This is a genomic window from Aureimonas phyllosphaerae (assembly GCF_900113065.1).
GTDB lineage: Bacteria > Pseudomonadota > Alphaproteobacteria > Rhizobiales > Rhizobiaceae > Aureimonas > Aureimonas phyllosphaerae.
Genome location: NZ_FOOA01000015.1, coordinates 1 through 57,671 on the forward strand (window position 1 = coordinate 1; position 57,671 = coordinate 57,671).

The 57,671-nt window shown below is 67.2% G+C and carries 47 protein-coding genes (1 of these 47 running past the window's edge); 20 read left to right on the forward strand and 27 right to left on the reverse strand.

Features of this window, described 5'->3' with window-relative positions; all coding sequences use genetic code 11:
* The 3 genes from cysT to BM175_RS16200 form a co-directional block, all read left to right on the forward strand.
* Positions 1-873 (forward strand): sulfate ABC transporter permease subunit CysT (gene cysT / locus BM175_RS16190; RefSeq protein WP_139224670.1); only part of this gene is annotated, 873 nt, incomplete at its 5' end.
* The gene (cysW, locus tag BM175_RS16195; RefSeq protein ID WP_090963686.1) at positions 857-1,762 is read left to right on the forward strand and encodes a sulfate ABC transporter permease subunit CysW; all 906 of its coding nucleotides are present in this window, start codon (positions 857-859) and stop codon (positions 1,760-1,762) included. The genes cysT and cysW, both read left to right, overlap by 17 nt.
* A gap of 18 nt (positions 1,763-1,780) precedes the next feature.
* The gene (locus BM175_RS16200) at positions 1,781-2,809 is read left to right on the forward strand and encodes a sulfate/molybdate ABC transporter ATP-binding protein (protein WP_090963688.1); all 1,029 of its coding nucleotides are present in this window, start codon (positions 1,781-1,783) and stop codon (positions 2,807-2,809) included.
* Positions 2,810-2,971: 162 nt separating this feature from the next.
* Here BM175_RS16200 and BM175_RS16205 read toward each other — a convergent pair whose 3' ends face one another.
* From BM175_RS16205 to BM175_RS16220, 4 genes are read right to left on the reverse strand one after another with little or no spacing between them, the layout of a single operon-like run.
* Positions 2,972-4,258: a DegT/DnrJ/EryC1/StrS family aminotransferase gene (locus BM175_RS16205; RefSeq protein ID WP_090964835.1), complete on the reverse strand. Its 1,287-nt coding sequence runs from the start codon at positions 4,256-4,258 to the stop codon at positions 2,972-2,974.
* A gap of 30 nt (positions 4,259-4,288) precedes the next feature.
* Positions 4,289-4,969: a PIG-L deacetylase family protein gene (locus BM175_RS16210; RefSeq protein ID WP_090964837.1), complete on the reverse strand. Its 681-nt coding sequence runs from the start codon at positions 4,967-4,969 to the stop codon at positions 4,289-4,291.
* A complete protein-coding gene (locus BM175_RS16215) occupies positions 4,966-5,625 on the reverse strand; it encodes a sugar transferase (protein WP_244546039.1) in 660 nt (219 codons plus the stop codon). The genes BM175_RS16210 and BM175_RS16215 overlap by 4 nt, the downstream gene beginning before the upstream one ends.
* Positions 5,622-6,938 carry a polysaccharide biosynthesis/export family protein gene (locus BM175_RS16220; RefSeq protein ID WP_090964839.1) on the reverse strand — a complete coding sequence of 439 codons (1,317 nt, stop codon included), beginning with the start codon at positions 6,936-6,938 and terminating at the stop codon, positions 5,622-5,624. The genes BM175_RS16215 and BM175_RS16220 overlap by 4 nt, the downstream gene beginning before the upstream one ends.
* 240 nt (positions 6,939-7,178) lie before the next feature.
* Here BM175_RS16220 and BM175_RS16225 point away from each other — a divergent pair, with 240 nt between their 5' ends.
* The 5 genes from BM175_RS16225 to BM175_RS16245 all read left to right on the forward strand — a co-directional run bounded on the left by BM175_RS16225 (position 7,179) and on the right by BM175_RS16245 (position 12,370).
* Positions 7,179-8,342, forward strand: a complete 1,164-nt coding sequence (locus BM175_RS16225) for a glycosyltransferase (protein WP_175526881.1) — start codon at positions 7,179-7,181, stop codon at positions 8,340-8,342.
* Positions 8,343-8,431: 89 nt separating this feature from the next.
* Entirely contained in the window at positions 8,432-9,592 is a 1,161-nt protein-coding gene (locus BM175_RS16230; protein ID WP_244546040.1) for a glycosyltransferase family 4 protein, read from the forward strand.
* A gap of 213 nt (positions 9,593-9,805) precedes the next feature.
* Entirely contained in the window at positions 9,806-10,801 is a 996-nt protein-coding gene (locus BM175_RS16235; RefSeq protein ID WP_175526882.1) for an ATP-grasp domain-containing protein, read from the forward strand.
* Positions 10,785-11,738 (forward strand): NAD-dependent epimerase/dehydratase family protein, encoded by a 954-nt coding sequence (locus BM175_RS16240; protein WP_090964845.1) that lies wholly within the window; start codon positions 10,785-10,787, stop codon positions 11,736-11,738. The genes BM175_RS16235 and BM175_RS16240 overlap by 17 nt, the downstream gene beginning before the upstream one ends.
* On the forward strand, positions 11,729-12,370 hold the full coding sequence (locus tag BM175_RS16245) for a metallophosphoesterase family protein (RefSeq protein WP_090964847.1): 642 nt from the start codon (positions 11,729-11,731) through the stop codon (positions 12,368-12,370). Before BM175_RS16240 ends, BM175_RS16245 begins: the two co-directional genes overlap by 10 nt.
* 151 nt (positions 12,371-12,521) lie before the next feature.
* Here the strand turns inward: BM175_RS16245 and BM175_RS16250 are convergent, their stop codons facing one another.
* On the reverse strand, positions 12,522-14,771 hold the full coding sequence (locus tag BM175_RS16250) for a GumC family protein (protein WP_090964849.1): 2,250 nt from the start codon (positions 14,769-14,771) through the stop codon (positions 12,522-12,524).
* A gap of 271 nt (positions 14,772-15,042) precedes the next feature.
* Here BM175_RS16250 and BM175_RS16255 point away from each other — a divergent pair, with 271 nt between their 5' ends.
* Complete coding sequence (locus tag BM175_RS16255; RefSeq protein ID WP_175526883.1) at positions 15,043-16,419, forward strand: O-antigen ligase family protein; 1,377 nt, start codon at positions 15,043-15,045, stop codon at positions 16,417-16,419.
* On the opposite strand, the gene BM175_RS16260 is transcribed toward BM175_RS16255, so the two are convergent.
* The 8 genes from BM175_RS16260 to BM175_RS16295 form a co-directional block, all read right to left on the reverse strand.
* Positions 16,407-17,774 (reverse strand): pectate lyase family protein, encoded by a 1,368-nt coding sequence (locus BM175_RS16260; protein ID WP_090964853.1) that lies wholly within the window; start codon positions 17,772-17,774, stop codon positions 16,407-16,409. The two genes, BM175_RS16255 and BM175_RS16260, sit on opposite strands and share 13 nt — an antisense overlap.
* Positions 17,771-19,225, reverse strand: a complete 1,455-nt coding sequence (locus BM175_RS16265) for a pectate lyase (protein WP_090964855.1) — start codon at positions 19,223-19,225, stop codon at positions 17,771-17,773. Before BM175_RS16265 ends, BM175_RS16260 begins: the two co-directional genes overlap by 4 nt.
* 16 nt (positions 19,226-19,241) lie before the next feature.
* Positions 19,242-21,386 (reverse strand): nucleoside-diphosphate sugar epimerase/dehydratase, encoded by a 2,145-nt coding sequence (locus tag BM175_RS16270; protein ID WP_090964857.1) that lies wholly within the window; start codon positions 21,384-21,386, stop codon positions 19,242-19,244.
* A 216-nt stretch (positions 21,387-21,602) separates the two neighbouring features.
* Complete coding sequence (locus BM175_RS16275; protein WP_090964859.1) at positions 21,603-22,451, reverse strand: sulfotransferase; 849 nt, start codon at positions 22,449-22,451, stop codon at positions 21,603-21,605.
* 54 nt (positions 22,452-22,505) lie between these two features.
* Positions 22,506-23,732: a glycosyltransferase family 4 protein gene (locus tag BM175_RS16280; RefSeq protein ID WP_090964861.1), complete on the reverse strand. Its 1,227-nt coding sequence runs from the start codon at positions 23,730-23,732 to the stop codon at positions 22,506-22,508.
* Positions 23,732-25,663, reverse strand: a complete 1,932-nt coding sequence (gene cysN / locus BM175_RS16285) for a sulfate adenylyltransferase subunit CysN (RefSeq protein WP_090964863.1) — start codon at positions 25,661-25,663, stop codon at positions 23,732-23,734. Before cysN ends, BM175_RS16280 begins: the two co-directional genes overlap by 1 nt.
* The gene (gene cysD / locus BM175_RS16290) at positions 25,663-26,628 is read right to left on the reverse strand and encodes a sulfate adenylyltransferase subunit CysD (protein WP_090965006.1); all 966 of its coding nucleotides are present in this window, start codon (positions 26,626-26,628) and stop codon (positions 25,663-25,665) included. The genes cysN and cysD overlap by 1 nt, the downstream gene beginning before the upstream one ends.
* Positions 26,628-28,040, reverse strand: a complete 1,413-nt coding sequence (locus BM175_RS16295) for a lipopolysaccharide biosynthesis protein (RefSeq protein ID WP_244546042.1) — start codon at positions 28,038-28,040, stop codon at positions 26,628-26,630. The genes cysD and BM175_RS16295 overlap by 1 nt, the downstream gene beginning before the upstream one ends.
* Before the next feature lie 293 nt (positions 28,041-28,333).
* Here BM175_RS16295 and BM175_RS16300 point away from each other — a divergent pair, with 293 nt between their 5' ends.
* A complete protein-coding gene (locus BM175_RS16300; RefSeq protein WP_090964867.1) occupies positions 28,334-30,370 on the forward strand; it encodes an acyltransferase family protein in 2,037 nt (678 codons plus the stop codon).
* Here the strand turns inward: BM175_RS16300 and BM175_RS16305 are convergent.
* On the reverse strand, positions 30,367-31,212 hold the full coding sequence (locus BM175_RS16305) for a sulfotransferase domain-containing protein (RefSeq protein WP_090964869.1): 846 nt from the start codon (positions 31,210-31,212) through the stop codon (positions 30,367-30,369). The two genes, BM175_RS16300 and BM175_RS16305, sit on opposite strands and share 4 nt — an antisense overlap.
* Positions 31,209-32,315 (reverse strand): glycosyltransferase family 4 protein, encoded by a 1,107-nt coding sequence (locus BM175_RS16310; RefSeq protein WP_425285286.1) that lies wholly within the window; start codon positions 32,313-32,315, stop codon positions 31,209-31,211. The genes BM175_RS16305 and BM175_RS16310 overlap by 4 nt, the downstream gene beginning before the upstream one ends.
* Before the next feature lie 281 nt (positions 32,316-32,596).
* On the opposite strand from BM175_RS16310, the gene BM175_RS16315 reads away from it, so the two are divergent.
* On the forward strand, positions 32,597-33,520 hold the full coding sequence (locus tag BM175_RS16315; protein ID WP_090965008.1) for a methionyl-tRNA formyltransferase: 924 nt from the start codon (positions 32,597-32,599) through the stop codon (positions 33,518-33,520).
* A gap of 4 nt (positions 33,521-33,524) precedes the next feature.
* On the opposite strand, the gene BM175_RS16320 is transcribed toward BM175_RS16315, so the two are convergent.
* Positions 33,525-34,559, reverse strand: coding sequence for an NAD-dependent epimerase/dehydratase family protein (locus tag BM175_RS16320; RefSeq protein WP_090964873.1), 1,035 nt, complete (start codon positions 34,557-34,559; stop codon positions 33,525-33,527).
* 73 nt (positions 34,560-34,632) lie between these two features.
* A complete protein-coding gene (locus tag BM175_RS16325; protein WP_090964875.1) occupies positions 34,633-35,979 on the reverse strand; it encodes a UDP-glucose dehydrogenase family protein in 1,347 nt (448 codons plus the stop codon).
* A 418-nt stretch (positions 35,980-36,397) separates the two neighbouring features.
* On the opposite strand from BM175_RS16325, the gene BM175_RS16330 reads away from it, so the two are divergent.
* The 3 genes from BM175_RS16330 (at position 36,398) to BM175_RS16340 (ending at position 38,995) form a co-directional block, all read left to right on the forward strand.
* Entirely contained in the window at positions 36,398-36,646 is a 249-nt protein-coding gene (locus BM175_RS16330) for a hypothetical protein (RefSeq protein ID WP_090964877.1), read from the forward strand.
* An 804-nt stretch (positions 36,647-37,450) separates the two neighbouring features.
* Positions 37,451-38,245: a LuxR C-terminal-related transcriptional regulator gene (locus tag BM175_RS16335; RefSeq protein WP_090964879.1), complete on the forward strand. Its 795-nt coding sequence runs from the start codon at positions 37,451-37,453 to the stop codon at positions 38,243-38,245.
* A gap of 84 nt (positions 38,246-38,329) precedes the next feature.
* A complete protein-coding gene (locus BM175_RS16340; protein WP_175526884.1) occupies positions 38,330-38,995 on the forward strand; it encodes a Crp/Fnr family transcriptional regulator in 666 nt (221 codons plus the stop codon).
* A gap of 215 nt (positions 38,996-39,210) precedes the next feature.
* Here the strand turns inward: BM175_RS16340 and BM175_RS16345 are convergent, their stop codons facing one another.
* From BM175_RS16345 to BM175_RS16385, 9 genes are all read right to left on the reverse strand, one after another.
* Positions 39,211-40,332, reverse strand: coding sequence for a calcium-binding protein (locus BM175_RS16345; RefSeq protein WP_090964883.1), 1,122 nt, complete (start codon positions 40,330-40,332; stop codon positions 39,211-39,213).
* A gap of 73 nt (positions 40,333-40,405) precedes the next feature.
* A complete protein-coding gene (locus BM175_RS16350) occupies positions 40,406-42,286 on the reverse strand; it encodes a hypothetical protein (RefSeq protein ID WP_090964885.1) in 1,881 nt (626 codons plus the stop codon).
* A complete protein-coding gene (locus BM175_RS16355; RefSeq protein WP_244546043.1) occupies positions 42,277-43,356 on the reverse strand; it encodes a family 8 glycosyl hydrolase in 1,080 nt (359 codons plus the stop codon). The genes BM175_RS16350 and BM175_RS16355 overlap by 10 nt, the downstream gene beginning before the upstream one ends.
* Positions 43,353-45,680: a cellulose biosynthesis cyclic di-GMP-binding regulatory protein BcsB gene (locus BM175_RS16360; protein ID WP_090964887.1), complete on the reverse strand. Its 2,328-nt coding sequence runs from the start codon at positions 45,678-45,680 to the stop codon at positions 43,353-43,355. Before BM175_RS16360 ends, BM175_RS16355 begins: the two co-directional genes overlap by 4 nt.
* Positions 45,681-45,697: 17 nt before the next feature.
* A complete protein-coding gene (gene bcsA, locus BM175_RS16365) occupies positions 45,698-47,923 on the reverse strand; it encodes a UDP-forming cellulose synthase catalytic subunit (protein ID WP_090964889.1) in 2,226 nt (741 codons plus the stop codon).
* 464 nt (positions 47,924-48,387) lie between these two features.
* Positions 48,388-49,545 (reverse strand): glutathionylspermidine synthase family protein, encoded by a 1,158-nt coding sequence (locus BM175_RS16370; protein WP_090964891.1) that lies wholly within the window; start codon positions 49,543-49,545, stop codon positions 48,388-48,390.
* A gap of 2 nt (positions 49,546-49,547) precedes the next feature.
* A complete protein-coding gene (locus tag BM175_RS16375; protein WP_090964893.1) occupies positions 49,548-50,126 on the reverse strand; it encodes a DUF1190 domain-containing protein in 579 nt (192 codons plus the stop codon).
* A gap of 10 nt (positions 50,127-50,136) precedes the next feature.
* Positions 50,137-50,538, reverse strand: coding sequence for a DUF350 domain-containing protein (locus BM175_RS16380; protein WP_090964895.1), 402 nt, complete (start codon positions 50,536-50,538; stop codon positions 50,137-50,139).
* A gap of 43 nt (positions 50,539-50,581) precedes the next feature.
* On the reverse strand, positions 50,582-51,247 hold the full coding sequence (locus BM175_RS16385; RefSeq protein ID WP_090964897.1) for a DUF2491 family protein: 666 nt from the start codon (positions 51,245-51,247) through the stop codon (positions 50,582-50,584).
* Between the two features lie 95 nt (positions 51,248-51,342).
* Between BM175_RS16385 and BM175_RS16390 the strand changes: the two genes are divergently transcribed.
* The 3 genes from BM175_RS16390 to BM175_RS16400 all read left to right on the forward strand — a co-directional run bounded on the left by BM175_RS16390 (position 51,343) and on the right by BM175_RS16400 (position 54,339).
* Positions 51,343-51,768 carry a DUF2170 family protein gene (locus BM175_RS16390; RefSeq protein WP_090964899.1) on the forward strand — a complete coding sequence of 142 codons (426 nt, stop codon included), beginning with the start codon at positions 51,343-51,345 and terminating at the stop codon, positions 51,766-51,768.
* Positions 51,765-52,511 (forward strand): PspA/IM30 family protein, encoded by a 747-nt coding sequence (locus BM175_RS16395; protein ID WP_090964901.1) that lies wholly within the window; start codon positions 51,765-51,767, stop codon positions 52,509-52,511. Before BM175_RS16390 ends, BM175_RS16395 begins: the two co-directional genes overlap by 4 nt.
* Before the next feature lie 865 nt (positions 52,512-53,376).
* Positions 53,377-54,339, forward strand: a complete 963-nt coding sequence (locus BM175_RS16400; RefSeq protein WP_090964902.1) for a bile acid:sodium symporter family protein — start codon at positions 53,377-53,379, stop codon at positions 54,337-54,339.
* A gap of 108 nt (positions 54,340-54,447) precedes the next feature.
* Here the strand turns inward: BM175_RS16400 and BM175_RS16405 are convergent, their stop codons facing one another.
* Positions 54,448-54,669, reverse strand: coding sequence for a DUF2934 domain-containing protein (locus BM175_RS16405; RefSeq protein ID WP_244546044.1), 222 nt, complete (start codon positions 54,667-54,669; stop codon positions 54,448-54,450).
* A gap of 430 nt (positions 54,670-55,099) precedes the next feature.
* Here BM175_RS16405 and BM175_RS16410 point away from each other — a divergent pair, with 430 nt between their 5' ends.
* The 3 genes from BM175_RS16410 to BM175_RS16420 form a co-directional block, all read left to right on the forward strand.
* Positions 55,100-56,035 carry a D-ribose ABC transporter substrate-binding protein gene (locus BM175_RS16410; protein ID WP_090964904.1) on the forward strand — a complete coding sequence of 312 codons (936 nt, stop codon included), beginning with the start codon at positions 55,100-55,102 and terminating at the stop codon, positions 56,033-56,035.
* 96 nt (positions 56,036-56,131) lie between these two features.
* Positions 56,132-56,776 (forward strand): DUF2291 family protein, encoded by a 645-nt coding sequence (locus BM175_RS16415; RefSeq protein ID WP_090964906.1) that lies wholly within the window; start codon positions 56,132-56,134, stop codon positions 56,774-56,776.
* Positions 56,773-57,671, forward strand: partial view of a sugar ABC transporter ATP-binding protein gene (locus tag BM175_RS16420; RefSeq protein WP_090964908.1) — the 5' portion only. The gene runs 655 nt beyond the window's last position; 899 of the gene's 1,554 nt are visible here — the first part of the coding sequence; it begins with the start codon at positions 56,773-56,775; its stop codon lies off the right edge, out of view. The genes BM175_RS16415 and BM175_RS16420 overlap by 4 nt, the downstream gene beginning before the upstream one ends.

A 57,671-nucleotide genomic window follows, 5' to 3' on the forward strand; every position in this document is an offset into this window, starting at 1 on the left:
CGCCCGGCCTTTCATTTCCGCCAACCGAGTGTCGTACCGGGCTTTGGCCTGTCGCTCGGAGTGACGCTGGCCTATCTCAGCCTGATCGTGCTTCTGCCGTTGTCGGCCTTGGCGGTGCGTGCGGCAGGGCTCGGGCTTTCCGATTTCCTGGCGCTGGCCGGCGACCGGCGCGTCGTCTCGGCGCTGACCCTGTCGTTCGGCGCCTCGCTGGTCTCGGCCGTCGTCAACGCCGTGTTCGGCCTGCTGCTGGCCTGGGTGCTCGTGCGCTACCGCTTCCCCGGCAAGCGGCTGGTGGACGCGGCGATCGACCTGCCCTTCGCGCTGCCGACCGCCGTCGCCGGCATCGCGCTGACCTCGCTCTACGCGCCGAACGGCTGGGTCGGGCGGCTGTTCGCGCCGGGCGGCCTCTTCGCGCCGCTGTTCGGCGAGGGGGGGCTTCGCATCGCCTATTCGCCGCTCGGCGTCATCGTGGCGCTGACCTTCGTGTCGCTGCCCTTCGTCGTGCGCACCGTGCAGCCGGTGCTGGAGGAGATGGACGGGGAGCTCGAGCAGGCCGCCGCGACGCTGGGCGCGGGCCGCCTCCAGACCGTGTTCCGCGTCGTGCTGCCGACGATCACGCCGGCGCTCCTCACCGGCTTTGCGCTCGCGCTCGCGCGCTCCATCGGCGAATACGGCTCGGTGATCTTCATCGCCGGCAACATCCCCTACGTGTCGGAGATCGCGCCGCTTCTGATCGTGATCCGGCTGGAGGAGTTCAACTATGCCGGCGCGACCGCGGTCGCCGCGCTGATGCTGGTCATCTCCTTTGCGATCCTGCTTGCGATCAACGTCATCCAGACCTGGAGCCGCCGGAGGTATGGCCTTGGCGCTTGATACGACCCTTGCGGCCGCGCCCGGCGTGGAAGCCCTGCGCCCGCGCCGACCCTCGCCGACCGACGAGAGCCCGGCGGTGAAGTGGACGCTGATCGCGGTGGCCATGCTGTTCCTGGCGCTGGTCCTCTTCCTGCCGCTCGTCGCCGTGTTCGTCGAGGCGCTGCGCGGGGGCGTCGACGCCTTCGCCCAAGCCGTCACCGACCCGGACGCGCTCGCCGCGATCCGGCTGACGCTGACCGTCGCGGCGATCGCGGTGCCGGTGAACCTCGTCTTTGGCCTGTGCGCCGCCTGGGCGATCGCCAAGTTCGAGTTCCGCGGCAAGACGCTGCTGACCACCTTGATCGACCTGCCCTTCTCGGTCTCGCCGGTGATCGCGGGCCTCGTCTTCGTGCTCCTGTTCGGCGCGCAGGGCTATTTCCACTGGATGGTGCAGGCGACCGGCATTCCGATCGTCTTCGCGCTGCCGGGCATCGTGCTCGCCACCGTGTTCGTCACGCTCCCCTTCGTCGCGCGCGAGTTGATCCCGCTGATGCAGGAACAGGGGACGGGCGACGAGGAGGCGGCGATCTCGCTGGGCGCCGGCGGCTGGCAGACCTTCCGGCGCGTGACGCTGCCGAACGTGAAGTGGGCGCTCCTCTACGGCGTGCTCCTTTGCAACGCGCGCGCCATGGGCGAGTTCGGGGCGGTGGCGGTGATCTCCGGCAAGATCCGGGGCGAGACCAACACGATGCCGCTCCATGTCGAGATCCTCTACAACGAGTACGCCTTCTCGGCGGCCTTCGCCGTGGCGACGCTGCTCGCCATGCTGGCGCTCATCACGCTCTGCCTCAAGACCTTCCTCGAATGGCGCTATGCCGGCGACATCAAGGCCAGCCGCGGCGGCCACTGACATGACGGGTTCTCACTGATGAAGATCGGCGTGCGCAACATCCGCAAGGAATTCGACCGCTATCCCGCGCTCCACGACGTCTCGCTCGACATCCGCTCGGGCGAGCTGATCGCGCTGCTCGGGCCGTCGGGCTCCGGCAAGACGACGCTTCTGCGCCTCATTGCGGGGCTCGAGTTCCCGACCGCGGGCCGGATCCTCTTCGGCGACGAGGACGCCTCGAACAGAAGCGTGCAGGAGCGCAACGTCGGCTTCGTGTTCCAGCACTATGCCCTGTTCAAGCACATGACGGTGGAGGGCAACATCGGCTTCGGCCTGTCGGTGCGCGAGCGCGCCTCGCGGCCTTCGAGCGCGGAGATCCGGCGCCGGGTGCAGGAGCTTCTCGACCTCATCCAGCTGCCCGACGTGGCCAAGCGCTACCCGATGCAGCTGTCGGGCGGCCAGCGCCAGCGCGTGGCGCTCGCCCGGGCGCTGGCGATCGAGCCGAAGGTGCTGCTTCTCGACGAGCCCTTCGGCGCGCTCGACGCCAAGGTGCGCAAGGACCTGCGGCGCTGGCTGCGCGAGTTGCACGAGCGCACCGGCCACACCACGGTCTTCGTCACCCACGACCAGGACGAGGCGGTGGAGCTCGCCGACCGGGTCGTCGTCATGAGCCAGGGCCGGATCGAGCAGGTGGGCTCGGCCGACGACATCTACGACCGGCCGCAGAGCCCGTTCGTCTTCTCCTTCATCGGCCAGTCGAACGAGCTGCCGGTCGAGGTGCGCGGCGGCGAGATCGCGTTTGGCGGCGTGCCGCTCGGGCGCACCGACGCGCGCGACGGGTCCTGGCGCATGTTCGTGCGCCCGCACGACTTCGAGGTGCTGGCGCCGAGCGCGCGCGGCCTGTCCGGCCAGATCGCGCTGACGCGGCGCGTCGGCGGGGCGCGCATGGCCGAGTTCAACCTCGCCGACCCCGCACGCCGGATCGAGGTCGAACTGCCCGCCCACGCCCCGAGCGAGGCCGGAACACCCATCACCGTGATGCCAAAACGCTGGCAACTCTTCGCCTGAGCCGGAAGCGGCGCGACATCGCGCCGCCTGCCGTCGGAACATCCTGAGGGGTGCCGCGCCATCTGATCGGCCGCCCTCGTTGTCGCGACCCCTTCATCGAAACGCGGAACGGGCCGGACTTTCGTCCGGCCCGTTCCGCGTCCTGAAGCTCACGGAAGACCGTCAGCTCGCCCGATCCCGCTGTATGGACGGACGCAGGGCGACCTGCGCCAACACGGCGTCCGGGATGCGGACAGGCTTGATCTGCGACAGGTCGCGGATCTCGGAGACGGGACGCGTCAGGGCGATCTCGCGGGTGGCGCCGAGGAGGACGTCGCGCGCGGTCGCCACGGCCTCGCTCGTCTCCTGCGCGCTCCAGGACGGGTCGACCAGGAACGCCAGGCTCCGCTCGCCGAGGCGACGAGCCATGGGCAGCCGCTTGGCCGGGCCAAGATGGGCGGAGGCAAACGCTTCCTCGAGGTAGATTTCCGAACAGCTGCCGGAAAAGCACGGCACGCCCGCCTTGGCGATGGCCGCGACCAGCAAGTTCCGCGTCCAGCCCTCGGCGAGACGCGACGGATCCAAGTGGGCGTAGAGACGATACCAGGCGTGAGTATGCCGCGACGAGAGTTCGGGGATGGAGACCAGCGCGAGGTCGCGCAGTCCGTCCATCCAGATCCGCGCGTTGCGCTCCCGCTCGAGCCGCCAGTCCTCCAGACGCTCGAGTTGCCGCAGTCCCAGAACCGCCTGGATCGACATCATGCGCCAGTTGGTGCCGATCGACTGATGCAGCCAGCGAAAGCCGGGTGCTCCGATGCCCTGGTGCGCCAGCGCATAGGACTTGCCATGGTCCTTCAGGCTCCAGGCCGCCTCCCAGAGGGCGTCGTCATCCATCGCGATCAGCCCGCCCTCCCCGCCGGTCGTGATGATCTTGTCCTGGCAGAACGAGAAGGCCGCGATATCGCCGAACGAGCCGACGGGTCGCCCGTCGTAGCGCGCCCCGTGCGCCTGCGCGCAGTCCTCGATGACCTTGAGTCCTCGTCGCCGGGCGAGCCGCATGATCGGCTCCATGTCGCAGGGCCAGCCCGCCAGATGCACGAGGATGACCGCCTTGGTGCGTGGGGTGATGCGGCGAGCGATGGTTTCGGCGGTCAGGTTGCCCGAAACGGGGTCGACGTCGGCAAAGACCGGTGTCGCCCCGGCGAACGGCACGCAGGCCGCCGACGCCACGAAGCTGCGCGGCGTGACGATGACCTCGTCGCCCGAACCGATCCCCAGAACGCGCAAGGCGAGGTCGAGCGCCACGGTGCCGTTGGCGACCGCGACCGCATGGCGACGACCCAGATGCTTCGCATAGGCCTCCTCGAAGCGGGCGACATGGTCGCCCGTCCAGGCGTTCACCTTCGCCGACCGCAGCACCTCGACCACGTCGGAAATCTGCTCCTCGTCATAGATCGGCCAGCGTTTCATGGCGGCACACTCCTCGGTGGATGGGGAACGTCACATCACGTCCCGGATGAGAACAAAGGCTTCGGCGGCGGCCAGGTGCATGGCGGTGCCGCGGACGACGGCAAGGGCGCGGAGGGTTTCCAGCGAGCGCTCATGCGGGAACGGGCGCACCTGCGACCGGAACAGGGCCGCGGCCTCCAGCTTGCGCTCCAACGTCTCCTCGATCCCGATGAAGACGTTCGGCACGAAGCCTGCCGTCACATAGGGTGCGTTCCAGTTGGTCTCGGACACGGTCTCGTAGGCGAGGATCCGCCGGGGGTATTCGGCCTGATGCGGCCGTGACGCGACCAGCGAAGACAGGAAGATCAGCTGGTGGTCGAGGTGCATGTCGCCCACGAAGGGGATCAGCAGGGTGTCGGGTCGCACCTTGCGCACGAGGTCGGCGAGCGCTGCGTTCAGGCGGGCATGCGGGGTTTCGGCGAGCTGAGCCGCGGGAAGGTCGAGCCAGTGCGTTTCCAGGACGCCGAGATGAGCGTGAGCTGCGCGAGCCTCGGCCCGCACCGTGTTGATCAGGTCTTCGCTGAAGGCCGGGGCCTGTCCGCGCGTGACCACGGCAACGTGCACCTCGCAGCCGACCGCGGCGGCGCGCGCCATGGTCCCGCCGCAACCCAGCACCTCGTCGTCCGGGTGAGGCGCGATCACGAGGCAGCGACCCAGAAACCTCTCGTTCATGGCCGGACGCTCGCGGCAGTCGTCGCTTCGAGGTCCCGCAGGATCGGCCGTGCCCTTTCGAGATTGCCGAGATTTCGCCGCTCGCCCGTGAGGATCACCAACACGGTGAGAGCCAGGATGCGGCAATCGAGGGCGAAGGAGCGGTTTTCGACGTACCAGAGATCGAGGGCGAGCTTTTCGCGATCGGAGAGACAGGTGTTGCCGTTGACCTGTGCCCATCCCGTCAGGCCCGGCAGCACGCTCGATCGGACGGCGCCGAGCGCCCCGAACCCGGCGATCGTTTCGGGCAGCAATGGACGCGGGCCGACCAAAGCCATCTGACCGCGGAAGATGGCCAGAAGCTGCGGCACCTCGTCGAGGCGTGTCGCGCGAAGCAGCCGCGTCAGCGCCGTCTGTCGCAGCGCATCGGGGAGCAGTTCGCCGCGGGCGTCACGGGCCTCCCGCATCGTTCGGAACTTCCAGAGAACGAAGGCCTGCCCATGCAGGCCGGAGCGACGTTGCCAAAACAGCAGTGGCCGTCCGAGCGTCACGAAAACCAGCATCGCGGTGACAAGCGCCAGGGGAAGCAGAGCCAGGAGTGTCAGGAGCGCAAGGGCGCGCCCCAGACCAGCCCGCAGGGCGCGCATGCCGGCGGAGCGACGGAGGGCGGGCGTCATTGGCTCAACCCCTCGAGCGCCCGGCTCGCGAGCGGAAGGGCGCTCATCGAGGTCGAGCCGTCGGCGATCGAGACGAGGACCGTGTCGCCCGGCAGCACGTGGGTGTCCAGCGCGGCATCCTGCGTCACGGCTCGATCGTCCTCCAGGCGGCGGATCCGGTACTGGAACTGGACCGTGGCAGCACGGCGCTCCGCATCGGCCGCCAGACTGCCGAGAAGCAAGATCTGCTCCTCGATCGAAGAGCGCGACGCCAGAAGTCGCTCGATTTCGGCGGTCCGCGCCTGAAGATCGGTCAGCGCCAACCGCGAGCGATTGTCGGTCAGGTCGTCGAGCTGACGCTGGAGTTCGCCGAGTTCCCGCCGCGTGGTGGAAGCCTGGTTATAGATCTCGAGCAGGTGCGACTCCTGGGACGTGGCATCGCGCTCGCCGCCTGCGACCTCCGTCAGGGTCTTCAGTCCGCGCCGGTTGAGGGTCTTGACGCGTTCCGATTCCGCTCGCGCGGACTCGATCACCGCCTTCTGCTTCTGTGCAAGCTCGTCGAGATTGACGAGCGCGCTTCTGACCTCGGCGATCGCCTCCGTGAGCTGGGCGCGCCGGGTCTCGAAGCCGCGCTGCTCGGTGCTGAGGATCTTGCGGGCCGTGGGCATCAGCGCCCCCAGCAATTCATCGCGGATGAGAGGCCGTGTCTTGGGGGGCAGGTCGTCGGCGGTGAGGTCCGAGCGGCCGGCCAGTTGCACCGTGAGACGGGCGGCGATCACCGCTTCCTGCGCGGTCTGGACTTCGATCTCGTCGATGTCGCCGCGCAGTCTGGCCCGTGCCACCACCCGATCCTCGGCCGTGATGCCGCCGACCGCCTGCCCTCCCGCGAGCGCCACGGCCTGCTCGACGTTCAGGAGGGGGTGAAAGGCGAAGGATCCGGGTGCCTTCACGTCGCCGAGCACGTAGATCGGGCGAAAGCTCGCGACCGAGAGCGAGATCTGCGGATCGACCAAAAACTTGCGCTCGACAAAGGCCGTGCGCATGGCGCCCAGTGCTTCGGTGACGGTGCGGCCTGCGACGGGAAAATCGCCAAGGAGCGGGATGCTGACGCCGCCGCCGCTGGACACGGGTAACTGTTCGGCCGGCAATGCGTCGTCCACGAAATCGAAGGTCAGGGTATCGCCCGGTGCGAGGCGGTAGGTATCGTCCGCATCGGCCCGCGCCGGCCCCATCAGTTGGGAGACCAGGAGCAAGGCGCCCGCCGTCGCGACGATGCGGGAGCGACGTTCCGGATCGCGGAACATGCTGCGGGCGATGGTGCGGATGGCTCTCATGGCGTTCTGCTCGACCCCTGGCGGGGTGCTTCCCCCGGGACGAGCCTAGGGCGCCTTGGCCGTCGGGGGTCAGCTACACTTTCGGTTGAAACGCCGTGCCCATGCCTACGGCCAAGGTCACGTCGCGTGCACCCTTTGGCTATCTGGATGCCCACTATGGCTTGCTTATCCTCGGCGGCGGTCAGTGCCCGCCTTCGGTGCGCATCCGTGCCGCCCCACCCGAGCAGGAAAGCTCCCGCCATGGCTTCCAGGGTTCTCCACACCATCACGGGACTGAATGTCGGCGGAGCCGAGATGATGCTCGCCCGCTTCCTGGAGCAGGTCGACCGGCAGGCGTTTCCTTCGGCGGTCCTGTCACTGCTCGCGCCTGGGGCGGTCAGCGAGCAGATCACCCGGCAGGGCATTGGGGTCACGTCGATCGACATGGGGCGACGACCGCGACCGCGCGATGTCCCGCGGTTGGCCGGCTGCGTCAGCGACGCCGCGCCCGATCTTCTGCATGGCTGGATGTACCACGGCAACCTGGCCGCCATGATGGGGTCCGTCCTGACCGGGCGCTTCCCGCCCGTGATCTGGGGCATTCATCACACGATCACGCGCCTGAGCGACGAGAGCCCGTTCACGCGCAGGCTTCTGCGCCTTTCGGCAAGGCTTTCGAGCCGCGCCGGCGCCATCTGCTACTGCTCGCGCGTGGCGGCCGACGATCACGAGCGGCTGGGTTTCGATCCACGCCGGCGCGTCGTCATCCCCAACGGGACCGATTGCAGCAGGTTCAGGCCGTCGATGGAGGCAAGAGCGCGATTGCACGAGGAATTGGCAGTACCGCCAGAACGCCTCCTGATCGGCCATGTGGCGCGTTTCCATCCCATGAAGGACCAGACCAGTCTCGTACGAGCCATCGCTCGGCTCGTTCGCGCGGGGCACGATGTGCAGGGTGTGTTCGTCGGCGACGGGCACATCGATGGACCGGTGCGGGCCACCGCGCGCGAACTGGGCATCGACGCGCGCATCACGACGCTCGGCGTCCGCAACGACCTTTCCGATCTGCTCCCGGGACTCGACATCTACGCATTGTCTTCCGCCTGGGGCGAAGCGTGCCCGCTGGCCCTCGGCGAGGCGATGGCCTCGGGCTTGCCGCCCGTCACCACGGCGGTGGGCGACTGCGGGTGGATCGTCGGACCGACGGGCGTCGTGGTGGAGCCGGCCGACAGCGAAGCTCTGGCGGCAGGCTTGGCACAGCTCCTCAGCCTCTCGCCCGACGAGCGACGGGCTCTGGGCGCTCGCGCACGACAACGCATCATCGAGTGCTTCTCGCTCTCGCTCTACGTCCGACGCCATCTCGATCTCTACGAGAGGGTGCTCGACCGTTCCCGACCCGCGCTCGTTCCCCGGGCCGTGTCGTGACGATCGTCGAGGCCCACTTGCCGTTCGCCGGGGATACGGCGCCCCAAGCGGTTGCGCGCGCGGATAGCCGGGGAAAGAGCGTCGTTGTCGTGGCGAGCCTCACATGGTCGCTGGTCTGCTTCCGCCTCGACCTTCTGAAGGCCATGGTCGCGGCCGGACACAAGGTGGTCGCCTTCGCCCCGGACCACGATCCCGGCGCCATCGCGACACTCCGGGAGATCGGCGTCGGCTTCGTGCAGATCCCGATGGCGCGCACGGGGACCAACCCCTTGACCGACCTGAGAACCGTCCTCGCGCTCTACCGGGAACTGCGTCGAATTTCTCCCGATACCGTCCTGTCCTACACGATGAAGCCGATCGTCTACGGCAGCCTCGCCGCACGTCTTGCCGGGGTACCGGAGCGTTTTGCGCTGTTCACCGGCTTCGGCTTCCTGTTCGGCGGTCGCACCGGCGGCTGGCGCGTGACCGCCATACGACGGCTGAGCATCGCGCTGCACCGCCTGGCCCTCGTGGGAGTTAAGGCGGCCTTCGCCTACAACGATGCGGATGCGCAGGACATACGCCGCCACACGATGGTCGGCGACGGTACGCCGCTGGTCATGCTCGATGGCTCCGGCGTCGACCTCGATCGCTTCACGGCACAACCACCACCGGCCGGCCCTCCGACGTTCCTTCTGGTGGCGCGCCTCCTGCGCGACAAGGGTGTGTGCGAGTTCGCGGCAGCCGCCCGCGTCCTGAAGCGGACCTTTCCCCACGCGCGCTTCCAGCTGCTCGGGCCATTCGACCCGAGCCCCCTCGTCATCGCGAAGTCGGAACTCGACGGCTGGGTGGAAGAGGGGATCGTCGAATATCTCGGCGAGACGCGAGACGTGCGACCCTATCTGACGGCCTCGACGGTGTTCGTGCTCCCCTCCTACTATCGAGAGGGCATCCCGCGCAGCGCGCTCGAGGCGTTGGCGGCAGGACGCGCCATCATCACCGCGGATACGCCGGGATGCCGTGAGACGGTACGCGAAGGCGAGAACGGTTTCCTCGTGCCGGCGCGCGATGCCGAGGCGCTGGCCGTTCGAATGGAAGCCTTTCTCCGGGATGAAACGCTTGCGGCCAGAATGGGTGCCCGGTCGCGCAGGCTCGCCGAAGAGAGGTTCGATGTCCACAAGGTCAATGCGGGGCTGATGCAGGCCCTCGGCCTCAACCGGCAGTTGGACGATGCGACCATCCCTCCCCGCACCGATCGCCACACCGCCTGATGGCGCATGCTGCCTGCCTCATCCAAATGGACAATGCCTGCTGCGCCGATCGACCCGTCAGGCGGTGACGGATTCACCGAAAGACGTGCCCTTCTCCGTCTGCAGTCGTGCTCAACTCGATGGGACGGCCGCGCGGCTCCCGTGCCGACCCGAACCTTGGAACCGGCAGGGGGCCGGGTCCCTGGATGCTCTCGCGACAAGGGGTTCAATCGCATGAAGACCATCATCGTCACCGGCGTTGGCGGCGGGGTCGGCCAAAGCATCCTGAAGAGCCTGCAAGGCAGTTCCTATCGCGTCGTCGGGGTCGATGCGGAAGCGACGGCGACCGGACTCTACGCGGTCGACCGCGCCTACCGGGTTCCGCGCGCAAGCGATCCCGCCTTCGTCGATCGGATCCTCGAGATCGCCCGAAAGGAGGGTGCGGAGCTTGTCTTCCCGGGGCTCGATCCCGAACTTCCGATCTTTGCGGCCGCCGTCGGCCGTTTCCGCTCCGCCGGCATTCACGTTTCGATCAGCGAACCGCGGATCGTCGAGATCAGCGACGACAAGCTGGCGACCGCGCAGTTCCTGGAAGCGAACGGCTTTCCGACGCCCCGCACCCTCCTCCTGTCGGATGATCCCGACGATTTCGCGTCCTTTCCCGCAGTGCTCAAGCCACGCCGGGGCGGATCGCGCTCGCAAGGGGTCTTCGTCGCCAGGACGAGGGAGGACCTCTCGCGTTTCGCCGACACGCTGCCGGCGGACAACTATGTCGTCCAGGAGCAGATCCTGGGCGACGAGTACACTTGCGGCAGCGTCAACTTCGAAGGGCGCTGCTTCGGCGTGATCACCATGCGGCGCATTCTGCGCGATGGCGATACCTACAAGGCCTTTGTCGAGAAGAACGCCAGTCTTTCGGCCTTCGTGACATCCGTCATGCAAGCGCTGAAACCCTATGGCGCCTGCAACACGCAACTGCGTCTGCGCGACGGGATCCCCTACATCTTCGAGTTCAACGCGCGCTCGTCCGGCACCACCTTCTGCCGATCGCTGGCCGGCTTCAACGAGCCGCTGATGATCGCCAACTATCTGCTGCGGGACGAATCCCCCCAGCCGGAGGCGCGCGAAATGACCATCCTGCGCTACTGGAAGGAGATGGCGGTCGACAACTCTCGGGTGGCGGCCATGGCACAGGCCGGCGAGATCACCGGCGATGCCATCCTTCTTTGAGGACACGTCGTCGCGTCGGGTCTTTCTCACGGGAGCCTCCGGCGCACTCGGGCGACGCGTGACCCGCCTGCTGGTGTCACAAGGCCATCACGTCACCGCCCTCGTCCACCGCAGTCCTGTTCCCTCGTTCCCCGGCCCGGGGACGATCCGGACGATCGTCGGCGACCTTTGTGGCGAGGCGCTGGTCGACGATGCGGTGGCGGACGCGGATGTCGTCTGCCACCTCGCCGCCTTTCTGCCACCAGACTACGCCGACCCGGCCTATGCGCAGGCATGCTTCGAGACCAACGCGATGGCGGTGCTTCGGCTGGCCACATGCTGTGCGGGCGCGGGCAAACGCCTCGTGCATTGCTCCTCGGGCCAGGCCTATGCCTGGTCGGGCGATGCTATCACGGAGGACGCTGCGCTCTACCCCGCGGAGAGGGCGACGTTCTACCTTGCTAGCAAGCTGACCGGCGAGTTGTTCGTGGAGCATCTGAGACGCCGGCACGGGCTCGCCTCGATCGTTTTCCGCGTCGGCTCCTGTTATGGGCCCGGCATGGAGAGAGGATCCGTCGTCGGGTTCTTCATGGCCCAAGCCTCAGCTGGCAAGCCGTTGCCGGTACACGACGGGGGAACGGCCGAATGCGACTTCGTCCATGTGGATGATGTCGCTCGCCTGATCGAAGCGGCGGTCCGCGGCGGGGAGCCTGGCGTCTACAACGCCGGTTCAGGCATGGCCCATTCCGTTCTGGATCTCGCCCGGGCCGTACGAGCAACCTTTCCCGATTTCGCGGTGACGATCGAAGCGCAGCCCTTCGCCGGTGAACCGCAGCGCAGCTTCCCCGCCCTGTCCATGGCGAAGACGCAGGCCATGTGGGGCCACGTTCCCACGTCCCTCGTGGATGGGCTGGCCATGCTGCGGGCGAGGTCCGAGGAGCCCGTTCCATGCGCGTAGCCGTATTCAGCGACGTCCACGGCAATCTGCCGGCACTGGAGGCCTTCGTCGCAGCGACGGCCCGCGAGGTGGACGCCTATCTGTGCCTGGGGGACGTCGTGAACTACGGTCCCTGGAGTGACGACTGCCTGGAACTGATCGTGTCGTTGCCCAACAGCAGTCTCTTGGAAGGCAATCACGAGCGATTGTTCCTTGGTCTCGATCCGGTCGCCCATGAGATCCCGTTGGTCCGGCAATTCTACGAGCACGCCAGCGCGCGCTTCGAGCGAGCCGACCTGATCCGCGATCTTCCCTTGAGCACCAATCTCGGCGGCTTCACCTGCATCCACACGATCGACGGCCAGCGCGTCTTCCGCGATACGGATATCGAGATCGATCGCGACTACCTGATCGGCCATACCCATCATGCGTTCGACGTCCGGCGATCGGGGAAGAGGATCGTCAACTGCGGCAGCCTCGGCCAGAACCGCAAGGAACTGAGCCGAGCGAGCTATGCGGTCATGGACCTTCCGAGCGGGGACATCTCGCTTCGCGAGATCGACTATCCCTGGCAGCGCCTCCTGGCCGAGATGGAAGCGCGCTCTTATGCGCAAGTCTGCCTGGATTACTACCGCTCCAAGCTTCCGGCCTAGCAACCGTCCAAATGGTCGTTGCGACTGGTGTCGGAATATGCGGATGCCTGTTTCCCACCACGTGGTCGAGGGTTCCTCCGCCTTCGCAGGCCAAACTCCAAAATCTGCCGACACACCACGCAGGTCCGGCAAAGCATGGTATCCCGGTGCCTTATAATCTGGCGCCCGTGCGGTGGCGGCGCGTCCTGCGGGCGGACGACGCTTCCGGCTCCACCTGATCGATGACGAGGCCCCTTGGCTCGATTCCGCTCAGTCGCAGGCGCTGGCCGGCCTGGGCCAGCTTCTCGTCGCTCGTCCGGTTCCAACTCGCCACCAGCAGCACCGTATCCACGTGGGCGCCGGCCCACACGGCCGTTTCGCGGCACAGCACCGGCGGGGCTGCGATCACCACGAACTCGCAGCTTTCCCGAAGCCGGAAGAGAAGTGTTTCCAAGGCATCTTCACCGACGAGACGAGGATCCCCTTCCGCAATCTCGAGGATCGACAGCGAGGGGATAGCCGAGACCGGCTTGAGCCCGTCGGCGATGTCGAACCCGCGTTCCAACCGGTCGATCGCAAACGAGGATGGCCCGATAGGTTCCTGGAAGAGCGAGGCCGGACGATCTGCGCAACGGGGGTCGAGATCGATCAGGACCGTGCGGGCTCCGAGCAGCGCGGCGGTCGCCGCGAGGCCGGCCGCGGTCGGGGATGCGCCTTCCGAGGGAAGAGCGGAGGTCAGCAGCACCGACTGGGGCCTGTCCTTCGGCACCATGCGCCGGCAGCTGCGAAACAACGCGCGGAAGGCCTCGGCCGGCAGTGCATGCGGGCTGTCCTGGATCTCCTGGAACAGATCGGTCTTTCGCGAGCCGAGCCGGCGCCGAAGCCGCGGGATCGAGGCCAGCAACGGTGCGCCCGCGACGCCGGCGGCCCCGCGTCCGTCGCGGATCCGCGTATCGAGGCTCTCCAGCGTGACGGCCACCACGAAGCCGAGGACCAAGGCGCCGACGACGCCACCGCCGACCAGCATTCGAGGTTTGGGAAAGTAGGGGGATGTCGGCACTTCCGCGACCGAAACCACGCGCGCATTGGCTTTTGCGACGGCAGCGAAGGGGTCGAGCTTACCGAGGCGGGAAGCGGTCACGTCGTAGAGCTTCTGTTCGGTCAGCAGATCGCGATTGAGTTCGCGCAGCCGAATCTCCGCAAGGCTTCGCTGCCGCAGTTCGACGGTGGCGGCTTCCAGGTCGCGCTCGAAATCGGCGACGCGCCCTTCCGCGATGCGCACATCGCCTTCCATCCCTGCAAGGATGCGCTGGAACTCCTCCGACATCAGCGCACGGACGCTCGCGATCTTGGCGTCGGCGCGCTGGATCTGGGGATGAGCCTGCGCGAAGCTCCGTGCGAGGTCGGCGCGTTCCCCGAGCGCTGTCGCCTCCTCCGTTCGGAGCGTGCGAAGGAAATCGGACGACAACAGCTGATCCATGCCCGAACGCACGCCGCCCGCAGCCGCGGCCTGCGCCTGGGCAAGTCTTGCACGAGCCTGGGTCAGGTCTCCTCGCGCCGCGCTCAGCTGCTCGTTGGCCTGCTGCATGGCCAGCCGCAGGAGATCGTCGCGAGGGTCGCTCGATACCTGGTTGCGACCGCCATATTCGGCGATCTCCTGCTCGATCCGCCCGATGCGTGTCGCGAGTTCGCCGGCCTGCTGGCGCAGGAAGTCGGCCGCCTCCTTCATCTCCTCGCGCTTCTGATCGCGCGACCAGTCCACGAAGAGCCCGGTCGTGGTATTGGCGATCAACGCGGCACGCTCGGGCTGCTCATCCACCGCCGACACCACCATGACCGAGCTCTCGCCGCTGCGCGACGTGTTGAGCCGGGAAAGAAGGACGGTGATGGCGCTGTCCCGTTGCACGCTGCTCGGCGGCAACGGTGCGGCAGCCTGCTCATCCTGCCCGAAGGCGGCCGAGACACCCGGCAGCCAGCTGCGCAGCCAGCCTGCGGACGCCCCCGCCTGCTCCGATCCGGCCGCGACGAGATAGGTATTGAACTCGGGCTCGGCGATCAGGTTGAGTTCGTCCACCACCCGCCCGGCGAACGAGCGCGAGGTCATCAGGTCCGCTTCCGTATCCAGCTTGGACGAGTTGGGCTGCTGCACGGCCTGATCCGGTGCATCGTCGAGCAGGTTCGGGTCGTCGGGCTCCAGCAAGATCATCGACTGGGCCTTGTAGCTTGGCGACAGTTCGTGGATCGCCAGCAGCGAAAGCAGGAGCCCGGAGAGGCCGAACATGGCAATCAGCAGCCTGCGTCGGCGGGCAAGGCCCATGAGTTCACGGGCGCCGATGAGCCGGCCGCTTCCCTGCGTTTCCGGCCAGTCGGTGGCAGCGGGAGTAAAGCGCTGCGTATAGACGGTCTCGTCCAGCACGCCCATGACCAGTCGCCTCCGGGCCCAACGGTCTCAGCCGTGCCTTCAGGCGGTGTCGACGCCTGTCGACACGACGACATTCCCGAATGCGTAGCATGGGCGGACGATGGGCCGAGTGCGCCAAACGGACGAGCCGAACGCGTGTTCATCCGCCAAAAGGCGAAGGCGGGCAACCGATCGGAGGGCTTCAAGCGCTGGCCGTCGAACACTTGAGTCCGATCGAGGCAGAAGCCACCCGGCCGCGGCGATAGGGTGGCGGCTCGGCGAACGGTGCGAAATGAACCACGAAGCGGAACCAAGGTCGTGGGGCGGCGCCACGCCCTTTCGATCGGAGCCTGACCGACCAGCACGCGCCGGCGGCGGGCTGGAGCTTTGGCTGGCAGTTGGCGCGGTCTTCCTCGCCCCCTTCAACATCCTTCGGGTCGATGCCTTCTACTTCACCGCCAGCGACGTGCTGGTCGTGGCGACGCTTCTGGCCAGGGTGACGAACCGATCCTTCGTCTATGCACCGCTGGGAGCGGCAACCCCCCTTTGGAACCTCGGGATCATGCTGCTTTCGGTCATGCTCCTCGCGAGCAGCCTCCTTCACGGGGCCGCGGACCGGGGAGTGATCCTGTGGGCCCAGTACTGCTTCGCCTATCTCCTCCTTCCCTACGTGGTCCTGGCGCGGCCGTGGCGGGAGACCATTCTGCTCATCAAGGCCTTCCTCGCGTCCCTCGTCCTCATGTGCCTGCACGGCATCCTGGTGGTGGACGTCCTGGGAGAGCGCAACACGACCTTCGTGACCGGCAGCGGCCGCCTCGTCGGGTTCGTCGAACGCGAGAACGAGTGCGCCTCGCTGATCGCCATGGGCGCGCCCCTGGCGCTTTGGCTGACGGCATCAGGAAGCGTCCGCGGATGGCTGCGATGGCCGCTCCTCCTCCTCTTCGCCTACGGGATTGCCTTGACCGGATCGAACACCGGCCTGATCGGGCTCCTTCTGGCCATCGCCGCCTTCACCGGATTGACGGCCTCGATCTGGCGGATCGCGGTCGCCGCGGGCTCGGGGGTCGGCCTCTTGATGGTGATGGTGACCTGGGGTCGCGAGTTCCTGCCGCCGGTGTTCCAGCGCCGCGTCCTGGGGGCGCTGGAGAACGGCGACATCGACCAGGCGGGAACATTCGCAGGCCGCATGCAACTGATCCACGAGGCGATGGGAATGGCCGACCACTCCCTCCTCTTCGGCTTCGGGGCGGATCAGTACCGCGTCGTCAGCGCCTTTCATGCGCCCGTCCACAACGCATATCTTCTCATCTGGGTGGAAGCCGGACTGCTGGGTGTGATCGGCTTCGCGCTCATCCTTCTGAGCGGGGTCCTGCTCGGCATCACCGCGATCGGCGCCGGTCGCGATCGCCTTGCCGGCGCCTGCACCTTGACCGCGGTCTGCCTTTTTGCGGCGACCGCCAACGCCTTTCCCCACCTCTACGGGCGCTTCTTCGTGGTTCCCCTCCTCCTGGGACTCGCGCCGAGCGTCGTATCGCTCAACCACGGCCTGCTCGGCCGGACAGGGAGCTTGAAACGGCGGGCCCCCGGCCGCAACGCTCGAGCGGCCGAATGGCGCTCGCGCAGCCATGCCGCACCCCTCGTCCCACGCTCGCCCCATCAACCGGGATAGCGCCCCTCGATCCGCTCGCGCGACAGCCATTCCATGAAGCGATCGAACGGGTATCGACCTTCGTCGTCGAGCGCAGCCCAGGCATCGGCAACGCCCGGCACCGCGCCGAAACGCTGCTCGACGGCATCCGCCATCCCGTCGCCATCGAGATCCTCGTAAGCCGCCTGCTCTTCGACCTCCACGATCTTGCCGGGGCCGCGGCGGATCTTGCCCGTACCGGGCAGACCAAGCCTTCCCGCTTCCCGGACCAATCGGCGATCGATTCCGTCGCGCGGAAAAGCGCCCGCCGCCGTCACGACATCTTCGAAGGCCCGCTTCGCGTCCCCGAGACTTGGCGCGCTCAGCGGGCATGGAGGTGCTGCGGCAAAATGGGGAAGCGCGTTCTCGCTCGCATCGACGATCCGCTTGCCGGGAGGCGCCCAGCTTTGGTTGTCGTGGGCGAAGATGCGGGGCGGCGCGACCGCGTTCGTGTCGTTCCAGCGGATCGCATAGGACAGATCGGCCGTCGAGGGACCGGCCTTGAAGTAGTTGCCGACGATCGAGATCGGCGTGCCGCCGGCTTCCTGGCTGAAGACTTCGGTCCACTCGGAGCCGGCATTGTAGAAGAGGTTGTCGGTGACCTCCACGCAGGACCCTGCGCGATGATTGGTGTCGGGATTGCGATCGCCGTTGGAGGCACAGAGGTTGCGCCAGAACGAGATGTTCTGGGCCACGCCGGAACCCGATCCGAGGAGGGCGCACTTGCTGTGCGGGCGCAGTCCCTCAGCGAAGACGGAATGGGCGATCGTGACGTCGCTCGTCGCGCCCTCGAGGTTGATGTTCTCGTCCGTCGCCCAGGAACCCGAGACGTGGTCCACATAGATACGGCGGCTGTTTTCCACCGTCAGCGCGTCGACGTTCTTGACCGTGTTGGGAAACTGGGGCCGAAGGCGCAGATGCCGCAGGAGAACGTCATGAGTGCTGCGCAGGATCAGGGGCGTTCGCCGGAAGCCCTCGGCATCCGGTCTGGTCGTGATGGTGATGCCCTCGCCCGGCGCCGTCTGGCCGAGGATCGAGAGTTGGCCAGCTGCCTCCCCCTGCACGACCAGCGACTGGTCGAGGACGATCGTGCCGGACACGCGGAAGACGCAGTTGCGCGGCCCGGTCTCGAGCAGGCAGGCGCGCAGACTGCCCGGTCCGGAATCGCCGAGGTGTACCACTTCGACGATCCGCCCGTTGCGCCCGCCTTGCGAGAGGCGCCCGAAGCCCTCGGCTCCCGGGAACGCCGAGACCGGCTCGGCATGCGCCTCCGACCCGCCGGGGCCCGGCACCAGAAGACAGACCGCAACCACACCGCCGAAGACGACCGGTCTCATTGCTCCGCGTCATCCTGGATCGCAGCATGGCGGGCCAGCACGAAGACGGCGTCCACGAAACGCTTTCCATCCACCCACTCGCCGTCCGCCCACCGGCCTTCCGGGTCTTGGGTGGCCATCAGGACCGCGGCATCCTTCTGCAGCTGGTCGGGGCCAAGATCATCCGCCGGACTGACCCAGAGGTTCGGCTCCGTCGGCCTTTCTCCTCGAAGGACGCGCGCGAGGCGAGCAAGGGTCAGGGGGATTTCGAACTCGCCCTTCATTCCGTAATGCGTAAGGAGGTTGACGGGCTCGAAGGTCACCCGGTTGTCGTTGTCGACGTAGAGTGGCCGGTTGGTGTTGAGTTCATAGTAGCGGGCCCACGTGCCGTCGGACAGCCGCGCGCCGGTGAGCCAGTCCCCGGCCGACCGCGCCGCCTCGAGATAGCGAGCCTTGTTGGACGCCTGGTAGAGTTCGAGAAGAAAGTCGATCGATCCGGCCGTTTCGCGCGACACGACCGCCGGCGGTTCGAACTTTCGTCCCCAGACGGGCTGAAGTGTCCGGTCGTACTGCTGTGCCCAACCCTCCTGGGGATGCGGCAGCTGTGCTGCCACGAGGAAGTCGCCGAGGCGCATGGCCGCCTTCAGGTAGTCGGGATTGCGATAGGTCTTATAGGCGCTGAGAAACAGGCGACCCGTATCCCGGGGCACGTTGTCGTTGACGATGAAATAGGGCGGCGTCTCGGGTTTCTGCCAGTCCGGAGACCAGGAAGCAGGCATGCTGGCGTGCGAGGCGGTCTCGACGTCTGCGCCGGGCGCACCGGTCGAAAAGAAGTTGGGGAACGCGCCGTTGCGGTACTGGACCCGCATCAGCTGCCCCAGACCGTAGTCGATCGCCTCGCGCACGCTCCGGTCCTTGCCGTCGTTCGCCTCGTCGAACCAGATCAGGAAGTTGAAGACGCTCTGGGAGGTGTTGTCGTCGAGGACCGTCCGATTTGCCGAGCGATTGTCCTTGATCCGCTGGCAAGCCTTGGCCTCGATGTCACGCGAGCGGTAGCACCAGTTCTCCCTCTCGTCCGGGTCGGTCTCGATCGAGAAGTGCCAGCCGCCCGACATGAGCTGACCGTCGACCAGCGCGGCTGCCACGGTATGGGCTGCGTCGAGCCATTGCGCATCGCCCGTCGCCTCGTAGATCCGCAGGAAGGCGGCTCCCACGGCGGGCGTGCCCGGGGGTTGAACCCAGCCCACCGAAGGGGCGGCGCTGCCGCCCTCCACCTCCCTCCGGCGTCCATCCAGGGAATAGCGCCAGACATAGGTTCCATGGACGCCGAGCCGATCTCTGAAAAAGGCACCGGCCTTTTCCATGGCTTGGCGGGCGGTCGCGCCCGGAGCGGTTTCGCCTGTATCCTGGGCTCGTCCGCCGAGCGGATGGACGAGGAACACGAGCAGCGCGACGGCGCCAAGCCTGATCATGACGCAGCCTCTTCGCTCACCCTGCGGCACGCGCGAGCGGTGCCGGTTCCGCGTCGGCAAGGTCCTGGTGAAGAGGGTTCTGATAGCTGGGCAGGATCCTTGCGACAAACCCGATGACGCTGTGCGTGTCGCCGGTGTGGGCGAGTTTCTCCAACCCTTCGAACGCCTGGCGCAGCTCCTGCAGCGGAACGGGATGCGGCACGGCGCCGAACACGCCCGGCACGGGTGAGGCGACACGCTCCTCGTCGGCGTCGAACAGTTCCTCGAAGAGCTTCTCGCCCGGACGGCAGCCGACGAAATCGATCTTGATGTCTTCGCCCGGGCGGTAGCCGGCGAGCTTGATCATGCGCCGGGCCATGTCGATGATCTTGATGGGCTCGCCCATGTCGAGGACGAAGATTTCGCCTAGTCCGAGGCGTTTCTCGAGACCGTAGGCGGAAGCCTGAAGCGTCAGTTCCACCGCTTCGCGAATGGTCATGAAGAAGCGCTTCATGTCGGGATGGGTGACCGTCAGCGGGCCGCCACGCGCGAGTTGACGCTCGAAGAGCGGAATCAGCGACCCGCTGGAGCCCAGGACGTTGCCGAAGCGCACGGTCATGAAGCGCGTACGCTCGTCGCTTCTCTCGCCGGCAAGGTCCAACGCCTGGCAGTAGAGTTCGGCCAGTCGCTTGGTCGCGCCCATGACGCTAGTGGCATTGACCACCTTGTCGGTCGAGATCTGGACCATGGCGCGTGCGCCGCAGGCCCGCGTGGCTTCCGCAACGTTCATCGAGCCGATGACGTTGGTGAGGATCCCCTCGCAAGGGTTCATCTCGACCATCGGGACATGCTTGAGGGCTGCCGCATGGAACACGAGATCGGGCTTGTGCCGCGCGAAGATCTCGTTGAGACGGCCGGCATCGCGGACGTTGCAGAGATAGGCTTTCCGCGGCGTGGACCCGTGCTTTTCCGATAGTTCGAGATCGATGGCATAGAGATTGAACTCGCAGCTCTCGATCAGCACGATCTCGGCCGGCCCCAGCCCGGCCACCTGAAGCGTCAGTTCCCGGCCGATGGACCCGCCCGCTCCCGTCACCACCACGCGGCAACCATGGATCAGGCGATGCAGCGCGTCCCGATCGAGCGTGGTCTGCGAACGCTCCAAGAGATCGGTCAGCTCGATGGGACGCAGTTCGAGGCGGTTCCCGGCATTCGGGTTGCGGAGTTCGAGTGCCGGGGCGGGCCGCGAGATGGCGATGCCCAGACGATCGGCGCGGTCGATCAGCGCCTTCATTTCCGGATCGGTGAAGCTCGAGATCGTTTCGGTGAAGATCAGGTGGCGCGGCTTCAGTCCTCGGGCCTCGAGATCGCCCATCGCTTCGTCGAAGTCTGCGATAGTGCCGAGGATCGGAACGCCGCGCAGGAGGTTTCCCGCCGTTCCCGTCGCGCGATCGAGGATGCCGACAGGCCAATGGCGTGCCGTGCCGTCGCGTTGCAGAGCGCGAAGATAGAGGTCGGCAATGTCGCCCGCCCCGACGAGGAGCACGGGCACGATATCGCGACCGCTCTTGGTGGCGACGCCGGTCCCGGGTTCGAACCGACGGATCTCCGCGATCTTGAAGCGCATGCGTGCGCCCACGAGCAGGAACGTCAGAAGGAGAGCCTGCATGACGACGACCGAGCGCGGCACTGCGTCGAACCGGGTCGTCAGGAACAGGCATATGACGAAGCCGAGCGAGGCAATCGCGACAGCCCTGACGATGTCGAGAAGGTCGGCAACGGAGGCATAACGCCAGTTGCGACGGTAAAGGCAGGTCATCGGGAAGATCAGTGCGCATGTCGCCACGAAGAGCGGCAGGGCATAGGACAGGGCCCGAAAGCTGTCCGGGCTCGTCGCTTGGCCCTCGAGCCCGAGACGAACGGCCGAAGCGAGCAAGAACGCGACCGCTGCCAGAGCCAGGTCGCCGGCATAGAGTCCGAGATTGCTGCGCGTCGCCTTCAGGCGCTTTGCCGTTCTCTGGCGCAGGTGATGGTAGAGCTCGTTCCGGCTGACGAAGCTGGGCCAGGGCGACGATGCCGGGCCGTTCAGGAGATGCCGCGCGATGGAAGCCGCGTACAGGGGGATGGCATGAAGGCCGAGGGCGCCGCCGCCCGGCCGCTGCAGTTCGATGGGAGACGCCATGGGGAACCCCTTCAGGAAACCGTGGGTCGCCGAACCGACGCAACCTGCTGCTCGTTTCGGCTCATGTCGCAACGGATGGCACGGAACACGAACGCTGCGACGAGACAGAAGGGAGAAGTACTTGCGCCTTCTTGGCTACGATTTGCTATGGAATACACTCGGTTGACGCGAAGAACGCCTGCATCCTTCGCATCATACTGACTTCAGAAGCGCTCGTTACTCGAAAGACGTACCTCGTCCGGCACGGCCCAGCCATCCAGACAGGTCGGCCTGAATGAGATTGCCCAACCGGGCGACGTCCGGTTCATAATAGTCCACGAGCCTCGCGCGCAGCGAGGACGACAGGGCCGGATACGCGACCTCGCCGATCAGACGCTTCCGCGCCGCGACGAAAAGGGGATGGCGACGAAAAGGCCGCACGAGCGGCTTGATCGGACCGAGCGCACGGCGCAGACCTCGCCCGACCATCGGTTCGGTGCGATCCTTCACCTTCTTCACGTCGACGGAACGCGGATCCGCTTCGAGAAGACCGAGATGCGCGCGGACCTTCGCGAGCTGTCGACCCGGATCGGCCAGCATGTCCTCGTAGAAGAGAACCAGAAGCTGATCCTGCGGATAGAGGTCGAGATAGGCGGTCAGCTGATCGTGGTAGAGGCCGCCGTTGAGAAAGCGGTTGCCCCGTCCCGTCCGCGTATCGAGTTCCGCCTCGATGTTCCCGCCGGCCTCGCCGCGCCGATACAGCATGCAGTAGTCGGAATAGGCGCGCTCGACCGGGTTCCGGAGTTGAACGACCAGCCGGGCATGCGGCAGAAGGGCCTGGACGCGCGCCGGCGCGAGCGGATTGTCGAGGTAGGAGTTCGACTTCTCGCCGACGATCTGGTCCGCCCTGCATCCCTCGAATTGCCGGAAGTACCAGTCGTCCCCCCGCTCGTGGTAGCGACTGAAGTAGTGCAGTTCGGGCTCCGGCATGAACACGTGCGGATCGGCCTGAAGAGCTTTCTGCAACCAGGTCGTCGCGCTCTTGGCCGCGCCGATGATCAGGAAGTCGATGTCTTGCGCGCGCATGCCTGGTGCACTCCCTGGTTTCGAATGGCTGGCGGCGGTCGCGCCACGGTGCTGCTAAGCGAAGGTTTCCGTGACGCCGGTCAGCCTGGCGGAACGTGCAGGCCGGCGAAGCGCGCGGGCATAGACAGCCATGATCTGTTCCACATGGCGCACCGAACCATAGGACTGATGGGCCTCGGCCTCGGCTGCATCGGCGATGCGTTTCGAGAGGTTCGGGTCCGACAGCAGTCGGGCCGTGGGATAGATGAACGCATCCGCACTCTCGGGGTGGACGAGGAAACCGGTTCGTCCGTCGCAGATGGCCTCCGGATTGCCGCCATGGTCGGTCGCCACCACCGGCGTGCGAAGAAACATGGCTTCCACCAACGTGCGCCCGAGCGGCTCGCCGAAAGCGGGAACAAGCAGGATGTCGGTGGCGGCCAGAAAGGTCTCCATGGGGCTTCGAAAGCCCATGAGGCGCACGACATGCTGGAGGCCGAGAGCCTCGATACGGGCGCGAACCGCCGCATCGAGATCAGCGCCGGCGGGATCGGGCGCGCCGAACATGCATCCCACGATGGGGATGGCGGGATGTCGCTGGCGGAATTGCGCGACGATCTCGACGAAAAGCAGGGGCCGCTTGCGCTCGATCAGGCTTCCCACATAGCTGAGCACTCTCGTTCCGGCAGGCAGGCCGAGTTCGCCGAGCAGCAAATCCTTGGCGTCCTTTCGGTCCGGCGATCGGAGGGGTGGATCGAACGGGCTGTTGATCACGCTGAGCCGATCGCGGAGCGGCAGGAGGGGCCGCTTCGGGCGCGAGAAATGCGAAACGGTGACGACCTCGTTCGCGATCAACGGCGCGAGGCGGTTGACGCCCCGTGCGGCGGGATCGCCCCGGTGGTGCCACACCAGTCGCGCGCCGGCGAGGCGCGCTGCAAGACCCCAGTTTGCATGGATCCGCCCGTCGTTCGTATGGACGATATGGAAGCGCCCTTCGCGGATGAAACGGCGCAGGAAGGGCAAGGTCTGCCCCAGAAAACTCGCAAGGCGCGGCTGCTCGCCGTTCCGAGGGGACAGCGTCGCCTCCAGGGGACAGCCGACGAAGGCCTGGCCCTCGCGGCGCAGGAAGGCCGCAAGCGGCCCGTCCGTGCGTTGCAGCACGACAACGGGCTCCACCTGAGAGCGATCGAAGCCCTGGATCAGCTTCAGCGCGGAGATGTGGCTTCCTCCCACGTCGTCTCCAACGAAGGGAAAGCAGACCCGAAGCGGGCCGGCCGCGTCGAGACGCCTGCATTCCGGCATCAGTGCGCGCCTTGTGTGATGTAGCCGGCCCGCATGAGATGCGACACCACGACTTCGGCGGCATCGGCCGCGCTGAGGTCCGGCGTCATCCGGATATCGGGCTCTTCCGGCGGCTCGTAGGGACTGTCGATGCCGGTGAAGTTCTCGATCAGACCCTGGCGGGCGCGCTTGTAGAGGCCCTTCGGATCCCGGCTTTCGGCGACTTCGATGGGCGTGTCCACGAAAATCTCGATGAACTCGCCCTCCTGCAGCATCTCGCGCGCCATCCGCCGTTCGGCTCGGAAGGGCGAAATGAAGGAAACCAGCGTGACGATGCCGGCGTCGGCGAAGAGGCGGGCCGCTTCCGCGACGCGTCGGATGTTCTCCACCCGGTCGGCTTCCGTGAAACCGAGGTCGCGGTTCAACCCGTGGCGGATGTTGTCGCCGTCCAGAATGTAGGTGTGGATGCCCAGCGAATGGAGCCGCTTCTCCACGAGGTTGGCGATGGTCGATTTGCCGGCGCCGGAAAGTCCCGTGAACCAGAGGACGGCCGGCTTCTGGCCCTTGAGCGCGGCACGCGACGACTTGTCGACGTCGAGCGCCTGCCAGTGGATGTTGTGCGCGCGTCGAAGACCGAACTCGATCATCCCCGCACCGACGGTGAGGTTCGTCATCCGGTCGATGACGATGAAGGCGCCGGTCTCCTTGATGCTCGAGAACGGATCGAAGGCGATCGGCTCGTGCGTCGACAGGTTGACGAACCCGACCTCGTTGAGTTCGAGCGTCCTGGCGGCGAGCTTCTGAAGGGTGTTGACGTCGACCTTGTGCTTGATGTCGGTGACGCTGGCCGTGAGCGTCCGGGTGCCGATCTTCACGAGATAGGGCCGGCCGGCGATCAGGGGATCGGCATGCATCCAGATCAGGTGCGCGGCGAACTGGTCCGAGACCTGGGGGCGAGCGACCGCCGCGGCGATGACGTCGCCGCGCGAGGCGTCGATCTCGTCCTCAAGGGTCAGGGTGACGGCCGCGCCCGCACCCGCGGCCTCGAGATCGCCGTCATAGGTGACGATCCGTTTCACACGGCTGGTGATGCCCGACCCGGCGACGACGATCCGCTCGCCCGTCCGCACCGATCCGGCCGCGATCGTGCCGGCAAAGCCGCGGAAGTTGAGATGCGGGCGGTTGACCCATTGGACGGGCATCCGAAAGGGAGCGCTGGGGTCGGCCTCCTCGACCTCGATGGTTTCGAGGTGTTCGATCAGCGACGGCCCCTCGTACCAGGGCGTCCGCTCGCTGCGGGTCAGCATGTTGTCGCCGAAGCGAGCCGCCAACGGGATGGCCTGCAGCGAGCGGAACCCGAAACTCTCGGCGAAGGCCTGGTACTCCGCCACGATGGCCTCGAAGACATCCTTCGAATAGTCGACGAGATCGATCTTGTTCACGGCCAGGACGACGTGCCGGATGCCGAGCAGCGAGACGATGAAGGAATGGCGGCGCGTCTGCGTCAGGATGCCGTGGCGCGCGTCGACGAGGAGCACGGCCAGATCGGCGTTGGAAGCGCCGGTCGCCATGTTGCGGGTGTACTGTTCATGTCCCGGCGTGTCGGCGACGATGAACTTGCGCGCATCCGTGGCGAAGAAGCGATAGGCGACGTCGATCGTGATGCCCTGCTCGCGCTCGGCGGCGAGACCGTCGACGAGAAGGGCGAAGTCGAGCCCATCCTCCGTGGCGCCCCGACGGCGGTTGGAGTCGCGGCCGAGGGCGGCGAGCTGGTCCTCGGTCAGGAGCTTCGTGTCGTAGAGGAGCCGGCCGATGAGGGTCGACTTGCCGTCGTCGACGCTGCCGCAGGTGAGGAACCGCAGAAGGCTCTTGCGCTCTGTACCGGGCAGGAGGCCGGGAAGGCCGGAGGCCGCTTCAGGACCGGCGTGGGACGTGTCGAGAACGGCGCTCATCAGAAATAGCCCTCCTGCTTCTTCTTCTCCATGGATGCGGCCTCGTCATGATCGATGAGGCGCCCCGAACGCTCCGATGTCCGGGCCAGGAGAATCTCACGGACGATGTCGGGAAGCGTTGCGGCCTCGCTTTCGCACGCCGCCGTCAGCGGGTAGCAGCCGAGCGTGCGGAAGCGCACGCTGCGCATCTCGGGCACCTCGCCCGCGCGCAGGGGCAGGCGGTGGTCGTCGACCATGATCCACTGCCCGTCGCGCTCCACCACGGGGCGCGGCGCCGCGAAGTAGAGAGGGACGATCGGGATGTCCTCGGCCAGGATGTATTCCCACACGTCGAGCTCGGTCCAGTTGGACAGGGGGAAGACGCGGATCGACTCGCCCGACTTGATGCGGGTGTTGAAGAGGTTCCAGAGTTCCGGCCGCTGATCCTTCGGGTTCCAGCCATGATTGGCCGAGCGGAACGAGAACATGCGCTCCTTGGCCCTCGATTTCTCCTCGTCGCGACGCGCACCGCCAAACGCGGCATCGAAGCGATGAGCCGACAGCGCCGCCTTCAGCGCCTCGGTCTTCATCACCTGCGTGTAGAACGAGGATCCGTGCGTGAACGGATTGATCCCCTCGGCCAGTCCCGCCTCGTTGCGATGGACCACAAGGTCGAGACCGAGACGGGCCACCGTCTCGTCGCGAAACCGGATCATCTCGGCGAACTTCCACGTCGTGTCGATGTGAAGCAGCGGGAACGGCGGCAGGGCGGGAAAAAACGCCTTCATCGCCAGATGCAGCATCACGGCCGAGTCCTTGCCGATCGAATACATCAGCACCGGATTCTGGAATTCGGCGGCGACCTCACGGAAGATGAAGATCGCCTCGGCCTCGAGACGCCGGAGATGTTCCGGCAGCGAACCGCCTCCTGCTTCTCGTGCGGACGCGGGCCTGGTTTCCGGGGCAAGGGGAACAGCGATGGACATCATGCGCCTTTCGAAACGAGGAGAGCGGTGTCGCGGGGCAGATCGAGCGGATCCGGGCGCGCCGTCTGATGGTGCGCGAGCGCGCGGTGGAGCGTGAAGCTGAGACCGCCCGCCCAGCAGATCCCGAGCGCGATATGGGCGATGTTGCCGCCCATAGGCCCGATCGTCGGAATGAGGAGCATGGCGACGGCGAAGAACACGATCGTTCCGACCACGACGGTGCGCAGGACGTCGTGCTGGCGGCCCATGGCGAGGAGCCCGACGCGCATGGCCGAGCCGCACAGCACGAAGGCGACAGCCACCATCTGCACGACGACGAGCGAGGAAGCGCCGAGAAATTCCGGGCCGGCCGTCCAGAGGAGGAGCGGATGGATCAGGACCGCGATCGCGACGATGCCGACGAGACTGGCGACGAAGAGCAGCGCCTCGATCTGCAGGATCAAGCGCTTGAATTCGCCGACGCGTCCCTGAGCCCAGAGCCGTGTCACGTCCGGATAGAGCACGGCCTGAACCTGTGCCCCCACCTGCTGCCCGACGCGTCCGATCCGCTTGGCGATGTGGTAAAGGCCGGCGGCCGCGGGATCGGTCAGCGCGCCGACGAGAAGCGTGTCGAACTCTTGCGCGCTCATGCGCAGCGTCAGCGACAGGTTGGCCGACCAGGCGAAACCCCAGATGCCGGGGAAGCGCTGCGTGACGCCCCGCACGCTCGCCGTCAGCAGCCGGTGGATGCCCTGTCGGCGCAGGGTATGAAGTGCCAATCCCAGCATGATCAGCGAGCCGAGCGCCTGCGTCCCGGCCCAGACCGCCACGAAATAGGGCAGCCCGGCCATCATCAGGCTGCCGACAAGACATAGGCCGACGCGCGCGATCGAGTTGACCAGTTGCCCGTAGGCCACGAGGCGGAACTGGCCGGCCATGCGCTGGACGGCGGTCGGCATTCCCGTGAGCTGGAACAGGAGGACGCTCGAGTACGCGATCACCAGATGCGTCGTCTCGGCCGGCCAGGAAAAGAGATACGCCCCCATGAGGGCTCCAAGGACTGCGACAGCGAAGGCAAGGACCGCACTTGCGAGGTCGAGAAGGAAGCCGAACTTCAGCAGCATGCGCAGGTCGCCGCGCTGCGCGGGATGCTGGAGGTCGGCGCCGTACTTGATGATCGGCTGCCATGTCTGGAAACTGACGACGCGCTCCACCACGCGGACGAATGTGTAGATCATCGCAAGGAGCCCGTAATCGACAGGGCCCAGCGCGCGCGCGGAGAGTGCGAAGGCGGCAAGGCCGAGCAGCGAGCCGATGAAGTTTCCGGTGAGGAGATGGCCGATATTGGCGAGGCGCGTGCGATGGTCGCCCGTCTGCCGGAAGCTGCGCAGAGCCTTTCGCACACGACCGGGAAGGAGGTTCGAATGGGCCAAGATCGCCTCTTGCGATCGCCCGGACAGCCTATCCCGCCGCATTCGTCGCAGCCTCATAGTGCGCGGGCGGGAAAGCGCGGCTAGTTCGCCCTTCGGTCTCCGACCTCCGACGACCGCCCCCTTCGGACCAAGCGGGCAACGATGATCTACGTCGTTCGCCTTACCCCCTTACTCCTGTCGCTCCGCAGTCCTGGGGCACGATAGACCTTTGCCGGGGGCGACGCGTCGCCCGTGGACGATAAGCTGCCGGGCCAACCGTCCGGCTCTCGTCCGCACGGGGCGGCAGGGACTGTATGGGGCAAGACCCGGTTCATCGATCGAGCGCACGGGAGCGCTCGTACTATCGTGCCGACATCGACGGCCTGCGAGCGGTCGCCGTCATCGCGGTCCTCCTGTTTCACGCTGAGTTGCCCGGTTTTGCAGGCGGCTACGTCGGCGTCGACGTCTTCTTCGTCATCTCCGGCTTCCTGATCACATCGATCATCTGCGAAGACTTGGACCGCGGTCGCTTCACATTCGCCGACTTCTACGCCCGTCGCGTCCGGCGCATCTTCCCGGCCCTCTTCGCCACGGTTCTCGTCACCTGCATCGTCGCCGGATGCTTTTTTCTTCCGCCGGACTTCCGCTCGCTCGGCGCTTCGATCGCGGCGACGGCGGGCTTCGCCTCCAATATCCTGTTCTGGGCTCAAGCGGACTATTTTGATGCGCCGGCGGAGCTCAAACCCCTCCTTCACACCTGGTCGCTGTCGATCGAGGAACAGTTCTACCTCGGCTTTCCCTATCTTCTGGTCCTCCTCTGGTGGATGGATCCGCCAAATCGACGGCGCGTGCTGGCGGGCCTGACCGCCGCCTCGTTCGCCATAGGCGTCATCGCCACGCACAAGGATCCCCAGGCAGCCTTCTACCTCCTGCCGCCGCGGGCCTGGGAACTGCTTCTCGGCGCTCTTCTGGCTCTGTCACCCGGCCCCGCGCTTCCGCCCGCGCTCGCTCGACGCGCGGGTTGGCTCGGTCTTGCATCGATCCTCCTGGCCGTTGCGATCTACGATGCTCAAACGCCCTTCCCGGGCTTTGCCGCCCTATTGCCGACCCTCGGCGCGGCGCTGGTGATCGGTGCGGGGACATCGGGCCACGTCGGGGCGTCGAAGCTTCTGGGAAGCCGCCCTCTGGTCGCGGTCGGCCGGCTCTCGTTCTCGCTCTACCTCTGGCATTGGCCGGTCCTGTCGCTCCTGCGCTACGCGCTGGCTCGCGAGCTCGATGGCTTCGAGACCGCAGCAGCGCTTGCGACCTCCGTTCTTTTGGCCATCGTCTCCTGGCGCTTCGTCGAGGAACCGTTCCGGCGCCCGCGAACGCAATCCAGGGCGGCGGTCCTGCGCAGGGCGGCTGCGGTCACGGCCGGCATCTTCCTGACGGGGATCGTCCTTCAGGCAACCGGCGGGTTGCCGCAGCGCCTGCCCGATCGGCTTCTCGCCTATAGCCCGCTCTTACCGCCCGAAGCCGAAAGCCGCGTGTCCTGTGCAAGCTGGTCCGCAGCGCGCACCAATCTGCCGGGTATCTGCCTCGTGGGGGATCTGTCGGCGCCCGACCTGAGCTTCGCCGTGATCGGCGACAGCCACGCGGAAGCGCTGATCCCGGCCTTCGAACTGGCCGCGACGCACCACCGACAGAAGGGGCTCGTCTTCGTCAAGCACGCCTGCCGACCGATGCTCGGCGTCGCGCGTGTCGTGGACGGCAAGCGGAATGCATCGTGCTCGACCTTCGTCGCCAAGGCGATCGACGAGATCCGGGCGCAGGCCTCGATCGAGGAGGTCGTCTTCGCCGCACGCTGGACGCGCCAGGCCCTGGGGACAGGCTACCAGCAGCCTGTCTCCTTCTATACGGACGGACAGTCGCCCGAAGTGTCGATCGAAGAGAACAAGCGTTCGCTCATCCGCGGCCTCGACCGGGCCTTCGACGCGCTGTCCGATCGGCGCATCACGGTGATCGGCGCGGTCCCCGAGAACGAGTTCCTGCCGCCGATGGCGCTGGCGATGGCGAATCTCTTCCGCCGCTCGCCGCCCCGCACGACCGCAGAAGCCTTCCATCGCCGGAACGCGGTGGTGGAAGACGTCTTCGCGCAGCTCGCCAAATGGCATCGGTTCCAGTTCATTGCACCGGCGCGTCATCTCTGCGACGGGGCGACCTGCGCGGCCGAGATCGGTGGCCGCTCGCTCTATCGCGACGACGACCATCTCAGCGCGTTCGGCGCCGAGCAACTCGCGAACGTGATCGACGACATGTTCGAGGAGCCGCCGACCCCGGTCCCGCCCGTGAAGGCTCGAGACGGGAACTAGCCGAGTTGGAGGCCGGTCTTCGACACCAGAGCCTTGGCGGCCGGCGTCAGGTGGCGCTCGCAGATGCCGAGGATCCTGACCGCCTGCGCCTCGCTGAGATAGTCTGCAAAGCCGCCCGCCACGCCGCGCCGCATCCGCAGGCTTTCGGTATCGCCGCGATCATAGTCGTGCGCCGGGAGCCCCTGCTCGATCTCGCGCTCGCGCATCGCCTCGAAGCGCGACGCCTCGACCGCACGCCGCATCGGTTCCGGTCGATGCGGGAAACCGAGGAAATCCACCACGCTCGAACTGGTGGCCTCCGTCTCGGCCGTCAGCGCTTCGTAGCTGATGACGATGTTGCGGTGATGAGGAAGCCCCCTTCCCCAGGCATTGAGGTAGCGAACGAGGGCAGGAGCGCCCTGCGCCTCGTCCACGATGAACTCGTCGATCCCGCCGACGAAGCGGTGCTTGTGACGCGTGGCATGGAAGTAGGCCGAGACGAGAACATCGCGGGGGTCGCGCACCATGAAGATGATCGGGCGATTGAGAAAGAGCGATCGCCGGTAGAGATGATGGGTGACGAGGATCAGCGGAACATCGCTGCGCCGATGTCCGTATCGGAACGCGGGGATGCCGCGCACCGGATCGAGATCGTAGTTCGGAACGACCCCGAACATCTCCCGCAGATCGACCGCCTCCCCTTCGCGCGCGAGGGACGCGAAGTAGTGCGAGAGGATGAAGCGGAACCACGTCCGTCCCGACTTCGGGTAGGATACGAGGAACGTGTCGGCCCCGACGGCCGCCCAGGTCATCCTGACCCGGCGGTCGATCTTCCGGAACGCGCGCTGATGCAGCATGGTCATGGGCCGTACCTCGAATGGGAGTGGGACGTGAGCGCCGCATCGACGACCTCGTCCCAGCGGTCCACGACGTGAGCGGTGGTGAACCGGCGGCTACTTTGGCGCGCCGCTTCGGCAAGACGCTGGCGCAGGCTCTCGTCCGAGAGCAGGCGCCGCAGCGCCCCGGCCATGGCCGCCACGTTCTCGGGGTCGACGAGAAGGCCGTTCTGGCCATCGTCGATCATCTCCCGCGGGCCCCAGCGGCAATCGAAGGAAACCACGGGAAGGCCTGCGGCCATGGCTTCCAGAAGAACGATGCCCCAGCCCTCGAAGCGCGAGGACAGGACGAAGGCGTCGGCCGTATCGACCCAGACGCCCGGCACATCGGTGACGCCGGGCATGTCGACCCGGCCATCGAGCCCGAGGCTGGCGCGCTCGGCTTCGAGAAGGCCACGGTCTGCGCCCTCGCCCCAGATCACGAGGCGCCAGTCCGGAACTTCCGGAGCGATCTCGGCGAAGGCGCGCAGGAGGAGGTCGAACCCCTTCTGCGGAACCAGCCGGCCAACGGCGGTCAGCGTCCGGCCATCGGACCGACGCCGTCCCGCTGCCGGCAGATCGACCGGATTGGGGATCACCCATCCGCGCCGGCGCATCGGCGCGGGGAAGAACTCGAGCGCACCCTTCGTCATCGTCACGAGGCCGAAGGCGCGCGGGTAGAGGCGCGAGCGGAGGGTGTTCCAGATCGGTCCGACGGTCTGGGCCGCCGGGTTGTTGCGCTCCGACACGACGACCTCCACGCCGAGGCGGAACGCAGCCATCAACGTGAGGACGTTCGTGCGGACGAGAAAGCTGACGACGACGTCCGGTCCCACCTCGCGCAGCGCCCGGTGGAGACGCCACACGCGACGACCCGCGGTGCCGATCGCCGAGACCGCGCCACGGCGGCCGGGCGGCAGCCCCAGACGCCGGACCTCGATGCCGGGGTGGAGGGGGTAGTAGGGAACCGCGCCCGGCTCTTCGAGCGTCAGGATCGTCACCGATCGGCCGCGAGCGATCCATTCGTTGGCAAGCACGCTGACCACATGCTCGGTCCCGCCCGCCCCCAATCCGGGCAGGACGATGCAGATCCTCGCCGCCGCGCCCGCAGCGAGCGGAAGGCCTGCGACCGGTTTGAACGTCGTCGGGTTGCGTTCGTGTCCCAAGCGGTGCCCCGGATTTCGATCCCTCGCGTCCTTCGAGTATGCGGGGCAAGGCAAGGCGGAACAGCTGGACTTTGGAGCGTCGGCGAGACCTCTTCCTACCTCTAAAGGCGCACTTGGACCGAGCGAGGTTCCATTGTGGCCTCGAGGACGGAAGGTCGCCGAACCGGGGATCGGATGATTCGGGAGCTGCGGGGATCATGAGTTCGATCCGCACCGTCTTCGTAGGAGCAGTCGAAGGATCGCTCGTCGCGCTCGAGGCCCTGATCGCCGCCGGACGGGCTCCCGTTCTGGTGGTCACGCTTCCGCCGGAATCGGCCCATCGCCATTCGGATTACGTCGATCTCGCTCGTCCCGCCCGCAAAACCGGGGCGGCCGTGCACTTCACGACCAACATCAATGCGCCGGAAACGGTCGAAGCGATCCGCGCGGCGGCACCGGACCTCACGATGGTGATCGGCTGGTCGCAGATCTGCCGCGAGCCCTTCCGCTCGGTGGCACGGCTGGGAACCCTCGGCTACCACCCCTCGCCCCTGCCGCGTTTCCGCGGACGGGCGGTGATCCCCTGGACGATCCTGGCGGAGGAGACGACCTCGGGCTCGAGCGTCTTCTGGCTGGACGAAGGGGTCGACAGCGGTCCGATCATCGTCCAGCGTCTGTTCCCCGTCGCGCACGACGAAACCGCCCGATCGCTCTACGACAAGCACAAGCAGGCGCTCGCCGAGATCGCTGTGGATGCGCTGGACAGGATCGCGAGGGGCGAGGCCGCCGGCACCGCCCAGGACGAACGGCTTGCGAGCTACTGCGCCAAACGGACCGAAGCGGACGGTCTCATCGACTGGCGCGAGCCATCCGAGGCGATCCTGCGTCTCGTGCGGGCGGTGGGCGACCCCTATCCGGGAGCCTTCACCTTCGATGCCGGCGACCGGATCGTCGTCGGCTCGGCGTGCGCGCTGGCACCACACGGGCGCCATATCGGCCTGACCGGTCAGGTTCAGGGCCACACCGAACGCGGGTTCTCGGTTCTGTGCGGCGATGGCATCACGATCGAAGTCACCACCTGGCGCGGGTCGCCGGACGGGCGGCGCCCGAAGGTGCACGCCCGGCTGGGCCCGTGCCGCAGGCCCGCATGAGGCATCAGGCGGGGACCGGTGCCGGTGTCGTCCGGGCCCAATGTTCTCGATACCACTCGACAAAGGCCGCAACCCCGTCCTCGACCTGCGTCTTCGGAGCGTAACCGGTCAACGCCTCCAGCAGGCGGTGGTCGGCAAAGGTGACGGCGGCATCGCCCGGCTGCATCGGCAGCATCCTGCGCACGGCCCGCTTGCCGAGGCAGCGCTCGATCGCAGACACGAAATCGATCAGTTCGACCGGCTTGCCGCCGGCGATATTGACGACCCGCCAGGGCGCGACGGGTGACAGGGTGTCGGCGACGCCCTCCACCTGCACCGGTCGACCGATCGAGGGCGGGCAGTCGGCCAGCCGCGCGATCGCCTCGACGAGATCGCCGACATAGGTGAAGTCGCGCCGCATGCGCCCCTCCCCGTAGACCTCGATCGGTCGACCGTCCTCGATCGCCTCGACGAAGCGGAAAAGCGCCATGTCCGGCCGTCCCCAGGGTCCATAGACCGTAAAGAACCGGAAGCAGGTCGTCGGGATCGAGAAGAGGTGCGCATAGGCATGCGACATCTCCTCCATCGCCTTCTTGGTCGCGGCATAGAAGGTCAACGGCAGGTCCGCCTTGTCGGACTCGGCGAACGGCAGCGCGGTGTTGGCGCCGTAGACCGAACTCGTCGACGCCAGCATCAGATGCCGCAGCTTGAGGCCGCGCGCGAGTTCCACGATGTTGAAGGAGCCGATGAGGTTGCTGTCCGCATAGGTCTGCGGGTGGTCGATCGAATAGCGCACCCCGGCCTGCGCGGCGAGGTGCACCACCATCTCGGGATCGGCGAGATCTGCGGCATGGCGCAGCGCATCCATGTCCTCGACGCGTCCGGTCAGGGCGCGAAAACCGGGGCGGCGCGCCAGGATCGCATGCCGGGCCGCCTTCAGCCTGACATCGTAGTAAGGCGTCATCGCGTCGAAGCCGACGACCTCGTGACCGTCGTCGAGAAGCCGGTTCGCCAGATGGAATCCGACGAAGCCCGCGGTCCCGGTGATCAGGATCCTCATGACGGGTGGACCTCGCGTGGCGTTGTAGGCAAACAGGGCCGCTGGGGAGCGGCGTGGTCGGGAGCGGCGTGGGTCATTCCGCGGCCACCGGATACGAGAGGGGAAGCGTCGCGAGCCCATCGCCGAGGCAGGTGTAGCGAAGGCCCCGCTTCTCGATCTCCTCGCTGCGATAGATGTTGCGCAGATCCACGAGGACGTTGCCCGTCATGCCCGCCGCCAGTCGGTCGAGGTCGAGCGCGCGGAACTGGTCCCATTCCGTCACGATGACGAGCGCATCGGCTCCATGCGCGCAGACATAGGCATCCTCCGCATAGGCGACATGGGGATCGAGGAGCGGGCGGGCCTGCTCCATTCCCTGCGGATCATAGGCGGTGACTCGCGCGCCCGCATCGATCAACCCCTGGATGATGGAGATGGCGGGCGCCTCGCGCATGTCGTCGGTGTTCGGCTTGAAGGTGAGGCCGAGCACGGCGATCGTGCGCCCCCGCACCCGCCCGCCGCAGGCCGCGACCACCTTGCGCGCCATCGCCCGCTTGCGCTGGTCGTTGACGGCCACGGTCGCCTCGACGAGCCGGAGCGGCGCGTTGCTGTCCTGGGCGGTCTTGACGAGAGCGAGCGTGTCCTTGGGAAAGCAGGATCCCCCGTAGCCCGGCCCTGCGTTCAGGAATTTCGGCCCGATGCGCTTGTCGAGCCCGATCCCGCGCGAGACCTCCTGAACGTTGGCCCCGACATTCTCGCAGAGATCGGCGATCTCGTTGATGAAGGTGATCTTGAGCGCGAGAAAGGCGTTCGCGGCGTATTTGACGAGTTCGGACGTGCGCCGGCTGGTGAAGAGAATCGGGGCGGCGTTGAGGTAGAGCGGCCGGTAGACCTCGGTCATGACCTCCACCGCTCGCGGATCGGCATGGCCGACGACGATCCGGTCGGGTCGCTTGAAGTCCTCGATCGCGGCGCCTTCCCGCAGGAACTCCGGATTGGAGACGACGGCTACGTCTGCGTTCGGATTGACCATGCGGATGATGTAGTCGACCTCGTCGCCGGTTCCGACCGGAACGGTCGACTTCGTTGCGACGACCGTGAAGCCCCGAACGTGCCGCGATATGTCCCGGGCCACGTCGAAGACATGGCTGAGGTCGGCATGTCCGTCGCCGCGCCGGGACGGCGTTCCGACCGCGATGAAGACGACGTCGGCTTCCGAGACGGGACCGGCGAGATCGGTCGAGAACGAAAGGCGGCCCGCCTGCACGTTACTGGCGACGATCTCGGCGAGCCCAGGCTCGTAGATGGGCATGCGACCGGCGCGCAACGCCTCGATCTTGTGCTCCGCCTTGTCGACGCAGGTCACCACATGACCGAAGTCGGCAAAGCACGCCCCACTGACGAGGCCGACGTAACCTGAGCCTATGATCGTGATCCGCATGGCGTCGCCGAGCTCTTCTGCCTGTGGGAGATGAGCCCATCGTGCGGTCGGCTTGCCATGGGGTCGAGTGACAATACGACGGCGGCAGCCTTGCCTATTCGAAGCAAAGCGCCGGGCGCTTCCACTTCCGCGGCGACTTCATAGGTCTTTCGATCGATCGTTCGCCGGTCGCTACGTCTTCAGAACAAGGTCGTGTTCTTTCGGCGAATGGGACGATCGGACGGTGGCGGCAAACGTTGGCCCGTTGGCTCGATCGCCGGATCCCGATGATCTTTTGGGGCGGTGGGGGAACATTGTCGCCCTCGAGGGGCCGCCATACGATGAAGAGAAGGACGAGCCGCACGAGCGGACAACGGGCCCCTGACAGGGCGCCTCTCCCGGCCCGGTGCGGTTCGCTGTCAAAACAGGGAGATCAGCCATGGGCGCGCAGAACATCGCCGGACATGCGAGTATCCTCTACGCCCGCAAGCAGGCCCAATGCTTGACGGAGCAGGAAGCGGAGCTGCTAGAATTCGACCGCACCCGCGGAAATGCCGACCAATCCGTGGAAAGCGATCGGGGTTTTCTCGTACTGGGTCTGTGCATGATCATTTGCGAAGCGGCCTTCGGGTGGGTCGCCTTCAAGAAAATCTGGTTCGGCTGGTTGGGCATGCCCGGCTGGTGGTAGGTGGAAACCCGCAGCGAGGCGCTGCGCAGGTCCTGCCGCCGGGAAGGGTTTCCCGCGGTTTCACCTGCGAGGGGTACCGGACCCGCAAAGCCTCCCAAGCTGAGTTGCTTCGTCACGACGACAGCTGAATCAAAGCGCGCCAGGCAACACATCTTCGGGCGGCAACCAGCGATGGCGGTCGCGACATTTATCGGACCTAGATAGCCTGACCGGGCCAGATGGTTGCTGGAGCCGGTTGCTGCCGACCTTCCAAGCACCGTCCTGCCCCATCCAGGCATCATCGCGTGAGATGCTCGAACGGCGCTGTCTCGACCGGAACGGTTACTTCGCCAAAGAATGTCGGGAAGAACGGTGGGGCGAATCGCCAGCCTTCCATCGCGTCTCCTACTTCAACCTTTTGAAGAAGACCTCGATCTCTTCCGCGAACCTCCATGTCCTGATGGAGCGTTACGAAGGGGCAGCTTGTCTGGAGGAAATCCCTCGGCGGCAACCTTCAGCCGGCTCAAAAAAGTTATCCACTGCTCTGTGGATAAGTCGGCTCGACTGCATCGTGATCCGGATGCCGTAGCGTCTGAGCGTACGGAATCGTCCTTAAGTGCCCGATTATCTTACGCTTGTGCGTTTTCTCACACCTTAACAATTTGTAATAGGCAATATGGATGCATAGGTTGAATTCAGGAATCGTTTACCTACCAACGAGTTGCAGGCCCCGACCTTCGGATGCGGTCGGGCCGGCAGAGCGAGCCCGTGACTTTCCACCTAATTGATAGGGATGACGTCAAACATCAATTGTGAGGTCGATCGATGAGCGCCGTGCATGATGCCTCCTCCTTCAGCATTCACCCGGTCGACAAGGCTTCGCCAGGCGGGGTCGACAGTTTCCTCGCCGGCTCCTGGCTGGAGGATCAGCGACGCGGCCTCGATCGCGAGACGCCCCTGACGATCGCCGTCATCGACGATCGTCCGTTGATCCGTGACTGCTTCGGACGCGGATTGCGGGCCGTCGATGAAACGCTCGAGCTTCACTACTTCTCCGACCTGAAGTCGCTCGATGCGTCGGACGCAAAGATTGGGCACATCAACATCATCCTGATCTGCGCCACTTGGTCGAAGGCCAAGTCGGAGCATTATATGTCCCAGATCGCAAAGGTTCGTGCCGACAGGCCGGAGACCGATACGATCATCCTGTCGGAGATCGAGGACGTGTCGGACGTGCTACGAGCCTTCGAGGTCGGGGTGCGCGGGTACATCCCGCCGACGGTCAGCCTGGAGGTGGCGGTCAGCGCCATGCATCTGGTCGCGGCAGGTGGAATCTATGTCCCGGCCAGCATTCTGACCCGATGCGAGCAGCTCATCCGGCAAAGCCCCACCACGAGTGCGGACGAGGACAGCGTGAGCCTTTTCACGTCCAGACAGATGCTGGTGATCGATGCCCTTCGGAAGGGTAAGGCCAACAAGATCATCGCCTACGATCTGAACATGTGTGAAAGCACCGTCAAGGTTCATGTCAGAAACATCATGAAACGACTGAAGGCCCGCAACAGAACGGAAGTCGTCTATCTTTTGAGCAAGCTGGAGGGATCAAGACACCCTGCCTGATAGCGGCCGCTCGTACGCGAGACCCGCAACCGGGAAGTCATCGAACGCCATGTGTGAATGAGGTCGGGTAAGGAGACGCGTTCGATGCGTGAAAGCTCGCAGACCAACGGCTCGCTCAACGGCGAAATGGCGAGGGATCTGCGTGCGCTCCCGATGTTTCAGCGCCTGTCCGAGGCCACAATCCGGGAGCTCAATAGGCAGGCCCGATGGCTCGATGTTCGAGAAGGCGCGACCATCGTCCTGCCTGGCGATCTCCTCGACAAGGTCTTCGTCGTGACGCGGGGCGAATTCTGGTTCTTCGCCTATACCGAGGAAGGCAAGGTCGTTTCCCTCCGCGAATCCAGCGTCGGATCGTTCATCGGCGAAGCGGCTCTGGTCGGCGGCTTCACGGCCAACTTCGCGGTGGAGGCGTCAGCGGATTCCACCGTCGCCGTCATCAAACCGGCTGCGATCCTCGACCTCTTCTGCCAGGACCGGGAGCTGGTCCTCTCTCTCCTGCGAAGCGCGATCGATCGCGAGCAGGTTCTGATCGAACAGGTCGGCGAGTTGATGCGCCTTTGCCGCAAGCACGCCCGGCACGACGGATCGGCGTCCATTCATCCCATCCCCACGCATTCCGATATCGCCTGCAGGATCGGAACCTATCGCGAAGCGGTGTCACGCACCATGAGCCACCTGCAGTATGCCGGCATCATCATTCGCGAAGACGACCGCCTTCTGGTGCCCGATGTCACCAAGCTGGGGTCCTGATCCGACGAACGGATGAGGATGTCAGGGTTCACTGGTCAACGAGATCGGAGTCTCGCGCGGGCTGTGGACACCCTGAAAGGCTTCCCTTGGGTGATCCAATGCATGCCGCGCCGGCCATCAATGCGACGGAGGGTCCCGCTTGGAAACACGGGCGAGACTCCCGCTGCAGGACGGCGCCCCTCGAAGGCAGCCCCTGGAACGTCTGGCCGACGGGTTCAGACGAACAGGTTGTACGTGATGAGTTCCGGCGCGGCGTGCTGGATGGCGACGAAGCTCTGATCCGCATAGACCACGAACAATGTCCCGTCGGGCATCTGCGTCAGGCCCGCTACCGGGACGCCGGTCTCGATCCGGTCTCCGCGATACCAGTCGAAGTCGGTGATGACGTCCTGAGCTCCAGCCGTATGGACGAACGTGTCGGCGCCCGCGTTGCCGGTCATGACGTTGAGGCCCCGCCCGCCGACGATGCGATCGAGGCCGTCGCCTCCGAGGAGCGTGTCGTTTCCCGCGCCGCCGTCGATCGTCGTTCCAACGCTGCCGATGACGCGGACGAGATCATCGCCGCCGACGGCGAAGACGAGATTGTGTCCATCGCCGATGATGGTGATGACGTCGTTCCCGTCCAGCGGATCGGCCGCACCACTGCCGCCGAAGATCGTGTTGTTGCCGCTCCCCTCGACCGTGATCGTATCGGCGCCGAGCCCGCCGACGATCACGTTGGAGCCGACGCCCTGGATGCGCAGCGTATCGTTTCCGAGCCCAGCGAAGAGATGGTTGTTGCCCGAGCCGCCGATGAAGATGTCGTCGTTGCCGGCATTGGCATAGACCACGTTCTGACCGTTGCCGCGCACCACGATGCGATCGGCGCCGTCGCTCGGGTCGGAACCGGTGTTGCCGCCGAAGATCGTGTTGTCGCCCGTGCTGTCGATCGTGATCGTGTCGCTGCCGGACCCGCCGACGACCGCGTTGTTCGCCTTGTTGAGGATCCGGACCTCGTCGTCCCCGAGGCCGGCCGAGATCGTCGCGTTGCCGAGCGCGCGGTAGAGGATCGTGTCGTTGCCGGCATTGGCGTAGATCTCGCCCGATCCCTCGCCCGCGACCGCGATCGCGTCATCGCCGTCCTGCGCGTCTCCCGGACCGCGGCCGCCGAAGACGAGGACGCGCTCGCCTGCCAGCGGCATGGCATGGATCGTATCGGCGCCGAGGTCGCCGTAGATCGTGTCGCTGCCCGAACCCGACGCGATGCGATCGCCGCCGCCCGTCCCGCGAAGAAGCTCGGAACGCGTCGATCCGGACGGAAACGGCGTGGCCATCAGGGTGTCGAGCAGCTGACTCATGGGGGCGGAACCTTTCAATGGAATGGAATGCGGGCCGGGGGTCATCGGGTGGTGGCGCCCCGGCCCGTCCGGGTCACCAGGCGTTGAACTGGGAGTTGAAGGTCGCGCCGATGCCGAAGCGGGTGTCCTTGGTGGATCCCTTCTTGTCCTCGGCCTTGAAGATCTGCCGGGCCTCGGAGAAGCGCCGCATCTTCAGGTTCGTCCAGCCGCGCAGCAATTCGGCGCCGCGATCGTAGCCCTTGGCGGCCTGGCGCTTGTCGAGCGTCGCCAGGGCGGCCTTGTAGTCGCCGGCATCGAACTGCTTCTGCGCTTCGCGAAGCGCCGCATCCTGGCCCCCGCCGCCGCCCTTGCGCACGGTCACCGGGCGTGCCTTGGCGCGCGGCGCACTGGCGGCAGAAGCCGTCTGGAACTCGGCAAGTTCGGGATAGCGTTCGCCGTATCGCGCCTTCACCGCCTTGAGCCCGGCCGTGTCCTTCAGGCGGGCGCTCGCGACGGCGAGGCCGATCACGCCCTGGCTGCTCTCGTCCCAGCCCACCGACTTCTCGAACCAGGCCTTGGCCGTCTCGACCTTCTCCTGGCCGATCCAGTACCATCCCAGCGACTGGGCGCCGAGGGCCGAGCGGCTTGCATCGACCACGTCGGCGAAGCGCCTGACCTCGTCCGCGCCCGGCAGCGTGTCGGAAGCCCCGGAACTCAGTCGCTCCGACACGAGCTCGATGTAGATCTTCTCGATTTCCGGCGCGCGATCGCGATTGTCGTAGGCGAGCTTGCCGGCCGCATCGAGGTCGCCGGCCTGCCGCAGCGAAAGAACCACGCCCTCGACGTTCTTCGGGCTGGAGTCGATCTGGGCCGCGGCGCGGAACCAGTCAGCGGCCTCCGCCCACTTCTTCTGGCCGTAGTAGTACCATCCGAAGAGCTGCGCATCGCCGGCCGAGCGCTCGCGCCCGACGAACTCGGCAAAGCGGGCGAGATCGGCGTCCGCGGGAAGGTTGGAGGCGAGGCCGGATGCGACGCGGCCCATCTCGGCGCGCAGGGGGTCGAACCGGAGGGTGGCGAACTCGCTGCGCCCGTCCGCGCCTGTCCGGCCGAGCGCGATCAGCGCGTCGGCTCCGGCGGGGGGCAGGAGGGCGCTTGCCTTCTGGACGGTCGCCAGGCGCTGGCCGCCGTCCTGGCACTGCGAGAGAACGTAGGCGTAGGCGTCGTAGGCCCGTGCGAGGTCGCCCGTGCGCACAAGGGCTTCCCCAAGGTTCCACATCAGATCGACATTGTCGCAGGTGAGGAGCGACGGGCGGGACTGCGCGGCCTTCACAACCACCGGCCACGAGCCGTTGGCAGCGGCCGCCGCGATGGACGATCGTGCCGTCGCGTCGGCCAGCTTCTCGCCGAGATCGGCCGTCGGCTGCCATCCGGCGTTGTCGCCCTTCAGCTTCTCGACCATCGCGGCCGCTCCCGCGTAGTCTCCTGTCGCAAAGAGATCCCAGATCGGCTGCTCGCTGACCTTCGGGCCCGCCGAAAACAGGTCTTCGGGGGGCGCCCAGGTCGGATAGAGTGCCTTCAGGCGGCGGATTTCGGCGCCGACACGCGCCATGTCGCGTTGCGCGGCGTAGTAGCGAAGGGCCGCGTCGTCGGGGCCGGACGGTGCGTCGGGCTCGTTCGCGGTGGCCGCCGCGGGCGCGATCTGGAACGCGGCGGTCGGCGCACGCGTCTGGGCTTCCGGCGGCTGGACGGCCGCGAACGGATTGGCGCCGCCCGCAGCCGGCGCGACGGGGCTGGCTGCCGCGATCGGGGCGGGTGCGAAGGACGGCGGTCGCACGCCGCCCGCAGCCGGCGCCGCCGCGGCCGGGGCGCCCAGCGCACCGGTGCCGAAGTTCGGCGCGGCCACCTGGGCATTGGCGGCGGTCAGTGAGACGAGGAGGAGGCTCGCGGACGCGAGGAGACAGGCTTTCACAGGCATCGCGGATACCTTTCGGCAAGGGCCAGGAGGCTCAGGAGATGAAGGGTGCTAGGGTAGTAGGTGGTCGGCTCGAAGTTTCGCGTGGCGTCCCCGGCCGGCCGGCCGTCGAGGGCGCAGGCGACAAGGTCTGCGATCGCGCCGTAGCCCGCCGCAGGAAGCGGATCGATCACGAGCCCCGTGTCGAGGTCGACGATCTTCGGGCCCGCGGTGCCCCAGCTTTCCCGGTAGGACGCGAGGAGGTCGCGCTCGGCAGGGCCGCTCCAGGCGAGATAGAGCGGAACGCGGACGGCGTTCCAGCCGAACATGGCGGGAAACGACCGGGCGGGAGCCGGCGTCCCCTTCGCCAACGAGATCCAGTCGCTCGGGAGCCCCTGCTCGCCGAACCGCGCGGAGGCCGCGAGATCGCGGCCGCTCTGCGAGAGGTTCGCCTTCGCCAGCGTCGGCGAGACGGCGGACAGGTCCTCGATCGCGGGAAACACCCAATAGGACAGGTTGACGACCGGTCCGTCCGGCTGTTCGCCCGCGCTGAAGCCCGAGACGGCCGGCATCAGGACGCTGCGCGATCCCGCGGGTTTTACGGCGAGTTCCGCGACCGCGTCGGCGATCCGGGTCGCCGAGCCTCGCCATTCCGGCACGTTCCACGCCTCGGCTGCGCGCAGGAGCGCCCAAGCGATCAGGAGATCGCCGTCCGAGGCGTCGTTCATGTCGGTGACGCGGGGCTCGGCGCCGGGGTCCCAGCGCCAGGCCGCGAGCCCGTCCTTGCGGATGAAGAGCTCCTGGCTGGTCCAGTTCCAGAGCTTCTCGAAGCTCGGCCGGTCGCCGGCGGCGACGGCCAGGAGCATGCCGTAGCCCTGCCCCTCGCTGTGGCTGATGGCACCGTTGTCGTCGTCGACGACCCGACCCTCGTCGGTGACGAAGCGGCTTCGATAGAGCTCCCAGCCCCCGACGAGATAGTCGATCGGCTGAACCCGGACCTCCGGCAGCGCGTCGGCTGCGGCGAACGAGGGTTGTGGCGCCATCATCGTCGCGACCGCGAGCGCCAGCGCGCAAACATGTCTCCGGCCCGTCACGACTTCTTCTCGCCGAGCCGGCGCAGGAGCAGGAATGTCGACACGGCCAGGAGGATCGACGAGGCAAACATCAGCGCCGCGTAGCGATCGCTGTGCCGCGAGAACCAGCCGGCGAGGACCAGACGGGCGTTCGAGATGCTGCGCGGCTGCGTCTCGAAGAGCATCTCCTTGTCGTCGTTCGTCGAGACGAGGGCCTGATCGGCCGCCGCCGGGATGTCGGTCCTGGCGCCGTCGATCGCATTCCACGTCGTCGGCGTGCCGAGGCGATGCAGCCCCTGCGTGAGCAGCGCCGAGGTCGGGGCGGTGAAGACAGTCCAGGCGGTTCCCGGCGCGGGCGTCGCGGCCTGCACAAGGAGCGCGCCGTCCTGCGGCAGTTCCCGCGGAGCCTCCGCCCGGCGTTCGCGATAGGTCGCGACGGCATTATGAATCGCATTCGTCACCGGACGCGTGATCTCGGCGACCCTTTGCCCGACGCCGACGGGATCGGCGAAGGCCGACAGCGTCGTAACGTCCGGCGCGGGCACGTCGGCCGGTGCCTCGCCGTGCATGGTGGAGGCGTTGGCCTCCGACACGCCGCTCCATCCCGTCGGGGTCTCGGACAGGGCGAAGGCCGATGTCCCGTCGCGCAGCCGCAGGGCCGATGCGAGGTCGTTGGGCAGGGACGAATAGGTCCCCACGGCCAGGAGATCGCCGCCCTCGGCATGCGGCAGCGTGTTGACGAAACGCGGTTGGCGCACCGTGCCGGAGCTGGCCGCCATGCGGGCGACGATGGTTGCCGCCGCATTGCGGGCCGACGGGTCGTTGCCCGGCACGTAGACCATCAGGTCGCGGTCGGCCGCCCCGAGCGAGCCGACGCCGGCCAGGGTCGCCGAGAGGTTCGGATAGGAGCCGACACGGGCCAAGGCGGGAAGTTCGAGGCGCGTGTCGCCAGACAGCGCAAACCGCGCGGGCCGCTCGCCGCCGGCGGTGGCTTCGCAAGCCTCATCCTCGGCATTGGGCACGAGAGCCTCGATGCTGATCGTGTTGGGGCCCGGCTTCAGACGGTTCAGCGGGACCTTCAGGCGCTTGTCCTCGATCCTGCCCGGCTGGGGCGAGGACAGGGGCAGCGTCGCGACCACCTGCCCGTTGGCACGGACGAAGAGCGTGGCATCCGCGGACAGATTGGCGGCATAGGCGCCGTTCAGGACCAGGCTGGCAGCGTCGTAGTCGGCCGCATAGAAATCCGCGGGAAGCGACAGGCGCAGGTCCTCGCGAAACAGGCGACCGGCAAAGGGCCTGCCGTCGACGCCCAGCGCGTCGAGCCGCAGGTCGGCATGGCCGGAGACGGCCCGGCCCCGGCGATCGGCGATGGCCTGCAGGCCGGCCTGCGAGCCGTCAGGGGCCCAGGTTTGCGCGCCGGCTCGAAGTTGATCGAGGGCCTTGCGCACGTCGCCGGCGGTGGAGCCGGTCACGACGAGCGTCGCCGGCCGATCCACGGCTGAGGGCAGAAGCGAAACGCCGGGCCAGGGCGTCTGCGCACCCGGCTGCCGGGCCAGGGGCCCGATCTCGTCCATCGTGCCGACGACGACGTCGAGCACGGCATCGCTGCCGCCCTCGCGGCCGAGCTGGACGAGCGGGTCGTCCATCGCACCGATCACGACGGCGGCCTCGATCGCGGCAAGCGTGTTGTCGGTCCGCTCCGCGGTCGAGCCTTCCGGCACGAGGCCGGCGATCCGGACCTTGCCCTGCCCGTCGCGCGGCAGGGCGGGCAGGTCGGCAAGGCCGGCGACGGCCGCGCCGGTCCTCGGGAAGCGCAGACCGCTCGCCGCGGGGTCGAACGACGTCCACAGCTCGTAGGTCCCCTGCACCGAGCAGTCGACGCGGTGGAACTGCTGCATGGAGATGCCGACGGCGTTGAAACCGGGGCGCAGGAGTCCGGGCGGCACGGGCAGGTCGAGTGACTGCGCGCTCCCGACCCGGATCGCCTGCGAGACGATCTCGACCCCGTTGACGCTGACGACGAGCGAGGAGCCTTCCGGCGCGACAGAGACGGCGGACGTGTAGCCGAGCGTAAGGCGGGCCTCCTTCGTGCTCTGCTCGCCCGTGACGAAGACGGGGAACACCCGATGGGACGCTTCGCCCGAGAACTGCAGGTCCGAGGACGCGGCGAGAAGCGGAGCGAGGTCCGCGCTTGGGGAGACGGCCGCCGTCGCTCCGGCCGGGGCGCCGGAGAAGTCGAAGGCCGGGGCCGTCTGCGCGCCGGCCGGTGCGCTCGCAAGGGCGAGGAGGCCGAGGGCGGTCGCTCCGGCCATCCGGAGCCGATGGGAAGACAGGTTCCAGGTCATGGTCGTGTTCCGTTGGCTCAAGGGTGGGACGACGGCGCCGGGTCGGCGGCAGCCTGTAGCGGCGGGATCGAGAGGACGTTCTGCACGTCCGGACCGGATGAGGCCGGGCGATCGAAGACGAGGTGGCGGAAGGCGCGCAGCGGCGTGCCGAGGGCCCAGCCGATGATGCTGGCGCTCGACAGGACGAGGCCCCTGCGGCGCTGCCGACCGGCGCGCTGGGCACGCACGGAGGCCATGTCGCCCATCATCAGTTCGGCGATCAGCGGGTAGTCGCAGGTCTCCGTCCGGTAGTGGACGCCGAGGACCGGACGCCCGCCCTCTTCACCCGTCGAGCGGACCACCACCGGAAGCGTGCCGACCGGTGACCCGTCGGTCCGCGAGACCTTCAGGTCCGCACGCTGCTCGGTGCCGACGAAGGGCAGGCCGGCGAGCGGGCGGAGCTTGGCGCCCGAGGACGAGATGTCGACCACGACGACCGGCACCACGGTTTCGGCGAATGCGAGCTCGGCCATCCGTTCGGTGACGATGCGCGGCATGCCGCGGCGTTCGCGCCGCTCGGTGACGACGCCGAGCGCGGCGGCGGCGATCACGAGGTTGAGGAGGTTCCAGGCGCCGACCACGAGCAGGATGCCTCCGACCAGCGGCTCGGTCTGGTAGCGATAGACCGCGTAGCCCATCGCGCCGAGGAGGACGGCGAAGATCGCGAAGTACGGCCAGGCGAGTTCCGACAGGCGATCCTCGGCAAGGGTGTCGCCCTTGGCGGTGACGTTGAAGGTCGGCCGACGCGGATTGACGATGACGCTGAGGACGGCGCGGAAGAGATAGACGGACTGGACGTACTCGTAGAGCTCGGAGATCCACGGCCAGCGCACGCGGCCGTAGAGGTAGTTGCGGATCAGCGAACTGATGACGAGGTAGGTCAGCGTATAAGCGACGAACTCCTGCGCCGACACGTCGTAGATCTTCATGTCGAAGAAGATGAACAGGAGCGGCGCGATCAGGAAGACGACGCGCACGATCGGGAAGAACCAGATGAGCGCCGAAGACAGGTAGCAGATCCTCTGTGCCAGGCTGAGGCCCGGCACCAGCGCGGCGTTCTTCAGGAACAGGATCTGGAGCATGCCGCGGCACCAGCGCGACCTCTGGCCGATGAAGCTCGACAGCGTCTCCGGCTGAAGGCCCGTGACCATCGGCCGGTCGACATAGACGCTCTTCCAGCCGCGCGAGTGCAGGTCGAGGGCGGTCTCGCAGTCCTCGGTGATCGTGATGCCGGAGAAGCCGCCGACCTCCATCAGGGCGGACCGGCGCAAGAGGGCCGCGGACCCGCAGAAGAATGCCGCGTTCCACTTGTCGAGACCCTTCTGGATCGTGCCGTAGAACATCTCGTTCTCGGACGGCATCCGCTCGAAGGTGCTCAGATTCTTCTCGATCGGATCCGGATTGGAGAAGAAATGCGGCGTCTGGACGAGGAAGGTCTTCGGGTCGGCCACCATGTAGCCGACCGTCTGGCGCAGGAACTCCCGCGCCGGCGCATGATCGGCATCGAAGACCACGACCAGCTCACCGTTCGAGGCGGCAAGCCCCGCATTGAGATTGCCGGCCTTGGCGTGGGTGTTCCGGGCCCGCGTGACGTAGGTGACCCCGAGATCCCGGCACAGCGCCTGCAGGTCCTCGTGGCGATGGCGCGCCTCGGCGGCCTTCATCGGATCGCGGGCGTTGCGCTTCTCGTCGGTTCCGCCGTCGTCCAGGAGGAACACGCGCAGCTTGCCCGCGGGATAGTCCATGGCGAGAGCGCTCGACAGCGTCAGCGCCAGGATCGCCTTGCTTTCGTTGTAGGACGGCACGAACACGTCGACATGCGGCAGGGCCGCGTCGTCGACCTCCGGCGCTGCGGCGCGCTCGAGCGGGTCGGACACGACGAAGAGGTTCATCCCGAGGAGGACGATGTAGAACATCTCCGCGAGGTAGAGGATCACGGCCGGGACGAAGTTGGCGAGGTCGTCGGGCGAGGGCAACGTCGCCGTGGTGCGCCAATAGGCATAGCGCAGGACCACGGCAGTCGTGATCGCCAGGAACACGAAGCGCCAGGGCCCCTGCAGGCGCAGCACGTAGATCGCCGCACCGACCGCGATCGCGATCGACGCCACCGTCAATTGCGCGTCGACGCTGACGGGTTGGCTGATGAGGAACAAGCCGCTGCAGGCTGTGAGAAGCCACAGCAAGCCGAGCACGGGAAAGCGCATTCTGCCCTCGCGGTTACAATTTTATGAAAGATCAATCGCAGGAGAGACGCTTGCCTTGCTGATCTCCTACCCTATGGGAAGTATCATCTAGACTTTAAGTCATGACTATATGTCGGACCGTGGACTCGATCGTTTTTCGCAAGGGAGCGTTAATGCGTTCGCCGAGCTCTTAGGACGGAATACGACGCCGATGTCGCTGCGGCGGGAGGACCGGGGACGTCGTCCGGGTCGCGCCCGATGGCTGCGGTGCACGCATGGGAGCGACGTATTTTTGGTCCGTCCGGACCGCCCACGATCGGTGACGGATTCCGATCCGCCACCATTTCGAAGATCATTCGGTCCGAAGCTCGAGAGCCGTCATTTGAACCGAGTTGGGCACCCGCCCCGATGCTCCGGCGAGCCGGTCTTGTGAGCCTCCGCTCGAGGCGAAATCGTCCATTACCGACGGAGGATTGCCCCTGCCGTCAGCCCTCGATCGCATGCGGCACGAAGCGCGACAGGTTGCGGGTGATGCGCGAGCGGTCCTCGCGGATGCCGAGCCCGGCCGCCTCGTTGCCGACGACCCAGGCGCCGAGCACCGCGAACTGCCCCTCGGCCTCGAACAGCGGCGTCAGTTCCTGGACGATGGCAGGCCCCGCGCCGTAATCGCCGTCCGTCGCCTCGGCTTCGCGGCCGCCTTCGAGGATCGCGATGTTCTCGCCCTCGCGCGAGAAGAAGGGCTTGCGCACGGAGCGCTCGAGCGAGCCGGCGCGCGGGTCGTCCCGGAAGAAGGCCGGCAGGAGGTTGGGATGGCCGGGATGGCGCTCCCAGAGAAGCGGCAGGATGCCCTTGTTCGAGAGGATCGCCTTCCAGCCTGGCTCGACCCACTGCGTTCCCGAGCCCGGGAGATGGCGCGCGAAGGGCTCGCGCATCATGTCCTCCCACGGATAGAGCTTGAAGCAGCGGTCGATGACGCGCTCGTTCGGGTCGGTGAAGCGACCGATCGCGTCGACGCCGATCGAGCCCATGTCGATGAGGGCCGTATGGTGCCCGGCCTGCACGGCGCAGTCCATGAGATAGGCCGCGGTCCCGCGGTCCTCGTCGCTCGCCGTCACTGCCGCGAAGTGGAAGATGCGGTCCGCCGGAAACGCCGCGAAGGCCGAGACGAGGCTCTCCTGCAGGAGGTTGAACTGGTCGGCGTCGCCGGGCAGGCGCCCGAGCGCGATCTGGTCGGTCAGCCAGTTGTGCTGGAAATAGGCCGCCTCGAAGATGCCGGTCGGCGTATCGGCGTTGTATTCGAGAAGCTTGGCGGGCCCGCGCCCGTCATAGGCGAGGTCGAAGCGGCCGTATAGCGAGGGCTCTCGCTCGCGGAACGACCGGCGCACGAATTCGAACTGCTCCGGCGGGATGTCGAGGCGCGCCATCAGCGCGTCGGACGCGGCGACCTCCGCCGCGAGGTCGAGGCAGAGCGCATGCAGCGCCTGCGTCGGGGTCTCGATCTCCGCCTCGATCTCGGCGAGGCTGAAGCCGTAGTAGGTGTCGTCCAGCCAGTAGGGCTCGCCGTACATCTCGTGGAAGCCGAAGCCGACGGCCTCGGCCGTTCGCTGCCAGCCCTCGCGCGGCTCGATGCGTCGACGCTCCACCCTCAGCCGCCGAAGGAGAAGCCGCCGCGGCTCGACGACAGGCCGCCGAAGCCGCTGCGCGAGACGGTGCGGGTGTTGACGTTGGCGGGGCGCGGCGTCGCGGTCTGCGTGCCGATCACCGGGTCGGAGCGGTAGGTCGTGCCGTTCCGCCCGGTGAAGATCGGCGTCGGGCGCGTGTAGGAGCCGCCGCCGACATAGCGGCCGTAGGAGTTGTAATCCGTCATCCGCTGCACGGCGGAGGAGATGAGATAGCCGGTCATGAAGGGCAGGAAGAAGCTGCCCCCGCCGGTGCCGCCGGCCTCTTCGCGCGGCACCTCCATGCAGCGCCCGGCGCCGTATTCGGTCTCGCAGGCAGCCTTGCCGTCGAACTTGGGCGCGTCGCGCAGGTGCCGGCTGAGCGCCGTTTGATACTCGGCGTTGCAGATGCCCTGGTCGAAGCCGGCCTCGATGCACTGCGCCGGCGAGGTGAAGAGCGTGTTGTCGGAGGGCTCGTCGCCGCAGCCCGACAGCGCCAGACCGCCGGCGGCGATGGTGCCGAGCGCCAAGAGCGGCGGCCGTTGGGAGAGGAAGCGTCGGGTCATGGCCGCATCCTCAGTAGGTCATGCAGGCGGCGTTGAGCATGCCGATCGCCAGCGAGATGCCGGCCGACCACAGCCCGCCGGCCATCTCGCCGTTCGTGATCCGCCGGGGAAGCCCGCGCATCGTCAGGCAGGCGACGGCAAAGGCGATCGCCTGGAACACGGCGCCGATCAGCGCCCAGATCACGAAGTCGGCGAGCGAGACGGAGTTCGCCGCGGCCGAGGCGAGCGGCAGGGAGAAGCCGAGGATCGCGCCGAGGAAGGCGACGACCGCCGTCGCGTTGCCGGTGCGGATCAGCGTCAGCTCGTGCTGCGGCGTCAGGGCGGAATAGAGAACGGAAAAGGCGGCGAGCGAGCCGAGCCCGGTGGCGAAGTAGGCGAGAAAGGCCGGCAGGCCTGCGACGTAGCCGAACATGCTGCGGGAGGTCCTTGTTGTCAGAAGAGGGGGCGCGCTGGGATCACAGGCGGCGCACGTCGGCCGCCATCAGGCCGTAGCCGAGGATGAACTCGATTGAGGAGCCTTGCGAGGCCGCCGTGCCGAGATCGCGCTCGATGTTGATCAGGAGCATCTCGCGCGCCTGGCCGAGCGGGCGGGCGTAGAGCATGCAGGACTGATGGATCTCGCGCCGGCTCTGGCCGTCGTTCACGGTCTCGACGAACTCCACGAGGTCGGCGCGCCCCGCCCCGTCGCCCCAGAAGCGCTCGAAGACGATGCCGTCCGCGTCGTAGCGCGGTTGGCCGATGAGGCCCAAGGGCCCGCGCCAGCGCGCCCAGTCCGCCGCGCCCGCCGGCACCACCGAGTCCCACGGCTGGTAGAGGCTGACGTCGAGAAGCTCGTCGCCGGGTGCCGCGGACGCCGAGAGGACCTGGAGCATCGTGTTGTCGTCGGCATAATAGCGCGAGAGGACCGTCTGCGGGTCGAGCCGCGCCTCGCCATAGGCGGCGACCAGCATCACCCCGCCGGCCGGCAGCGGCATGGCGGGCTCGGCGCCCGCCGTCATCGCCTGGAGGCTGAGGGTGTCGATCTCGATGCCGCCGCTGATGGCGACGCCGAGCGGCCCGTATTCCGCGGGCAGCGCCGCCGCGTTTTCACCCGATCCCCAGCCGAAGAAGCGTCCGATCATCCGCGTTCCACCTTGTGCCGCTCGCTGCAACCCTTATGACATGCCGGCCGCCCGACGGAAGGGCGACGACGGTTCGAGACGGGAGTTTGAGAGACATGGCCAACTGGAATCTCGCATCCCTGACGGAGCTTTTCGCCTCCGATCCCCCCGCGCTCGGAGACGTCGACGTCTCGATCGAGGGCGACGTCCTGCGGGTCACCCTGAAGGAAAAGGGCCATCTCGACGTCTTCGTCGTCGCGGGCGGCGAGCAGATCCTCGCCAGCGTCATGCTGGCGCCCGCCGACAGCGTGCCCGAGCGCAGCGCCTTCGAGCGCCTCGCGCTCAAGACGCACAAGCTCGTGCCGCTTTCCACCTTCGGCATCTCGATCGTGAACGGGCAGGAGTGGTACGAACTCTTCGGCTCGCTCTCGGCCCGCTCGTCGGCCGAGGTCGTGGTCGAGGAGGTCGCGGTGCTCGCCGGCAACGCCGAGGACGCGGCCCGCCTCATCGAGGAATGGCGCAACGGGGAGATCGCGGCATGAGCGTCTGGGGCAAACTCTTCTCGGCCGTGCGTGGCGGCATCAACGAGGCGGCCGAAAGCGCGGCGGACACGCAGGCGCTGCGCATCCTCGACCAGGAGATCCGCGACGCCGACAATGCGCTCCGCAAGGCGCGCTCCGACCTCGCCGGCGTCATGGCGACGGCCAAGGCGCTCGGCCGCCGCGTCGACGAGGCCCGCGCCAAGGACCAGAAGGATCTCGAATCGGCACGCGCGGCGATGGCGGCCGGCCGCGAGGACCTCGCCCGCCAGCTTGCCGACCGCATGTCGCGCAACCGCGCCGACATGGCCCGCGACGAGGCCGAGCTGCAGCGCCTGCAGGGTGCGCAGTCGCAGATGCTGCGGGCCGTGCAGGACACCGAGACGCGCATCCAGACGATGCGCCGCGAGGTGGAAGGCGTGAAGGCGAACGAGTCGCTCCTCCAGGCGCAGTCGGCGATCGCCTCCAGCCATGCCGGCGTCAACTCGCGTCTCGGCAGCGCGATGGAATCGCTCGAGCGCGTCAAGAAGCGGCAGGAGGCCATGGCGGGACGGCTCGAGGCGGGCGCCGAGCTTCAGGCGCTGCAGAGCGGCTCCTCGCTCGACCAGGCGCTTCTGGAAGCGGGGATCGGCGGCAACCGGTCCTCGTCGGACGACATCTTCGCCGAGATCACGCGTGGCGAGGCTCCGAAGGCGATCTCCTCCGAGGCGCCGAGCGTCGGCATCACGTATCGGCCGAAGCCCTGAACCGCAGTCCCCGCGACTGACGAGGATCGACCCGATCGGGACCCGTCTGGGACACGATGAAGTCGATACTCCCGGTCGTTTGCCGGGTTGGCGGAGCGGCCTCGGCCGCTCCCTTGCGGGAGCTTCAGGCCGTCTGCGAGCCGGCGAAGATCCTGTTTGATCGCTGGCATCGATGGAGCGAGACGGACGCTTCGACCTGTCCCCATACCCGGAACGAACCGACTGGGCCTCCGGATGGAATGCCACGCCAGGGCCAACCCTTGGCATCGACACCGACAAGCGAACTGGGCCGTTCGGTTCGCACATCTCATCCGGATGGGTCGCGCGGCATCGGCGGACGTCATATCTGTCGATATCCGTCGTCCATGAGCCCCGGACCTTCAGCGGCTGCGGCCAATTGCCGGCAGGCCTTCTTGCCGCTGCCCCGAAACGCCTTCGCCGCGCGGCTTCCTGGGAGACTTCGTATTCCCGCGCTTGGCGAGGCCGCCCGATCCGACGCATGCCGCCGGGCGTGCGGTCGGGTGAGGTAACCCCATCCTCGGTTCTCACCCGACGTTCCGGAACCCGGCAGCACGACCACACGTCGGCCCGTCCGAAACTCGGCCGGGGGTTCGAAGTTGCGGAAGCGAACTCGGTGCTCTCTTACGCCCGAAGGACACGCCCCTTGCGACCGGGATCGCAGAGCCCAACCCCCTTCCCGATCCCCGAAACAGCCGCACCGCGGAGGCGGAAACCAGACACCTCGACACGGCCCCCTCTCCCGCGCGCCTGCCCCTTCGCCGCCCTCCCACCCTGCCCGACCGCGGCGGCTTGCCAGAAGGCGTAACGGCGGGTACTGCTGCCCGCAACAAGGGAAGGTTGCCTTATTAAATTCTTGGGTTCGGTGTCCGCGTTCGTGGGAAGAACGTTCGCAGTCTGGGTCATCGTGTTCGCCGCGCTCGGCTTCTTCCTGCCCGCCGCCTTCCGGCCTGTCGCGCCCTACATCGTGACGCTCCTCGGTATCATCATGTTCGGCATGGGGCTCACCCTGTCGCTCGACGACTTCCGCGAGGTCGGCCGCCGTCCCTTCGACGTCGGCGTCGGCGTGCTCGGACAGTTCCTGATCATGCCGCTCGTGGCGGTTCTCCTGACGCGCATCATCCCGATGTCGCCGGAGGTCGCGGCCGGCGTCATCCTCGTCGGCTGCTGCCCCGGCGGCACGTCGAGCAACGTGATGACCTATCTCAGCAAGGGCGACGTCGCCCTGAGCGTCGCCTGCACCAGCGTCACCACGCTCCTTGCCCCGCTGGTCACGCCGTTTCTGGTCTGGCTCTTCGCCAGCCAGTTCCTGCCAGTCGACGCCATGAGCATGTTCGTCAGCATCGTGAAGGTCATCCTCCTGCCCCTCGCGCTGGGCTTCGCGCTCCAGAAACTCGCCCCGTCGCTCGTGCGGGTGGCCGAGCCCGCCCTGCCCCTCGTCAGCGTCACCGGCATCGTCCTCATCGTCGCGGCGGTCGTGGCCGTCAATCAGGCAGCCACCGCCGGTTCCGGCCTCCTGATCTTCGCCGTCGTGATCCTGCACAACGGCATCGGCTATGCGCTGGGGTTCCTGACGGCACGGGCCTGCGGCCTGTCGCTGGCCAAGCGCAAGGCGATCAGCATCGAGGTCGGCATGCAGAACAGCGGTCTCGGCGCGGCCCTGGCGAGCGCCCACTTCTCGCCGCTGTCCGCCGTTCCCAGCGCGATCTTCAGCGTCTGGCACAACATCTCCGGCGCGCTTCTCGCCAATGTCTATGCGCGGCTGCGGGACGAGCGGGAGAAGCCGCGAAGCATCGCCCCGGCCGAATGAGGGCAGCCGCTCGCGGCGCGCAGAATAGCCCTCACGAAGCGTCGATCCTGGCGGTGGCCGGCAAGGGCCGTGCGCTGCGGCCCTCGTGAAGCGTCGCGTCCGCGATCGTCAACGGGCGACGATCCGCTCGGGCTTGCCCTGCATCAGCCACTCGCCCTCGATCTCGGCGGACGCCCGGGCCCAGAACTCGTGCTCGTGGCCCCAGGGCCGGCCTGCAGCCTCCCACAACTGGTAGGCGCGGTCGCGCACGCGCTTGCTCATGTCTTCGAGGCAACCGGTGGAAATCGAACAGGCGGCTCCCGTCAGGGGGTGCTGACTCATCATGGTCATGGCTGGGCTCGCAAAGATGTTCGCTTCAAGGATGTGGGTCGCCCGCGGCCGCTCGATCCGAGCATCGCAGGGCTGATCAGGTCGTAGATTGTCCCGATCCGCGTCACGTCGAGAGGGCCATCCGAGGATAGTTCGATGGACGCCTCATCAACCGCGGACCGAAAGAGCGATCCTTTTCAAGGGCATGGGGCCGATCTCCCGGCGTGGCATGACGCTGGTCGCCGCCACGGACCACCGGCGAGGCGGACCCAAACGGGGCCATCGCGAACCACGGTCGCCCGTCAGTCCATCTCCAACGATCTTACGACCTCATCATACCAGTTGACATCTGTTCCGGCGTCGTCCGATAGTCTCGTCGGCCCTTGGGAGAGGGAGCGGAGATTTGATGCGGGTCGCTGGGGGGCCGCGCCTCCGCGTTGAGGAGGACCACATGCTCAAGACGTTCATCCTGTCGGCGCTGTCTGCCGCCGCCATCGTTTCCTCGCCGATCACGGCGTCGGCTGCGGACCTGATGGCGATCATCACCCCTAGCCACGACAACCCGTTCTTCAAGGCCGAGGCGGAAGGCGCCGCGGCCAAGGCTAAGGAACTCGGCTTTGAGCCCCTGATCCTCGTCCACGACGACGACGCCAACAAGCAGAACCAGCTGATCGACACGGCCATCGCGCGCGGCGCGAAGGCGATCGTCCTCGACAACGCCGGCGCGGCGGCCACCACGGCGGCGGTGCAGAAGGCCAAGGACGCCGGCATCCCGTCCTTCCTGATCGACCGCGAGATCAACGAGACCGGCATCGCCGTGTCGCAGATCGTCTCCAACAACTACCAGGGCGCGCAGCTCGGCGCCGAGGAGTTCGTCAAGCTGATGGGCGAGGAGGGGCCGTATGCCGAGCTTCTCGGCCGGGAGGCCGACACCAATGCCGGCATCCGCTCCGGCGGCTACCACGAGGTGATCGACCAGTATCCCGACATGAAGATGGTGGCCCAGCAGTCTGCCAACTGGAGCCAGACCGAGGCCTTCGAAAAGATGCAGACGATCCTGCAGGCCAATCCGGAGATCAAGGGCGTCATCTCGGGCAACGACACGATGGCGATGGGCGCTTGGGCCGCGCTGGAGCAGGCCGGGCGCAAGGACGTGATCGTGGTCGGCTTCGACGGCTCCAACGACGTGCGCGACTCGATCAAGGCCGGCGGCATCAAGGCGACCGTGCTGCAGCCGGCCTACCGTCAGGCCCAGCTCGCGGTGGAACAGGCCAAGCAGTATCTCGAGACCGGCAAGACGGGCGTCGAGGAGAAGCAGCTGATGGACTGCGTCCTGATCAATGCCGACAACGCGGCCAAGCTCGAGACCTTCGCCCTGAAGGACTGACGGGTCGCCGGGCGGTCCCGCCGACCGCCCGCTTGCCGCCGATCCGGGGCCGGTCCGCCGGCCCCTCCTGCCGCCCGCCCCGTGTCGAGGTCGCCGATGATCCGCCGCCCTGCCCGTCTTGCCGCGCTCGCGCTCATCCTGGCCCTGCCGGGATGCAAGTTCGTCGAGACCGCGGAACTCGCCGCCCGCGCCGAAGCTGCCGCGAAGCCTGCGGCCGGCTCCGACATCGCCGGCCGCTGGGACGCCGAGATCGTGCCGTATCTGGTCGGGAAGGCGAAACCCCTTGGCGAGATCCGCGCCGCGCTCGGGGGCGGGCTCGATGCCGCGGGCCAGACCTTCGGCTATCGCGAGGTGCCGGAAGGCGCGCCCTGGAACTTTCCGGTCGCGCTCGTCGGCACGATCGTCGAGGCCAACACGAAATCGCGCGCCGCGACCGCCGAGGTCGACACGGACGGCGACGGCAAGCCGGATGCGACGCTCCAGCTCGGACCCGTCGTCAAGGGCACCTCGATCCGCGACGTCCTGCCCTTCGTCTCCTTCACGAGCTACGCCAACCAGATCGAATATGCCGATGTCGCCAAGGCGCTGAACACGCAGGCCTTCGAGCGCGCCCTGAAGGACCTGCCGCGCGACACGCTGGTCGGATCGCGCGTCGAGGCGACGGGTGTCTTCACGCTCCGCACGGCAGGCGACAAGCTGGTCGTCACGCCCGTTCTCGTGAAGCTCGGAGCCGGCGCGTGAGCGACGACATCGTCCTGTCCGTCCGGGGCGCGACCAAGGTCTATCCCGGCACGCAGGCGCTCAAGGGCGTCGACTTCGACGTCCGGCGCGGCGCCGTCAACGTGCTCGTCGGCGAGAACGGGGCCGGCAAGTCGACACTGATGAAGATCATCGCAGGCGTCGAGCAGCCGACCGAGGGCGAGATCCATCTCGACGGCAAGCTCGTCTCGCTGCCCGACACCGCCGCGGCCTCGCGCCACGGCATCGGCATCGTGTTCCAGGAACTCAACCTCTTCCCGAACATGAGCATCGCCGACAACATCTTCATCGGCCGCGAGAAGACGCGGCTGGGGATCGATATCGACGGCGGCGCGCAGAACGAGTTGGCCCGCGCGCTGCTCGCCCGCCTGGAGCATTCCAATTCGCCCGGCACGATGGTCGGGGACCTTCGCATCGGCGAGCAGCAGATCGTCGAGATCGCCAAGGCGCTGAGCCAGGACGCGCGCATCCTGATTCTCGACGAGCCGACGTCGGCCCTGTCGGCGACCGAGGTCGAGATCCTCTTCGGCGTGATCCGCGAGCTGAAGGCGCAAGGGGTCGCGATCGTCTACATCTCCCACCGGCTCGAGGAGCTGGTGCGCATCGGCGACTACATCACGGTCTTGCGCGACGGGCGCATCACGGGCGCGAGAGGCATGGCGGACGTCGACGTGCCCTGGATCGTGCGCGCCATGATCGGCTCGTCCTCCAAGGATTTCGCCAAGGTGGTCGAGCACGACTACGGGCCCGAGATCCTGCGCGTCGAGGACATGACCCTGCCGCGCAAGGGCGGCGGGTTCGCGGTGGACCACGTGTCGCTGTCGCTGCGCTCGGGCGAGATCGTCGGCATCTACGGGCTGATGGGCGCGGGGCGCAC

What these genes read in the sequence shown, in the direction of transcription:
- BM175_RS16325 (WP_090964875.1), bottom strand. Translation starts at nt 35,979, where the DNA reads ATGCGGATCACGATCATAGGCTCAGGTTACGTCGGCCTCGTCAGTGGG.
- BM175_RS16375 (WP_090964893.1), bottom strand. Translation starts at nt 50,126, where the DNA reads ATGACCCGACGCTTCCTCTCCCAACGGCCGCCGCTCTTGGCGCTCGGC.
- BM175_RS16300 (WP_090964867.1), top strand. Translation starts at nt 28,334, where the DNA reads ATGGGGCAAGACCCGGTTCATCGATCGAGCGCACGGGAGCGCTCGTAC.
- BM175_RS16255 (WP_175526883.1), top strand. Translation starts at nt 15,043, where the DNA reads ATGAACCACGAAGCGGAACCAAGGTCGTGGGGCGGCGCCACGCCCTTT.
- BM175_RS16250 (WP_090964849.1), bottom strand. Translation starts at nt 14,771, where the DNA reads ATGGGCGTGCTGGACGAGACCGTCTATACGCAGCGCTTTACTCCCGCT.
- BM175_RS16340 (WP_175526884.1), top strand. Translation starts at nt 38,330, where the DNA reads ATGCGTGAAAGCTCGCAGACCAACGGCTCGCTCAACGGCGAAATGGCG.
- BM175_RS16240 (WP_090964845.1), top strand. Translation starts at nt 10,785, where the DNA reads ATGCCATCCTTCTTTGAGGACACGTCGTCGCGTCGGGTCTTTCTCACG.
- BM175_RS16320 (WP_090964873.1), bottom strand. Translation starts at nt 34,559, where the DNA reads ATGAGGATCCTGATCACCGGGACCGCGGGCTTCGTCGGATTCCATCTG.
- BM175_RS16345 (WP_090964883.1), bottom strand. Translation starts at nt 40,332, where the DNA reads ATGAGTCAGCTGCTCGACACCCTGATGGCCACGCCGTTTCCGTCCGGA.
- BM175_RS16280 (WP_090964861.1), bottom strand. Translation starts at nt 23,732, where the DNA reads ATGCCGGAATGCAGGCGTCTCGACGCGGCCGGCCCGCTTCGGGTCTGC.
- BM175_RS16225 (WP_175526881.1), top strand. Translation starts at nt 7,179, where the DNA reads ATGGCTTCCAGGGTTCTCCACACCATCACGGGACTGAATGTCGGCGGA.
- BM175_RS16405 (WP_244546044.1), bottom strand. Translation starts at nt 54,669, where the DNA reads ATGACCATGATGAGTCAGCACCCCCTGACGGGAGCCGCCTGTTCGATT.
- BM175_RS16205 (WP_090964835.1), bottom strand. Translation starts at nt 4,258, where the DNA reads ATGAAACGCTGGCCGATCTATGACGAGGAGCAGATTTCCGACGTGGTC.
- BM175_RS16245 (WP_090964847.1), top strand. Translation starts at nt 11,729, where the DNA reads ATGCGCGTAGCCGTATTCAGCGACGTCCACGGCAATCTGCCGGCACTG.
- BM175_RS16275 (WP_090964859.1), bottom strand. Translation starts at nt 22,451, where the DNA reads ATGCGCGCGCAAGACATCGACTTCCTGATCATCGGCGCGGCCAAGAGC.
- BM175_RS16385 (WP_090964897.1), bottom strand. Translation starts at nt 51,247, where the DNA reads ATGATCGGACGCTTCTTCGGCTGGGGATCGGGTGAAAACGCGGCGGCG.
- BM175_RS16200 (WP_090963688.1), top strand. Translation starts at nt 1,781, where the DNA reads ATGAAGATCGGCGTGCGCAACATCCGCAAGGAATTCGACCGCTATCCC.
- BM175_RS16360 (WP_090964887.1), bottom strand. Translation starts at nt 45,680, where the DNA reads ATGACCTGGAACCTGTCTTCCCATCGGCTCCGGATGGCCGGAGCGACC.
- BM175_RS16235 (WP_175526882.1), top strand. Translation starts at nt 9,806, where the DNA reads ATGAAGACCATCATCGTCACCGGCGTTGGCGGCGGGGTCGGCCAAAGC.
- BM175_RS16410 (WP_090964904.1), top strand. Translation starts at nt 55,100, where the DNA reads ATGCTCAAGACGTTCATCCTGTCGGCGCTGTCTGCCGCCGCCATCGTT.
- cysD (WP_090965006.1), bottom strand. Translation starts at nt 26,628, where the DNA reads ATGTCCATCGCTGTTCCCCTTGCCCCGGAAACCAGGCCCGCGTCCGCA.
- bcsA (WP_090964889.1), bottom strand. Translation starts at nt 47,923, where the DNA reads ATGCGCTTTCCCGTGCTCGGCTTGCTGTGGCTTCTCACAGCCTGCAGC.
- BM175_RS16305 (WP_090964869.1), bottom strand. Translation starts at nt 31,212, where the DNA reads ATGACCATGCTGCATCAGCGCGCGTTCCGGAAGATCGACCGCCGGGTC.
- BM175_RS16350 (WP_090964885.1), bottom strand. Translation starts at nt 42,286, where the DNA reads ATGCCTGTGAAAGCCTGTCTCCTCGCGTCCGCGAGCCTCCTCCTCGTC.
- BM175_RS16270 (WP_090964857.1), bottom strand. Translation starts at nt 21,386, where the DNA reads ATGGCGTCTCCCATCGAACTGCAGCGGCCGGGCGGCGGCGCCCTCGGC.
- BM175_RS16220 (WP_090964839.1), bottom strand. Translation starts at nt 6,938, where the DNA reads ATGAGAGCCATCCGCACCATCGCCCGCAGCATGTTCCGCGATCCGGAA.
- BM175_RS16210 (WP_090964837.1), bottom strand. Translation starts at nt 4,969, where the DNA reads ATGAACGAGAGGTTTCTGGGTCGCTGCCTCGTGATCGCGCCTCACCCG.
- BM175_RS16395 (WP_090964901.1), top strand. Translation starts at nt 51,765, where the DNA reads ATGAGCGTCTGGGGCAAACTCTTCTCGGCCGTGCGTGGCGGCATCAAC.
- BM175_RS16335 (WP_090964879.1), top strand. Translation starts at nt 37,451, where the DNA reads ATGAGCGCCGTGCATGATGCCTCCTCCTTCAGCATTCACCCGGTCGAC.
- BM175_RS16260 (WP_090964853.1), bottom strand. Translation starts at nt 17,774, where the DNA reads ATGAGACCGGTCGTCTTCGGCGGTGTGGTTGCGGTCTGTCTTCTGGTG.
- BM175_RS16380 (WP_090964895.1), bottom strand. Translation starts at nt 50,538, where the DNA reads ATGTTCGGCTACGTCGCAGGCCTGCCGGCCTTTCTCGCCTACTTCGCC.
- cysN (WP_090964863.1), bottom strand. Translation starts at nt 25,663, where the DNA reads ATGAGCGCCGTTCTCGACACGTCCCACGCCGGTCCTGAAGCGGCCTCC.
- BM175_RS16330 (WP_090964877.1), top strand. Translation starts at nt 36,398, where the DNA reads ATGGGCGCGCAGAACATCGCCGGACATGCGAGTATCCTCTACGCCCGC.
- BM175_RS16415 (WP_090964906.1), top strand. Translation starts at nt 56,132, where the DNA reads ATGATCCGCCGCCCTGCCCGTCTTGCCGCGCTCGCGCTCATCCTGGCC.
- cysW (WP_090963686.1), top strand. Translation starts at nt 857, where the DNA reads ATGGCCTTGGCGCTTGATACGACCCTTGCGGCCGCGCCCGGCGTGGAA.
- BM175_RS16265 (WP_090964855.1), bottom strand. Translation starts at nt 19,225, where the DNA reads ATGATCAGGCTTGGCGCCGTCGCGCTGCTCGTGTTCCTCGTCCATCCG.
- BM175_RS16215 (WP_244546039.1), bottom strand. Translation starts at nt 5,625, where the DNA reads ATGACGCCCGCCCTCCGTCGCTCCGCCGGCATGCGCGCCCTGCGGGCT.
- BM175_RS16390 (WP_090964899.1), top strand. Translation starts at nt 51,343, where the DNA reads ATGGCCAACTGGAATCTCGCATCCCTGACGGAGCTTTTCGCCTCCGAT.